General features: G+C 47.9%; 48 protein-coding genes, 2 tRNA genes and 2 pseudogenes (2 of these 52 running past the window's edge). 29 read left to right on the forward strand and 23 right to left on the reverse strand.

The window, feature by feature from the left end:
- From punR to ACUZ8J_RS10690, 6 genes are all read left to right on the forward strand, one after another.
- A protein-coding gene (punR, locus tag ACUZ8J_RS10665) for a DNA-binding transcriptional activator PunR (protein WP_039977075.1) crosses the window boundary here: on the forward strand, positions 1-634 show its 3' portion. The gene continues 269 nt to the left of window position 1, outside the view; only the last 634 of its 903 coding nucleotides appear in the window; the start codon falls outside the window, past its left edge; the stop codon is at positions 632-634.
- Positions 635-893: 259 nt separating this feature from the next.
- Positions 894-1,553 carry a Bax inhibitor-1/YccA family protein gene (locus ACUZ8J_RS10670; RefSeq protein ID WP_011717039.1) on the forward strand — a complete coding sequence of 220 codons (660 nt, stop codon included), beginning with the start codon at positions 894-896 and terminating at the stop codon, positions 1,551-1,553.
- A 59-nt stretch (positions 1,554-1,612) separates the two neighbouring features.
- The gene (gene tusD, locus ACUZ8J_RS10675; protein WP_037419061.1) at positions 1,613-2,002 is read left to right on the forward strand and encodes a sulfurtransferase complex subunit TusD; all 390 of its coding nucleotides are present in this window, start codon (positions 1,613-1,615) and stop codon (positions 2,000-2,002) included.
- Between the two features lie 14 nt (positions 2,003-2,016).
- Entirely contained in the window at positions 2,017-2,373 is a 357-nt protein-coding gene (gene tusC / locus ACUZ8J_RS10680) for a sulfurtransferase complex subunit TusC (RefSeq protein ID WP_011622737.1), read from the forward strand.
- Positions 2,373-2,654, forward strand: a complete 282-nt coding sequence (gene tusB, locus ACUZ8J_RS10685; protein ID WP_011622736.1) for a sulfurtransferase complex subunit TusB — start codon at positions 2,373-2,375, stop codon at positions 2,652-2,654. The genes tusC and tusB overlap by 1 nt, the downstream gene beginning before the upstream one ends.
- Complete coding sequence (locus ACUZ8J_RS10690; RefSeq protein ID WP_446693806.1) at positions 2,648-2,986, forward strand: TusE/DsrC/DsvC family sulfur relay protein; 339 nt, start codon at positions 2,648-2,650, stop codon at positions 2,984-2,986. The genes tusB and ACUZ8J_RS10690 overlap by 7 nt, the downstream gene beginning before the upstream one ends.
- 67 nt (positions 2,987-3,053) lie before the next feature.
- Here the strand turns inward: ACUZ8J_RS10690 and ACUZ8J_RS10695 are convergent, their stop codons facing one another.
- The 7 genes and pseudogenes from ACUZ8J_RS10695 to lrp all read right to left on the reverse strand — a co-directional run bounded on the left by ACUZ8J_RS10695 (position 3,054) and on the right by lrp (position 10,471).
- The gene (locus ACUZ8J_RS10695; protein ID WP_011622734.1) at positions 3,054-3,176 is read right to left on the reverse strand and encodes a hypothetical protein; all 123 of its coding nucleotides are present in this window, start codon (positions 3,174-3,176) and stop codon (positions 3,054-3,056) included.
- A gap of 18 nt (positions 3,177-3,194) precedes the next feature.
- Positions 3,195-4,481: a serine--tRNA ligase gene (gene serS / locus ACUZ8J_RS10700; RefSeq protein WP_446693807.1), complete on the reverse strand. Its 1,287-nt coding sequence runs from the start codon at positions 4,479-4,481 to the stop codon at positions 3,195-3,197.
- 18 nt (positions 4,482-4,499) lie between these two features.
- A complete protein-coding gene (crcB, locus tag ACUZ8J_RS10705; RefSeq protein WP_011622732.1) occupies positions 4,500-4,874 on the reverse strand; it encodes a fluoride efflux transporter CrcB in 375 nt (124 codons plus the stop codon).
- Positions 4,867-6,197, reverse strand: a pseudogene (locus ACUZ8J_RS10710) (replication-associated recombination protein A). Before ACUZ8J_RS10710 ends, crcB begins: the two are co-directional and overlap by 8 nt.
- Positions 6,198-6,205: 8 nt before the next feature.
- Positions 6,206-6,826 (reverse strand): outer membrane lipoprotein chaperone LolA, encoded by a 621-nt coding sequence (gene lolA, locus ACUZ8J_RS10715; protein ID WP_446693808.1) that lies wholly within the window; start codon positions 6,824-6,826, stop codon positions 6,206-6,208.
- A 69-nt stretch (positions 6,827-6,895) separates the two neighbouring features.
- Entirely contained in the window at positions 6,896-9,643 is a 2,748-nt protein-coding gene (locus ACUZ8J_RS10720; protein ID WP_446693809.1) for a DNA translocase FtsK 4TM domain-containing protein, read from the reverse strand.
- Between the two features lie 321 nt (positions 9,644-9,964).
- On the reverse strand, positions 9,965-10,471 hold the full coding sequence (lrp, locus tag ACUZ8J_RS10725; protein ID WP_007647640.1) for a leucine-responsive transcriptional regulator Lrp: 507 nt from the start codon (positions 10,469-10,471) through the stop codon (positions 9,965-9,967).
- Between the two features lie 180 nt (positions 10,472-10,651).
- On the opposite strand from lrp, the gene ald reads away from it, so the two are divergent.
- The gene (gene ald / locus ACUZ8J_RS10730) at positions 10,652-11,767 is read left to right on the forward strand and encodes an alanine dehydrogenase (RefSeq protein ID WP_011622728.1); all 1,116 of its coding nucleotides are present in this window, start codon (positions 10,652-10,654) and stop codon (positions 11,765-11,767) included.
- Between the two features lie 250 nt (positions 11,768-12,017).
- Entirely contained in the window at positions 12,018-12,971 is a 954-nt protein-coding gene (gene trxB / locus ACUZ8J_RS10735; RefSeq protein WP_011717030.1) for a thioredoxin-disulfide reductase, read from the forward strand.
- 195 nt (positions 12,972-13,166) lie between these two features.
- On the opposite strand, the gene rplT is transcribed toward trxB, so the two are convergent.
- The 4 genes from rplT to thrS all read right to left on the reverse strand — a co-directional run bounded on the left by rplT (position 13,167) and on the right by thrS (position 16,294).
- Positions 13,167-13,523: a 50S ribosomal protein L20 gene (gene rplT / locus ACUZ8J_RS10740; RefSeq protein WP_006081652.1), complete on the reverse strand. Its 357-nt coding sequence runs from the start codon at positions 13,521-13,523 to the stop codon at positions 13,167-13,169.
- Positions 13,524-13,539: 16 nt separating this feature from the next.
- Entirely contained in the window at positions 13,540-13,734 is a 195-nt protein-coding gene (gene rpmI, locus ACUZ8J_RS10745) for a 50S ribosomal protein L35 (protein ID WP_011072303.1), read from the reverse strand.
- An 85-nt stretch (positions 13,735-13,819) separates the two neighbouring features.
- On the reverse strand, positions 13,820-14,362 hold the full coding sequence (infC, locus tag ACUZ8J_RS10750) for a translation initiation factor IF-3 (protein WP_084294816.1): 543 nt from the start codon (positions 14,360-14,362) through the stop codon (positions 13,820-13,822).
- A gap of 3 nt (positions 14,363-14,365) precedes the next feature.
- Positions 14,366-16,294: a threonine--tRNA ligase gene (gene thrS, locus ACUZ8J_RS10755; protein WP_011622724.1), complete on the reverse strand. Its 1,929-nt coding sequence runs from the start codon at positions 16,292-16,294 to the stop codon at positions 14,366-14,368.
- A 375-nt stretch (positions 16,295-16,669) separates the two neighbouring features.
- On the opposite strand from thrS, the gene ACUZ8J_RS10760 reads away from it, so the two are divergent.
- Together ACUZ8J_RS10760 and ACUZ8J_RS10765 are read left to right on the forward strand one after the other, a co-directional pair.
- A complete protein-coding gene (locus tag ACUZ8J_RS10760) occupies positions 16,670-16,930 on the forward strand; it encodes a hypothetical protein (protein WP_446693810.1) in 261 nt (86 codons plus the stop codon).
- Between the two features lie 219 nt (positions 16,931-17,149).
- A complete protein-coding gene (locus ACUZ8J_RS10765) occupies positions 17,150-17,350 on the forward strand; it encodes a CPXCG motif-containing cysteine-rich protein (RefSeq protein ID WP_011622722.1) in 201 nt (66 codons plus the stop codon).
- 9 nt (positions 17,351-17,359) lie between these two features.
- On the opposite strand, the gene ACUZ8J_RS10770 is transcribed toward ACUZ8J_RS10765, so the two are convergent.
- Positions 17,360-17,980 (reverse strand): riboflavin synthase subunit alpha, encoded by a 621-nt coding sequence (locus ACUZ8J_RS10770; RefSeq protein WP_446693811.1) that lies wholly within the window; start codon positions 17,978-17,980, stop codon positions 17,360-17,362.
- 33 nt (positions 17,981-18,013) lie between these two features.
- Between ACUZ8J_RS10770 and ACUZ8J_RS10775 the strand changes: the two genes are divergently transcribed.
- The 3 genes from ACUZ8J_RS10775 (at position 18,014) to ACUZ8J_RS10785 (ending at position 19,836) form a co-directional block, all read left to right on the forward strand.
- The gene (locus tag ACUZ8J_RS10775) at positions 18,014-19,393 is read left to right on the forward strand and encodes an MATE family efflux transporter (RefSeq protein ID WP_089067799.1); all 1,380 of its coding nucleotides are present in this window, start codon (positions 18,014-18,016) and stop codon (positions 19,391-19,393) included.
- Between the two features lie 251 nt (positions 19,394-19,644).
- A tRNA-Val gene (locus ACUZ8J_RS10780) sits at positions 19,645-19,721 on the forward strand.
- A gap of 38 nt (positions 19,722-19,759) precedes the next feature.
- Positions 19,760-19,836 (forward strand) — tRNA-Val (locus ACUZ8J_RS10785).
- A gap of 401 nt (positions 19,837-20,237) precedes the next feature.
- Here the strand turns inward: ACUZ8J_RS10785 and ACUZ8J_RS10790 are convergent.
- Positions 20,238-20,581, reverse strand: a pseudogene (locus ACUZ8J_RS10790) (transposase); the annotation flags it as partial.
- Positions 20,582-20,835: 254 nt separating this feature from the next.
- On the opposite strand from ACUZ8J_RS10790, the gene ACUZ8J_RS10795 reads away from it, so the two are divergent.
- Entirely contained in the window at positions 20,836-22,467 is a 1,632-nt protein-coding gene (locus tag ACUZ8J_RS10795) for a methyl-accepting chemotaxis protein (protein ID WP_446693812.1), read from the forward strand.
- A gap of 234 nt (positions 22,468-22,701) precedes the next feature.
- On the opposite strand, the gene ACUZ8J_RS10800 is transcribed toward ACUZ8J_RS10795, so the two are convergent.
- Genes ACUZ8J_RS10800 through ACUZ8J_RS10810 form a run of 3 tightly spaced genes read right to left on the reverse strand, consistent with a single transcriptional unit; the run spans position 22,702 to position 28,482 of the window.
- Positions 22,702-24,210: a sigma-54-dependent transcriptional regulator gene (locus tag ACUZ8J_RS10800; protein ID WP_446693813.1), complete on the reverse strand. Its 1,509-nt coding sequence runs from the start codon at positions 24,208-24,210 to the stop codon at positions 22,702-22,704.
- Positions 24,211-24,218: 8 nt separating this feature from the next.
- Positions 24,219-27,578 carry a PAS domain S-box protein gene (locus ACUZ8J_RS10805; protein ID WP_446693814.1) on the reverse strand — a complete coding sequence of 1,120 codons (3,360 nt, stop codon included), beginning with the start codon at positions 27,576-27,578 and terminating at the stop codon, positions 24,219-24,221.
- A gap of 1 nt (position 27,579) precedes the next feature.
- A complete protein-coding gene (locus ACUZ8J_RS10810; RefSeq protein WP_446693815.1) occupies positions 27,580-28,482 on the reverse strand; it encodes a phosphate/phosphite/phosphonate ABC transporter substrate-binding protein in 903 nt (300 codons plus the stop codon).
- Between the two features lie 311 nt (positions 28,483-28,793).
- On the opposite strand from ACUZ8J_RS10810, the gene ACUZ8J_RS10815 reads away from it, so the two are divergent.
- The 12 genes from ACUZ8J_RS10815 (at position 28,794) to ACUZ8J_RS10870 (ending at position 43,395) form a co-directional block, all read left to right on the forward strand.
- Positions 28,794-30,029 carry a PP2C family protein-serine/threonine phosphatase gene (locus ACUZ8J_RS10815; RefSeq protein ID WP_446693816.1) on the forward strand — a complete coding sequence of 412 codons (1,236 nt, stop codon included), beginning with the start codon at positions 28,794-28,796 and terminating at the stop codon, positions 30,027-30,029.
- Positions 30,026-30,421 carry an ATP-binding protein gene (locus ACUZ8J_RS10820; RefSeq protein WP_374917140.1) on the forward strand — a complete coding sequence of 132 codons (396 nt, stop codon included), beginning with the start codon at positions 30,026-30,028 and terminating at the stop codon, positions 30,419-30,421. The genes ACUZ8J_RS10815 and ACUZ8J_RS10820 overlap by 4 nt, the downstream gene beginning before the upstream one ends.
- Before the next feature lie 222 nt (positions 30,422-30,643).
- Positions 30,644-30,985: an STAS domain-containing protein gene (locus ACUZ8J_RS10825; protein WP_446693817.1), complete on the forward strand. Its 342-nt coding sequence runs from the start codon at positions 30,644-30,646 to the stop codon at positions 30,983-30,985.
- A 35-nt stretch (positions 30,986-31,020) separates the two neighbouring features.
- The gene (locus ACUZ8J_RS10830) at positions 31,021-32,289 is read left to right on the forward strand and encodes a polysaccharide biosynthesis/export family protein (RefSeq protein WP_446693818.1); all 1,269 of its coding nucleotides are present in this window, start codon (positions 31,021-31,023) and stop codon (positions 32,287-32,289) included.
- 81 nt (positions 32,290-32,370) lie between these two features.
- Positions 32,371-33,783 carry an exopolysaccharide biosynthesis protein gene (locus tag ACUZ8J_RS10835; RefSeq protein WP_446693819.1) on the forward strand — a complete coding sequence of 471 codons (1,413 nt, stop codon included), beginning with the start codon at positions 32,371-32,373 and terminating at the stop codon, positions 33,781-33,783.
- The gene (locus tag ACUZ8J_RS10840; protein ID WP_446693820.1) at positions 33,738-35,072 is read left to right on the forward strand and encodes an O-antigen ligase family protein; all 1,335 of its coding nucleotides are present in this window, start codon (positions 33,738-33,740) and stop codon (positions 35,070-35,072) included. Before ACUZ8J_RS10835 ends, ACUZ8J_RS10840 begins: the two co-directional genes overlap by 46 nt.
- 216 nt (positions 35,073-35,288) lie before the next feature.
- Entirely contained in the window at positions 35,289-36,617 is a 1,329-nt protein-coding gene (locus ACUZ8J_RS10845; RefSeq protein WP_446693821.1) for an oligosaccharide flippase family protein, read from the forward strand.
- Positions 36,614-37,669 carry a glycosyltransferase gene (locus tag ACUZ8J_RS10850; protein ID WP_109286000.1) on the forward strand — a complete coding sequence of 352 codons (1,056 nt, stop codon included), beginning with the start codon at positions 36,614-36,616 and terminating at the stop codon, positions 37,667-37,669. The genes ACUZ8J_RS10845 and ACUZ8J_RS10850 overlap by 4 nt, the downstream gene beginning before the upstream one ends.
- 395 nt (positions 37,670-38,064) lie before the next feature.
- Positions 38,065-40,011 (forward strand): exopolysaccharide biosynthesis polyprenyl glycosylphosphotransferase, encoded by a 1,947-nt coding sequence (locus ACUZ8J_RS10855; protein WP_446693822.1) that lies wholly within the window; start codon positions 38,065-38,067, stop codon positions 40,009-40,011.
- Between the two features lie 10 nt (positions 40,012-40,021).
- Entirely contained in the window at positions 40,022-41,530 is a 1,509-nt protein-coding gene (locus tag ACUZ8J_RS10860) for a sugar phosphate nucleotidyltransferase (protein ID WP_446693823.1), read from the forward strand.
- Positions 41,527-41,955, forward strand: a complete 429-nt coding sequence (locus ACUZ8J_RS10865) for an adenylyltransferase/cytidyltransferase family protein (protein WP_446693824.1) — start codon at positions 41,527-41,529, stop codon at positions 41,953-41,955. The genes ACUZ8J_RS10860 and ACUZ8J_RS10865 overlap by 4 nt, the downstream gene beginning before the upstream one ends.
- Positions 41,956-42,156: 201 nt before the next feature.
- A complete protein-coding gene (locus ACUZ8J_RS10870; protein WP_446693825.1) occupies positions 42,157-43,395 on the forward strand; it encodes a CDP-glycerol glycerophosphotransferase family protein in 1,239 nt (412 codons plus the stop codon).
- A gap of 34 nt (positions 43,396-43,429) precedes the next feature.
- Here ACUZ8J_RS10870 and ACUZ8J_RS10875 read toward each other — a convergent pair whose 3' ends face one another.
- The gene (locus ACUZ8J_RS10875; protein ID WP_446693826.1) at positions 43,430-43,867 is read right to left on the reverse strand and encodes a hypothetical protein; all 438 of its coding nucleotides are present in this window, start codon (positions 43,865-43,867) and stop codon (positions 43,430-43,432) included.
- Positions 43,868-44,204: 337 nt separating this feature from the next.
- Between ACUZ8J_RS10875 and eco the strand changes: the two genes are divergently transcribed.
- On the forward strand, positions 44,205-44,756 hold the full coding sequence (gene eco, locus ACUZ8J_RS10880) for a serine protease inhibitor ecotin (protein WP_446693827.1): 552 nt from the start codon (positions 44,205-44,207) through the stop codon (positions 44,754-44,756).
- 88 nt (positions 44,757-44,844) lie between these two features.
- Here the strand turns inward: eco and ACUZ8J_RS10885 are convergent, their stop codons facing one another.
- From ACUZ8J_RS10885 to ACUZ8J_RS10895, 3 genes are all read right to left on the reverse strand, one after another.
- Positions 44,845-46,821, reverse strand: coding sequence for a RecQ family ATP-dependent DNA helicase (locus tag ACUZ8J_RS10885; RefSeq protein ID WP_446693828.1), 1,977 nt, complete (start codon positions 46,819-46,821; stop codon positions 44,845-44,847).
- Positions 46,822-46,909: 88 nt separating this feature from the next.
- Positions 46,910-47,236 (reverse strand): hypothetical protein, encoded by a 327-nt coding sequence (locus tag ACUZ8J_RS10890; protein WP_279768431.1) that lies wholly within the window; start codon positions 47,234-47,236, stop codon positions 46,910-46,912.
- A 157-nt stretch (positions 47,237-47,393) separates the two neighbouring features.
- A complete protein-coding gene (locus tag ACUZ8J_RS10895; RefSeq protein WP_446693829.1) occupies positions 47,394-47,894 on the reverse strand; it encodes a hypothetical protein in 501 nt (166 codons plus the stop codon).
- Positions 47,895-48,611: 717 nt separating this feature from the next.
- On the opposite strand from ACUZ8J_RS10895, the gene ACUZ8J_RS10900 reads away from it, so the two are divergent.
- Together ACUZ8J_RS10900 and ACUZ8J_RS10905 are read left to right on the forward strand one after the other, a co-directional pair.
- Positions 48,612-49,628, forward strand: coding sequence for a tyrosine-type recombinase/integrase (locus ACUZ8J_RS10900; RefSeq protein ID WP_446693830.1), 1,017 nt, complete (start codon positions 48,612-48,614; stop codon positions 49,626-49,628).
- A 196-nt stretch (positions 49,629-49,824) separates the two neighbouring features.
- Positions 49,825-51,882 carry a PhoX family protein gene (locus ACUZ8J_RS10905; protein WP_446693831.1) on the forward strand — a complete coding sequence of 686 codons (2,058 nt, stop codon included), beginning with the start codon at positions 49,825-49,827 and terminating at the stop codon, positions 51,880-51,882.
- Between the two features lie 50 nt (positions 51,883-51,932).
- On the opposite strand, the gene ACUZ8J_RS10910 is transcribed toward ACUZ8J_RS10905, so the two are convergent.
- The 3 genes from ACUZ8J_RS10910 to ACUZ8J_RS10920 all read right to left on the reverse strand — a co-directional run.
- The gene (locus ACUZ8J_RS10910; RefSeq protein WP_446693832.1) at positions 51,933-53,345 is read right to left on the reverse strand and encodes an efflux transporter outer membrane subunit; all 1,413 of its coding nucleotides are present in this window, start codon (positions 53,343-53,345) and stop codon (positions 51,933-51,935) included.
- Between the two features lie 73 nt (positions 53,346-53,418).
- Entirely contained in the window at positions 53,419-56,586 is a 3,168-nt protein-coding gene (locus ACUZ8J_RS10915; protein WP_446693833.1) for an efflux RND transporter permease subunit, read from the reverse strand.
- Positions 56,586-57,671: the 3' portion of an efflux RND transporter periplasmic adaptor subunit gene (locus ACUZ8J_RS10920; RefSeq protein ID WP_446693834.1), read on the reverse strand. The gene runs 171 nt beyond the window's last position; only the last 1,086 of its 1,257 coding nucleotides appear in the window; its start codon lies off the right edge, out of view; it ends in the stop codon at positions 56,586-56,588. The genes ACUZ8J_RS10915 and ACUZ8J_RS10920 overlap by 1 nt, the downstream gene beginning before the upstream one ends.

Raw genomic sequence — 57,671 nt, forward strand, 5'->3', positions numbered from 1 at the left:
GCAACCCACATTGTCTATCGCCTTAGATAACATAGTGCGCGCCGACAGAATTAGCGTATTAATTGCCGACTTTTACCGTCATTTCCATGATATTGAGCTTATCATCCGCATCGAGGTCTTTAACGGGGTGTGGGAGGCGCTTGCGACCGGTCGCAGTGATATCGCCATTGGTGCAACAACGGCGATCCCTGTTGGGGGCGTATACCAATATAAAGACATGGGCGACATTCAATGGGCATTTTTGGTGAGTAAAAACCATCCCTTAGCCAGTATTGACCGGCCCTTGACCGATGATGAATTGCGTCCCTTCCCCTCCATTTGTTTGGAAGATACCTCGCGGGAAATTCCTAAGCGCATGACCTGGTTATTGGAGAATCAACGCAGACTCGTAGTGCCGGATTGGATCCGCGCTATTAACTGCTTTAGAGAGGGATTAGGTATCGGCTATATGCCAGTACATTTGGCCAGCGTATTTATTAAAGCGGGCGCCTTGGTTGAAAAGCAGCTTGAAAATCCGAAATTAACCAGCCCCTGTTGCCTCGCTTGGAACGCCGATAAGATGTCGCCCGCCCTTGCTTGGGTACTCGACTACTTAGGGGATACTGATAAATTACACCGTGAATGGCTGGCGTAATATTTCCGTATTACCACAGGATTAAGCTTGTTTTAAAGTCTTTGTGTTGCACTGGTGTAACGAAATACGCCTTAAGCGTTAGGCCGCACAGAAAAATCAGTCATTACAACTTGTTATTTGTGGCGTGAATCCTTTAAGCACAGCGCTGTTTTCGGTAGTATTCACCCAGTTTTACTGGATTTGCGATATTGATGGGAACTCTCGTTCCCGTTAAAAATCAAAATGATCAGTTTGGATTTAAAAGCTAATGGAGAAAGATATGACTCAGCAAACCTTGTACTCAGCGAGTGCATCCACCCTAGAAGTGAATAAACTTCTTAAAAATACCTATTTATTGTTGGCCATGACCCTCGCCTTCTCTGCATTGTGTGCAGGCTTAGCGATGGCACTCAATATCAGCCCTCTGATGTCACTCGGTTTATCTATCGGTGGTTTAGTGCTGCTGTTCGTTACCCTACGCAAAGCTGACTCGGCTGCGGGCATCTTCTGGGTATTTGCCTTTACTGGTATGGAAGGCGCCTCATTAGGTTACATGCTTAACCACTACGCTGGCATGACCAATGGCTCTGAGCTTATCATGCAAGCTTTAGGATTAACCTCGGTTATCTTTATTGCGCTCTCGGCCTATGCAGTCACGACGAAGAAAGATTTCTCTTTCCTACGTGGTTTCCTGTTCGCCGGATTGATTGTGGTGATCGCCGCTGCGCTGATTAACATTTTCGTGGGTAACAGTGTGGCCTTTATGGCGATTAACGCGGGTCTTGCGCTGTTAATGACCGGCTTTATCCTGTTCGATACTAGCCGTATCGTGAATGGTGGCGAGACTAACTATATCCGCGCCACTATCTCCTTGTATCTGGACTTTTTAAACCTGTTCATTGCCATTTTGCATTTGCTTGGCATTGGTAACGATGATTAATCCCCTTTTCGGGAAACTTACGCTAAAATGGCCCTACTTTTAGGGCCATTTTTTTTATGATGAGCAAATTTATTATCCAAGTAAACGGGCCAGCCTATGGCACGTCGGCAAGTGTGAATGCCCTACGTTTCACCCAAGCCTCCCTGCAAAGCGGACATGAGATTGTCTGCGTGTTTTTCTATCAGGATGGCGTGTATAACTCGACGGACTTTAACTTACCCGCATCCGATGAATATGATGTGGTTAAAGGTTGGAAACAACTGGCAGCCGAGCATCAAGTCTCGTTAGTGAACTGTGTTTCAGCGGCGTTACGACGTGGCATAGTCTCGCAGCAAGAGGCGCAGGAGAACGGCTTAAGCCACTGGAATGTTGAACATTCTTTTATTATGGGTGGACTAGGTGAACTGGTCACGGGAATTGAATCAGCCGATCGTTTGATCTGCTTTTAAGCTTCGGAAATGTTATGAAAAAAATCTGTATATTGTTCCGAAGCGCGCCCCATGGCACCACTAAGGGCCGCGAAGCCTTAGACTTTGCCCTGTTAAGCGCCAGCTTTGAGCAAGAAGTGAGTTTAGTGTTTGTCGATGAAGGCGTGTTGCATCTGCTAAAAGACCAACAACCCGAGCTTATCGGCGGTAAAGATTACCTCGCCGCGCTAAAAGCGCTCCCGCTGTACGACATCGAATCAGTGTTCGCCTGCAAACAGTCCTTAGGTGACTACGGCTTAAGCCATGGCTTGCTGTCGATTCCGGTGACTATCTTAAACGATGAAGCCATCTCGGCTCACTTAAAAGCCGTCGATGAGGTCTTAGTATTCTAATGATTTTACATCATATCCAAACCTCGCCCAGCCGAGACAATGCCCTCAAACTTTGCCTGCGTTATGCTTGCAAAGAGGATGCGATTTTACTCTCGAGCGATGGCGTTAACGCATTATTACTGCGCCAATGGGCCATGGCGCTATCGCCCTTTAAAGTGATGGTGCTGAAAGACGATGTCATCGCCCGCGGCTTAACGGAACGTCTTAAAAACATTAGTCAGATTGATTACAACGAGTTTGTCGCTCAATCTTTGCAGCACGATAAGGTGATCACGTGGTAAATCCGCTTATATTCAATGGCGTCGAAATTGAACGCGACCATCAAGGTTATTTAAAGAATATCGCCGACTGGCAGCCGGATATGGCGCCGCTGTTAGCCCAAGAAGAACAGATTGAACTGACCAGTGCCCACTGGGAAGTGATCCACTTTGTTCGAGATTTTTATCTGGAATATAAAACCAGCCCTGCGATCAGGGTGTTAGTCAAAGCCATTGGTCAAACATTAGGGCCGGATAAAGGTAACTCTAAGTACCTCTATACCCTCTTTCCTGTTGGTCCTGCCAAACAGGCGACAAAGATTGCGGGCCTGCCTAAACCTGCCAAGTGTATTTAAGGTTTAATCACTTCTGCTAACAAAAAAGGTATATTCCACTGGAATATACCTTTTTATTTGAGTCGTGCTATTTCACGTTTTCTAACACAACCCAGACGGCTTTACCTAGGGTGGCCAACATCACGGCGCAAAACACGGCGATGACAGCGGTGTAGGAAAGCCAACGAAGATAACGTTGACCTTTATCCATGGTGTTGTGTTACGCCAATTAACCGATCTGAGTCAGTCCGCCCATGTATGGACGCAGAGCTTCAGGAATGGTCACGCTACCATCGGCATTTTGATAGTTCTCTAAAATCGCCACTAAAGTACGACCTACCGCTAGGCCTGAGCCGTTTAAGGTGTGCAGCAAGGCTGGCTTGTTATCGGCCTTAACGCGGTAACGGGCTTGCATACGACGCGCTTGGAAATCCTTCATATTTGAACATGAAGAAATCTCGCGGTAAGTGTTTTGGCCTGGTAACCACACTTCGATATCGTAGGTTTTGCTTGAACCAAAGCCCATGTCACCAGTACACAGGATCACTGTGCGGTATGGCAGACCGAGGCGTTGCAGCACGGTTTCAGCGTGGCCCGTTAGTGCTTCGAGCGCTGCCATTGAGTCTTCGGGCTTAACCAATTGCACTAATTCCACTTTATCGAATTGGTGCTGACGGATAAGACCACGGGTATCTTTACCGTATGAGCCGGCTTCACTGCGGAAACAGGCGGTATGCGCGGTTAACTTAATCGGTAATTCGTCTTCATCGACAATGCTGTCACGCACTAAGTTCGTTAATGGCACTTCTGCGGTTGGGATCAGGCTTAAACCTTGGCCTTCTTCGGTCGCAGGTTTAGTGTGGAACAAGTCTTCACCAAACTTAGGCAATTGGCCAGTACCCAGTAAGCTTGCTTCGTTAACCAGTAATGGCACGTAAGCTTCGGTATAACCGTGCTCAGTGGTGTGCAGATCTAACATGAACTGACCTAATGCGCGGTTTAAACGGGCGAGTTGGCCCTTCATAACGATAAAGCGCGAGCCAGTGATTTTCACTGCGCTCTTAAAATCTAAACCGTTTAGGCCTTCACCTAAGTCGATATGATCTTTAACAGGGAAATCGAAGCTGCGTGGTGTGCCCCAGCGACGGATTTCAACGTTTTCAGTCTCGTCAGCACCGATAGGCGCAGACTCATCCGGCAGGTTTGGCATCGACATGGCAATCGCGTTCACTTCTTCAAGTACCGCAGCCAGCTCGACTTTCTTCGCATCTAATTGCGCACCTAAATCGCCAACCTGCGCCATGATGGCATCCACATCTTCGCCGCGGGCTTTTGCTTGTCCGATGGACTTGGAAATAGCATTACGCGAAGCTTGTAACTCTTCAGTCGCCACTTGCAGTGACTTACGTTTTTCTTCTAATTGAGTGAGATGAGCGACATCTAAAATAAAACCACGGGTAGCTAATCGCTCAGCGGTAACTGCTAATTCGTTGCGCAAAAATTTAGGATCTAACATGTGATATATTCTTAATAGTTAAATGCGAGAAAAAACCAGTTGTTGGCCTAAGTAAACCATAAACAAACATAGACTTAGGTTCAACACCACATTCAAAGCCGCCTTCAACCAATCTCCTTCTTGCATCAGCAATAAAGTTTCGTTTGAGAAAGTTGAAAACGTTGTCAAAGCGCCTAACAGGCCAACGCCGATCAGGGCTTTGAGTTCTGGGCTGATATGACTCATTTGTCCCAGTGCGTAAATGACGCCCATTAAAAATGAACCGAGGACATTGACCAACAGTGTACCAAAAGGAAAACTGCTGCCAAATACTTGGATCATGAATATTGAAATAAGATAGCGAAAAACCGCACCAATGGAACCACCTAGGGCCACAAGTAGGAGATTATTCATACCTTTTTCTCCCACTGGCTTGATCTAATTGCGCTAATTGCGCCAATTTGTCCTTAATCCGCTTCTCAAATCCGCGTTCGGTCGGGAAATAAAATTGCGATGCTTGTAAGGATTCGGGGAAATAATTCTCGCCACTGGCATAGGCATTGGGTTCATCGTGGGCATAGCGATATTCGGCGCCAAAGCCCATTTCCGCCATGAGTTTGGTCGGCGCATTACGCAGATGATAAGGCACGGCCTCTTGGCCGGTTTCGCGGGCGAGCGCCCTCGCCGCTTTAAAGGCGGTGTAAACGGCATTACTCTTAGGCGCACTGGCTAAATACACAATCGCTTGGGCAATCGCCCGCTCACCTTCGGCAGGTCCGACACGGTGGAAACAATCCCAGGCATTGAGCGCGACTGTCATGGCATTAGGATCGGCATTGCCCACATCTTCCGAGGCTATGGCTAATAAGCGTCTGGCGACATATAACGGATCGCCGCCGCCTTCTAGAATGCGGCAGAACCAATACAATGCGGCATCGGGCGCCGAGCCGCGAATCGATTTGTGTACCGCCGAAATCAAATCGTAAAACTGATCACCATTTTTATCGAACCCCGCCACTTGATGGCCTGCGACTTGTACCAGCATTTCAGTGGTAAAACTGCCGCCATCGGCCACCATATCGCTCATCAACTCAAGCAGATTTAGCGCCTTGCGCGCATCACCGTCACAGAGCTGCGCCAGCTTATTGAGCACATCCGTTGGCATAATTAACTGACGCTGCCCTAAACCTCGCTCGGTATCCGTTAAGGCTTGGGTGATGATATGCACTATCTCGTCTTGGCTTAAGCGCTTGATAAGATAGACACGTGCCCGCGACAGTAAGGCGTTATTGATTTCAAATGAAGGGTTTTCAGTGGTCGCCCCTATAAAAATCACAGTGCCATCTTCAATAAACGGCAAAAAGGCGTCCTGTTGACTCTTATTAAAGCGATGCACTTCGTCGACAAACAGCAAGGTGCGTTGTCCACGGGATTGGGCAACGGCTTGGGCCTGCTCGATGGCGGCGCGAATGTCTTTTACACCCGAGGTAACCGCCGAAATGCGTTCAACATGGGCATTGGAATAATGGGCAATAAGTTCGGCAAGTGTCGTTTTACCTGTGCCCGGCGGTCCCCATAACATCATCGAATGGGCACGGCCCGCTTCTAATGCTTGGCGCAATGGTTGGCCTTCCCCAACAAATGGGCTTGACCGATATACTCGGCAATCGTCCTTGGCCGCATACGCGCGGCTAAGGGACGAAAATCAGGCGCAAAATTAAACGATAAACTGCTCACGCGCTAACCTACTGGGTTTTAAGACGTTGATCATCCACATCAACGTTCTCTGGCAACACAAACTTAAACAGCGATTTATCCGCAGCGCTAATGCTGTGTTGATTGCTCAAGTCAAATTGGCTTAGGTTGCCTTTATCATCGAGCACATTAAATTTATTCAGTGTGCCTTTGTTAAAACAGACATTGACCGAGGTGATCCCGGCATCTGTGGACTTAGGTTTGATTTCATAACAATCTTGCTTCTTGGTCACGCTATATTGCGACCAAGTGGCGTCATCGCGGTGAACCAATAAGGCGATGGGCGATGCATTAATGGCTTCGGCAAAATCCATAATCACTACTTCTTCGGCGAAGGGATTGTAGATCCATAAATCTTTACCGTCGGCGACAATTTGGGATTCATCGGGCGCGGTTAAATGCCAATAGAACTGGTTTGGGTGGGCCAGTGCGAATACACCCGCGCCCGTTTGGATAACCTTTTTATTGATATCGGTAACGGTTTGCTTGAAATCCGCCTTGAGTGACTCAGTGCCGTTTAAGGTTTCGCGTAATTGCTTTGCGTCATCGGCCAATACTGCATTGCTGTATAACAATGGTGATAACAACACAGCACACAACAGTTTTTTCATAGGTATCCTTTGGACTAAAAGTTGAACTCGCCGCATTATGGCGAGTTCAAACTGACATCTAGCTTAACATTAATAGTGTTTCGGGGCCGGCGGTGCCAGCACTTCGCGGTTACCATTATGGCCCTGAGCCGAGACCACGCCCTGCATTTCCATTTGTTCGATAATACGCGCTGCGCGGTTATAACCAATCTTAAATTTACGCTGAACGCTTGAAATTGAACCGCGGCGAGTTTCGGTCACGAAGGCGACGGCCTCATCATAAAGCGGATCGTATTCTTCATCGGATTCGGCGGTTTCACCCGGCAAGAGCACTTGTTCACCTTCACTCACGCCATTGAGGATCTCATCAATGTATTGTGGCTTACCCCGGGCGCACCAATCGGCCACCACACGGTGAACCTCATGGTCATCGATAAAGGCACCATGGACGCGGTTTGGCACCGCAGTGCCGGGCGGTAAATACAACATGTCACCCATGCCCAATAAGGTTTCAGCGCCCTGCTGATCCAAAATGGTACGGGAGTCGATACGAGAAGACACTTGGAAGGCCATCCGTGTCGGGATGTTGGCCTTGATTAAGCCCGTGATCACATCCACCGATGGACGTTGGGTCGCGAGGATTAAATGGATACCCGCAGCACGAGCCTTTTGGGCGATACGGGCGATCAGTTCTTCCACTTTTTTACCGACAATCATCATCATGTCAGCAAATTCGTCGACGACAACCACAATCGATGGCAGTTTATCTAAGGCTGGCGCCTCTGGCTCCATGCTGTCAGATGATTTCCACATAGGATCTAAAATCACTTCACCATTTGCTTTCGCTTCGGCAATCTTAGCGTTATAGCCCTTGATGTTACGAACGCCCATCATAGACATTAGCTTGTAGCGGCGCTCCATCTCACCCACACACCAGCGCAGCGCATTGGCCGCTTCTTTCATGTCGGTAACCACTTCACAGAGTAGATGCGGGATACCTTCATAAACCGATAATTCCAGCATTTTCGGGTCGATCATGATAAAGCGAACATCTTCAGGGCCAGACTTATACAATAAGCTGGTGATCATCACGTTCACCCCGACCGATTTACCCGAACCTGTGGTACCGGCAACCAGTAAGTGCGGCATTTTGCCTAAATCAACCACCACAGGCTCGCCGGAAATATCTTGGCCAAGCACCATGGTCAGGTTCGATTTGCTCTCGGTAAAAGCTTCGCAATCGAGCACATCGCGCATGTACACGGTTTCGCGGAACTTGTTTGGCAGTTCGAGACCCACATAGGATTTACCCGGAATCACCTCAACCACACGCACTCGCTCGGCCAGTAGCGAACGCGCTAAGTCGTTTGCGAGGTTTGAAATCTTCGAGGCTTTAATACCTGGCGCTAAATCTAGCTCAAAACGGGTGATCACTGGACCGGGATAAACCCCCACTACAGTGGCCACAATGTTAAAATCGGCAAGTTTGGCTTCGACTAAGCGGGCAACTTGCTCTAATTCCTCAGGGCTTATCGGATTCTTTTTACGATTAGGCACATCCAGCAAGCTGATGCTTGGCAGCGGATCCATAGGTTTTGCAGGTACAGGTTTATCCTCTTGTCCCGGTAAAACCACAATACCATCGACAATCTTCGCCTTTGGCGCTTCTTTTTGACGTTGCGCCTGAGTCACTGCGCCCGTTGAGGCTTTAGTATCAAAATCGATGACATCTTCATCGTTAAAACCTAACTCGTCTTCATCCTCGTCATCGAGCATGGTTTCACGATGGAATACGGGTTCATCGTCGTCATCTTCATCTTCGAAAACGTGCGCCTTGAACTCAGTTTCATCATCTAAATCTAACTCGGCTTCTTTTGGCTTGGCGACCCAAGGCGGCGCCTCAAAATGCCCATGCTCAGCCACGGCACTGGCTTGATCTAATTGGGGCTCAACTCTTTGCAGGCCTTTAGGTTCAGCCTTGGCTTTATTGCTGTTTAAACTTAAGATTTTTGCGAGCGCCGACAGCTTACCTTTACCGGAGCTTGTTTCGGTGATGATTTCGTCGCTGGCCTCTTCTTCCTTCGCGGAGCGAGTCGTAAAGATACGACTCGGTGCAACCTCAGGCTCACGCACCCGGGCTTTTTCAAGTTGATGCTGTGAGTCACGGCGCTGTTTAAACTTATCAACGACCGTCATAAAACCGCGGGTATCTTCGGTTTCACGCTCGCGTTTTAACGCCTGCGGCAGACGCTTGAGCTTTCTAAAACACCAAATGGAGACAAAGCCGACCTTCTCGACCACTGTCAACCAGCTGATCCCAGTTAACAGCGTAAAGCCCGAGCCTAAGAAGCACAGCAGCAACAAGGTCGTACCGAGCTTATTAAAATACGGCAACATGGCTTGGCCAATAACATCCCCTGCCACGCCACCTGCGGAAAACTCATAGATATTATTGGCATTCATGCTGGCTAATGCTGAAAAACCAAGAATAAGCAGTAGAAAACCTATGATGCGCAGTGCAACTGAAAAGTAGTCAATTTCCAATAAATCATGGGCGCGTTTGAAAAGCAGCCAACCTGTGGAGGCCACAATGATCGGCATGATGTAAGCAGTGACGCCAAAAAAGTACAGCAGAATGTCGGCAATCCACGCCCCGACTGCACCTGTCCAGTTTTTGATATCGCCTTGAAAATGAGACTGGCTCCAGCCCGGATCGGACGGACTAAAACTGGTTAAGGCAAGCAAAATATAGGTGGCTAAAACACAGCAAATGATGAGTCCGCCTTCGAGCAGACGCTGCAGCCCTGAGAGCGTGCGTACACTATTTCCTTGAGACAAACGACTTAATCCATAAAAATGAAAACAGGTGGGCTAACGATACCAGAATCCCACTAAATGTGGAGCATCTTAGGGCGTTTTTATCCTAAGAATTACTGGTACAAGACAAAAAATCGGCGCTAATGAGCTAAAGCACAGGTTTTCAGCACTAACTGGCTATTACGCAACCAATTTACGCGCTATTGAGAAGATAAAAACCAGATAAAAATTCGCCCTTAAGCTGGCAAACCTAAGGGCTAAGCAAGGTCATTTTTGAGTTCGAAACGGCTAACGTAGGAATAAATAAGGGGCCTAGGCCCCTTATTGTAAACGTTCAGGGTATTAAATATCGGAGAGCAGATGGTTTATCGCGACACGGCTAGTGTGTTTCACTTCTTCCATCACCACGTAAGTACGGGTATCGGATACAGAAGGTAATTTCAGCAGCGTCTCACCGAGTAAACGGCGGTAAGCTGACATATCAGAAACACGCGTCTTCAATAAGTAGTCAAAGTCACCAGAAACCAGATGACACTCTTGAATATCATCTAACAGTTGCACAGCGCGATTAAACTTATCAAATACTTCGGGAGTATCACGGCTTAAAGTGATTTCCACGAATACCAGTAGGGATGCACCCAAGAAATGAGGATTGACCAAGGCGGTATAGCCATTGATATATCCTTGCTTTTCGAGTCGTTTCACTCTTTCTAAACACGGAGTTGGACTTAATCCTACTCTTTTAGATAGTTCCACATTTGAAATGCGTCCATCAATTTGTAATTCATTAAGAATGTTGCGATCGATGCGATCCAAGTCTTTTACAGGACTCTTTTTATTATATGCCATTTATTTAACCTTGCTTTATCACTAAAACAACATTTTATTCTACGTATGTCAAAAGTTCAGCAGCATAAACTGCGTCGCCGATACTATACTAGATATCCCTGAATTAATCACGTTCAGGTCACGATAAAATAACAATTATGCCCATTAAAAGTGGGTTTTTCAGGCAATTGAGGCTCAAAAATGATTATTGGTGTACCAAAGGAAATTAAAAACCACGAGTATCGTGTCGGTATGGTTCCTTCAAGCGTTCGCGAATTGACCATCAAAGGTCATGAAGTGTTTGTTGAAACTAATGCCGGCACGGGAATTGGTTTTTCAGATCAGGATTATGTTGATGCAGGTGCTAAAATATTAGCAACTGCTGCTGAAGTCTTTGCTAAAGCAGAGATGATCGTAAAGGTAAAAGAGCCTCAAGCAGTCGAACGCGCTATGCTGCGTCATGACCAGATTTTATTCACTTATCTGCATTTAGCGCCAGATTTACCACAAACTGAAGATTTAATTAAAAGTGGTGCCGTGTGTATCGCTTACGAAACCGTGACTGATGACCGTGGAGGCTTACCTCTGCTAGCCCCAATGTCAGAAGTGGCTGGTCGTATGTCTATCCAAGCGGGTGCGATGGCATTAGAGAAATCCTCTGGTGGTCGCGGCATGTTATTAGGCGGTGTTCCAGGTGTTGAGCCTGCAAAAGTAGTGATCATCGGTGGTGGCATGGTCGGTACCAATGCTGCACAAATGGCGGTAGGCATGGGCGCTGATGTTGTTGTTCTTGACCGTAGCATCGATGCACTGCGTCGCTTAAACGTACAATTTGGTTCTGCAGTTAAGGCTGTTTACTCAACTGCCGATGCGATTGAGCGCCATGTATTAGAAGCTGATCTTGTGATTGGTGGCGTATTAATTCCAGGTGCTGCAGCGCCTAAGCTTGTAACACGTAGCATGATCGCACGCATGAAGCCTGGCAGTGCTATCGTTGACGTAGCAATCGACCAAGGTGGTTGTGTGGAAACTTCACATGCAACGACTCACCAAGATCCTACCTACATCGTTGATGACGTAGTGCACTACTGTGTGGCAAACATGCCAGGTGCAGTTGCCCGCACTTCTACCTTCGCTCTGAATAACGCGACTCTGCCTTATATCCTTAAGTTAGCTAACTTAGGTTATAAAGCCGCCTTGTTACAAGACAAACACTTACTGAACGGTTTGAACGTGATGCACGGCAAACTGGTTTGTAAAGAAGTGGCGCAAGCATTAAATCTTGAGTACACAGCGCCAGCAAGTTTATTAGCCTAATCATATGAGAGCCTAGGTCTTTCTGACCTACTCTGCTTTGTTCGGCCTCACTCTGTTGAGGCCGATTTTTTATGCTGATCACAAATATCTTCACCCGTGCGGGGTTTAAGCCAAAGCCTTAGTAAACTCAGGCTGACAATTTGCCTTAGGATTCGATTAGCATAATCTAAAAGAATCACCAAACAGCGCTTTACCCCTACAGGTAAATTCCCTACAATCCATGCAATTTGCTAAAGGCACGGAGATAAAAATGAGCCAAGTCAGACACAGTAACCTATTGATTTTAGGTTCAGGTCCCGCAGGATACACGGCCGCAGTTTATGCTGCGCGCGCAAACTTAAAGCCTGTGATGATCACAGGTATGCAGCAAGGTGGTCAGTTAACGACCACGACTGAAGTTGAAAACTGGCCAGGTGATGCAGAAGACTTAACGGGTCCCGCATTAATGGAACGTATGCAAAAGCATGCGGAAAAGTTTGATACTGAAATCCTTTTCGACCATATCAATGAAGTGACGCTGACTGAGCGCCCTTTCCGTTTAAAAGGCGACAATGGCGAATACACTTGTGATGCGCTGATCATTGCGACAGGTGCTTCTGCCCGTTACTTAGGTCTGGAGTCTGAAGAAGCGTTTAAAGGACGCGGCGTATCGGCCTGTGCGACCTGTGATGGTTTCTTCTATCGCAATCAGAAAGTTGCCGTCATTGGTGGCGGTAACACTGCCGTTGAAGAAGCACTTTATTTGAGTAACATCGCCGCCGAAGTGCACTTAATTCACCGCCGTGACACCTTCCGCTCAGAGAAAATCCTTATCGATCGTTTAATGGATAAAGTGGCTAACGGCAACATTATCCTGCACCTTGACCAAACCATGGAAGAAGTCGTTGGTGATGCTATGGGTGTAACAGGCCTGAAAATGAAGAGCACTAAAGATGGCGCTATCACAGATCTGGCCGTTGCCGGTGTGTTCGTGGCTATTGGTCACAGCCCCAATACTGGGATTTTCGAAGGCCAATTAGAGATGAACAACGGTTATCTGAAGGTGCAAAGCGGCCTTCAAGGTAACGCGACCCAAACCAGCATCGAAGGTGTGTTTGCCGCAGGTGACGTTATGGATCAACATTACCGTCAAGCGATTACCTCTGCGGGAACTGGTTGTATGGCAGCATTAGATGCTGAGCGTTACTTAGACGCTAAAAAGTAATTACGCGCCGAAACAATCGAGTGTGACTTTTACGGGTGCTCGCCCACTCAAATGAAATAGCAGGCATTAGCCTGCTATTTTTTATCTGTATTTTGTGACTCGCTCGAAGCAAGCCTCAACGCTATTTAAGACGGTCACAGCAGCAACAAAAAAAGGGACCAAATGGTCCCCTCTTAAGTGCGACAAACTAATTGCTTAGTTTAACGCTTCTTTTGCTTTTTCAACTAAAGTTGCGAATACAACTTTGTCGAATACAGCGATGTCAGCCAAAATCTTACGATCGATTTCGATAGACGCCTTTTTCAGACCGTTGATGAAACGGCTGTAAGACAGACCATTTTGACGAGCTGCAGCATTAATACGTGCAATCCACAGTTGACGGAATTGACGTTTTTTCTGACGACGGTCACGGTAAGCATATTGACCAGCTTTAGTTACTGCTTGAACAGCAACACGGTAAGTACGGCTACGAGCGCCATAATAACCTTTAGCTAATTTTAAAACTTTCTTGTGACGAGCACGTGCGGTTACACCACGCTTAACTCTTGGCATTTTCTAATCTCCTAAATTAAGCGTATGGTAATTGACGCGCGATTGCTGGAACGTCAACTTTAGCAACTAAACACTTGTTACGTAAGTGACGCTTACGCTTAGTGCTCTTTTTGGTCAGAATGTGACGTAAATGGGCTTGCTTGCGCTTGAAACCATTAGCGGTTTTCTTAAAACGCTTCGCTACACCTCTGTCGGTTTTCATTTTAGGCATTACTAAAACTCCGCATTGGGATGTTAAATAAAAAGCAAGGCGAGCGAAGGCATATAGCCTTCGCTACTTTTATAGGTTGCCCTACTTATTTCTTTTTAGGCGCTAGCACCATAATGGCTTGTCGGCCTTCCATTTTCGGGAAGGATTCAACAATTGCATACTCATCCAAATCTGTTTTGATACGGTTCAACAGATCCATACCCAGGTTTTGGTGAGCCATTTCGCGGCCTCGGAAACGAAGCGTAATTTTCGCTTTGTCCCCGTCTTCCAGAAAACGTATCAGGTTGCGTAGTTTTACCTGATAGTCGTTTTCGTCAGTTCCAGGACGGAATTTAATTTCCTTAACCTGAACCTGTTTTTGCTTCTTCTTTTGTTCCTTTTGAGCTTTCGCTTTATCAAATAGGAACTTACCGTAGTCCATAATGCGACATACTGGAGGTTCAGCGTTTGGACTAATTTCGACTAGGTCTACACCCGCTTCATCTGCCAAATTCTGAGCATCTCTGATGCTTACCACACCAATAGCTTCACCATCAATGCCAGTTAAGCGTACTTCTGGTACACCTGTGATTTCTTCATTGATTCTATTAGGGGCCAGCTGACGCCCTGCTGTTTTCTTGATCTTTATGACCTATTCCTCCAACAATTTGAGACTACGGAGCGAAATTTGTTGATGGATCTTAGCGGCGAAATCTTCGATTCGCATCTTACCTAAGTCAACGCCATCACGTGTACGCACCGCAACTTCCTTATTTTCCATTTCCTGATCGCCAACGACCAATAAATAAGGAACACGCCTTAAGGTGTGCTCGCGTATTTTAAAGCCTATTTTCTCATTCCTCAAGTCAAATGAGGCGCGAATACCTTGTTCTTTGAAGAATTTGACCACTTCTTCAACATAATCAGCCTGTTTGTCGGTGATATTCATCACGACAACTTGCATTGGAGCCAACCAAGTTGGGAAACGACCTGCGTATTCTTCGATCAAAATACCTAAGAAACGCTCCAACGAGCCTAAAATCGCACGATGGATCATCACTGGCGTTTGACGGCTGTTATCTTCGGCGACATAAGTTGCACCTAAACGGCTTGGTAATGCGTAGTCTAATTGCACAGTACCGCATTGCCATGCACGGTCTAAACAGTCGTGCAGCGTGAACTCAATCTTAGGACCGTAGAAGGCGCCTTCACCCGGTAAAATGGTGAACTCGATGTTGTTAGCACGTAAAGCTTGCTTAAGTGCTTCTTCGGCTCTGTCCCACATGGCATCGTCACCGATACGTTTTTCTGGGCGAGTCGACAGTTTTACAACGATGTTTTCAAAGCCGAATGTCGAGTAAGTGTCGTATACCATTTGGATACAAGAGCTCACTTCTGCTTGAACTTGATCTTCAGTACAGAAGATATGGGCATCGTCTTGAGTAAAACCACGTACGCGCATCAAACCGTGCAGCGAACCTGATGGCTCATTACGGTGACAGCAACCAAACTCCGCCATACGCAGTGGCAGATCACGGTAAGATTTCAAGCCTTGGTTGAAGATCTGTACGTGGCCTGGGCAGTTCATTGGCTTAACCGCGTATTCACGGTTTTCACTGCTGGTTGTGAACATGGCTTCTGAGTATTTATCCCAGTGACCAGAACGTTCCCATAATACGCGGTCCATCATCAACGGACCTTTCACTTCTTGGTAAGTGTATTGATTTAACTTACGGCGAATGAAACGTTCTAATTCGAGGAAGATGCTCCAACCGTCGTTATGCCAGAACACCATGCCAGGAGCTTCTTCTTGCATATGGTAGAGGTCAAGCTGCTTACCAATCTTACGGTGGTCACGTTTAGCCGCTTCTTCAAGACGGGCTAAATGGGTGCTCAGGGCTTTTTTATCCGCCCATGCAGTACCGTAAATACGTTGCAGCATCTTGTTTTCAGAGTTACCGCGCCAATAAGCGCCGGCAATGCTCATCAACTTGAAATGATGGCAGAAACGCATGTTTGGCACGTGTGGACCACGGCACATGTCAGTGTATTCTTCGTGATGATAGAGCGCTGGAGTCGCATCTTTGCTGATGTTCTCATCCAGAATCGCGATCTTGTATTCTTCACCGCGGGCGGCGAAGGTATCACGGGCTTCTTGCCAGCTCACAACGCGTTTGACTACGTCGTAATTTGTTTTCGCCAGTTCAAGCATACGTTTTTCTAGGGCTTCGATATCTTCTTGAGTCAGCTTGTGCTCAAGATCGATGTCGTAATAGAAGCCGTTATCGATCACAGGACCGATCGCCATCTTGGTTTGTGGCCATAATTGCTTGATTGCATGGCCTAATAAATGCGCGCAAGAATGGCGAAGGATTTCAATACCTTCTTCGTCTTTAGCGGTAATAATAGAAAGTTCAGCATCGGTTTCGATAAGATCGCAAGCGTCTTTGAGTTCGCCATTCACGCGACCAGCGATACAGGCTTTAGCAAGACCAGGGCCGATATCAGCGGCAACATCGAGAGTCGATACGGGATGTGCAAACTCGCGTTTGCTACCATCAGGAAGTGTAATTACAGGCATGAAATATCCTTGTCCAGTGGTGACCCACACGTAGGGCCACATGGTGATTAAGTAAAAAGAGAATGCTCGCGAGGTTAAGACAGTACAGGAGTCTTAGCCGCCTTGCGTAGCAGGACAGTTATTCTACGGGATAGTCTTTAAGGCACGCAAGTTAAATGGGCCAATTGCGAGGCTTAGCCCCCAAATCAGCTCCTTTATTAACATCAATCCGCAAAGTTTGCCGTGAATTCATCATATTGCAGTCAATCGTTCATGTGGCAGTCATTTAACGCCCCTACGCTATGCGCGTTAAATGATTGCGGGTAGGTTGGAGGTTTACCACCACGCATATCGCGCAGTCGCATCGCTGTAAATAATGAAGCCAAAGGAGTTGGTATGTTCACGAGTATCCTATTGACGGTTGCACTTAGCCAAGTCGCCCAGAACCCAATCCCAGTTAGCCCCACGCCACTCATTCAACCTGAACCCCGAGCGGTTCAACGCCAAGCGGTGCAATTCGACGCCATTGGTTTACAAGCCGATATCCACGCCGAGCTTTTGCTGCAGATAGAACAGCTATCGCAGGCCATTAGTGACAATATAGAGGAGGGTATATTACCGACTGTGCCTGTCGAATTGATGACAGTAAAGGATTGAGTTAACTTAACTGGTGCGCATGCTTGACGGTTCTTACGCTAGATAAATTTCAGTGAAAAAGTACCCAGCGCTGAGCGGAACGGAAAAATCTAGTTAATGAGATTTTGATACCGACTTTATCTAAGTTGCCACGGCACATTCTTGTATACTCAACTAAAGCCAGTGTGAAGGCTTAGCGACAAGTGTCATCCCTAGCATTCGTTAGAGAGGAGTTGCGCCATGAGGATCATGAATAAAGTGATTGCCTGCCCCCACTGCGGACACCATCAACATATTAGTATTGATGCCAGCAGTGGCGATCAGGATTATTACGATGACTGCCGAATTTGTTGTAATCCCATCCACTTGCGTTTACATGTGGATGATGCCCGCCGCACCATAGAGTTATATATTGACTCGGACGACGAGCAAATTTACTAGGCATGTTAATTAAGATTGGCCGCTAAAACGTTTGGCCAGCACGCGCTCGACGGTGTCGACGATCGCTTGGGTTTGGCTGTCAATTTCGATATTTAACTCATCTCCAACCTGACACTGGCCTAAATTGGTTAATTTGAGGGTTTCTGGGATCAAGTGCAGCATAAAACTGCTTTCGGTCACCTCGCCTACCGTTAAGCTGCAACCGTTTACCCCGACAAAACCTTTATAAAGGATATAGTTCATCCATTTGGGCTCGACACTTAAGGTCAGATCATAATGCTGCTCGGTATGACTAATGTGACTCACTTTCGCCTTAGTGTGAATGTGTCCCGAGAGGATATGGCCGCCGATTTCGCTGCCGAACGTCAAAGAACGCTCAATGTTCACCCGCTGGCCAACGGTCAAATTGGCAAGGTTTGTCAACCTTAAGGTCTCTTCCACTACATCGAAAAATACCCTATCATCAACGACCTGAGTCACCGTCAGACATACCCCGTTATTTGCCACACTTGCACCAATCGCAAGTCCCTCATGCAAATCAGGTTTAAACGCTACCTCAAGGGTATTTAGGCCATCTTTCTTATGTATTGCAACCACCTTACAGGTGGCTTGAACTATACCAGTAAACATTTTTTGCTCGCTTATTCGTTAAAGGCTGTATTTATGAATCATTCAGGCTTTCAGGCCAAACGCTTAATTCAACTCGCACTCCCAGTGTTGATCGCCCAAGTAACACAAACCATGATGGGGTTTATCGATACTGTCATGGCGGGCCGCGTCAGTGCTGTCGATATGGCCGCCGTGGCCGTAGGAACCAGTCTTTGGTTACCTGCCATCTTATTTGTCCAAGGGCTGCTGATGGCGTTTACGCCGTTATTTGCCCATCACAATGGCGCAAATAATCAGAAAGCTATTCAACCGCTAGCGTTTCAAGGCGCTTATCTGGCCTTAATTGGTGGCCTTGGCGTGATGGCGTTTCTCGCATCCGCGCCACTCGTGCTCAGCCATATGAATTTAGAGCCCCAATTGTACAACTTAACCATAGGATATATCGACGGTATTTTATGGGGCGCGCCCGCATTTGTGCTCTATCAGGTATTACGCGGTTGCAGTGAAGGGATTTCTTACACATTACCGACCATGATCATCGGATTCGTGGGGTTAGCGGTGAATATTCCGGCGAACTATATCTTTATTTATGGTCATTTCGGCGTGCCTGCCATGGGCGGTGCCGGTTGTGGTGTCGCGACAGCACTGGTGTTTTGGGCCATGTTGATTGCCATGACGATTTATATGCAGTTCCATAAAAAGTTTGCCGCATTGGCGCCCTTTAGCCAGTTCCATCGCCCCGATTTTGCCACCATGAAAAAGATGACGAAGCTTGGGATGCCGATTGCGATGGCACTCTTCTTTGAGGTGAGCCTGTTTGCGATTATCGCCCTGCTGCTGGCTCCATTGGGCGCGACTGTGGTGGCCAGCCATCAGATTGCGTTGAACTTCTCCGCCATAGTATTTATGTTGCCACTCTCGATTGGTATTGCTGTCTCGATTCGCATTGGCTACTACCTTGGTCGCGATCGTGCGGATATTTCTGCCGTGGTGGCAAAGGTCGGATTGTGGTTGGCGCTGTCATTGGCCTTGTCGACGGCAATCTTAACTGTGTTATTCCGCTTCCAAATCGCTGAGTTGTATAACAGCGATCCCGAAGTGGTGGTACTTGCGGGCAGTTTGATGCTGATGGCTGCGCTGTATCAATTATCTGACTCAGTACAGGTGGTCGCCGCCGGCGCCTTGCGTGGATATAAAGATACCCGCAGTGCGTTTTACATTACCCTGTTCTCCTATTGGGGCATCGGCATGACCTTAGGTTACACCTTGGCGTATACCGACTTTATCGTACCCGCCATGGGCGCCCATGGTTTTTGGACCGGATTAATTGCAGGCCTCACCTCGGCGGCGCTGCTGTTTTTCATCCGCCTCCGTTATATTCAAAAGCATGGTGTGCATTTAAGTTTGATTGAAGGCGGCAGCGTGCATCACTAAGTAGATGGAAAGATAAAACGGCGAGCTAAATGCTCGCCGTTTTATTTCGCGCAGAGTGATTTTGGCCTGCATCTCAGTCTAACTTGCCGTTTTATCAACAACTTTGCTGAAACACTGGACAAGTTGCACAGCAATTCACCATTTGGCAATAAAATTCATTTTTTTGCTTGCCAGCCTTTCGCTATCCCCCTAATATAGCGCTCGTTCCGAAGCACAACGCAAAGTAGTGTTGCCGTAACGATTAAAACAATGCACCCGTAGCTCAGTTGGTTAGAGCACTACCTTGACATGGTAGGGGTCGGTGGTTCGAGTCCACTCGGGTGTACCACTCTCTTCAAAGAGTCTAAATTTTGAAATTCAAACAGTGCACCCGTAGCTCAGTTGGTTAGAGCACTACCTTGACATGGTAGGGGTCGGTGGTTCGAGTCCACTCGGGTGTACCATTTCTCGCTTTAACTCCCTATAAAAACATCCATCAAGATTCTTATAAACATGCCCCACCCTTCGGCTCTGCCAGATTTTGCCTCTATTGCTTAATCCAGATTTACCGAAATTTCCCTCTAATTCACCGTTTTTCTGAATTTGTGCCCATTTCGTGCCAAACCTGTTGGCACAAGATGCTTTTGACGATTTTTTTGTTGACCCCCACCCTAGTTGGCACACAACAGCAGCTTAAAATTCAAATTAGCTTGAATCTAGCAAAGAAATTATCCAAAAAATGAATAACGATGCTTATTTCTTAGTAAGTAGAAATAGATTGTTATGGGCTAACCTGTGCGCCAAAACAGTGAGACTAAAAATGATCTGATCCAGTAATAGTGGACACTTGGCTAAACACTTGCTAGAGAGAAAAGCGGTGCTGATGCTCAAGGAATAACTCAAATCTGGCTACTTTTGTTCTTCGCGAAGTAGGTCGCCGCCTCGGTGTACCCCTTGGGTATTTTTGAATGGCTAAATCTTCGGCTTGTTCAGCAAGTTGGCGTTTAAGTCTTGCGACCTCGGCAGCTAGTTCTGCTTCCCTAGACCTAGTGTTGGATTTCGTCTCGGCACTGGCGCGCCAATTGTAGAGCTGTGACTTGTAGGATTAACCTCACGCGTTGCGGCGGCTACACTAATCTTCTAAGCAAGCTTTAGCTCTTCGGCTTTAAATTCTTGTGTATGGATCTTGCGGGGTTTCTTTGTTGACATACTTCACCTCAATAAGCGAGTTTACTCACTTAGCGAGATGTCCAAAAGTATCGGGTCAGATCTAAATCAGTTAAACCGATTTTGGAAACAAAGCCCCTTTAGGAGCCTGTAAATAACTACTGTTAATTCAGCGATTAATTATTCGTTGGCATAGCGAAAGTTGAATGTCTGGCTTATATATTTATGGAGGGAATAAGCCTGTATCAGGCGTCGGATAAACACATTTGGGCATAATCATCATTGCTGGGGTTTACATGCGTAATCTAAAGATAAGTCACCTATTACTTGGCGCGTTTGCGATTCCTATTATTGCGATTCTAGGGTTAACCATGATGGCAATTAGCAAAATGCAAGTCATCAATGATCAGTCCACCGTCATATCCAACGACTGGTTGCCCTCAGTGCGGGTCATTGAGCGACTCAACGGTCAAACCGCAGATCTTAGGGTATTAGAATCCCGACATATTCTTTCGTTGGATAGTGATCAGATGCAAGAAACCGAAAGAGAGCTGGATAAAACCAAAGCGCAAATCGATGAATCTATCCGCACCTACGAGCAACTGATCAGCGGCAATGAAGAACGAAATATCTTCAATGATTTTCAGCGCTTATATAAGGAATATCTTGTCGTTCATCAGAAGCTACTGGTACTGTCACGGGCAAATAAAAACGAAGATGCTAAGCAATTGCTGCTGACTGAATCACTCACTGCGTATAACGAATATTCGGATTTATTGCTGAAGTTATCGGATCTGAATTACAAAGGCGCGCAGGATGCAAGCAGCTATGGCGATGTGATTTACGATGAGTCGATAACGATAATGGTATCCATCTTAGTCATAGTGTCGCTATTAGTGTTAGCCACCTCCATCTTCATCTCAAAATTTATTATTACCTCCATTAAAACTGTGCAGAGCTTTATTGCCAAACTGGCTAATGGCGATCTTACCGACCGAATTCAGGATACAGGTAGCAATGAATTAGGCCTCTTGGCTCAGGGGTGTAATGAGACAGCCGATAAAATTTCTGAGATGACAGAGCAATTGATTACCGTCGCCGACAATACCGCCACTTCGGCCGAAATCCTCGCCTCCACCATGAATCAGGTAGAACATAATTCCCAGCACATGTTGGTTCAGGTCGAGCAAATTGCGACGGCGCTCAATGAAATGTCCAGTACCGCGCTAGAAGTGAGTAAAAATGCGACCGAGGCCGAAACCAGTGCCGGCGAAGCGATGGCGAATGTCTCTGAGGGCAATAAATCGCTCGGCGAGTCTGATAATATTTCAGTAAAAATTGGGGCGGCGATCCGAGATTCTGGCTCGATTGTGAATCAGTTGAAAGACTATTCCATCGAAATTGGCTCGGTTATCGATGTGATTACCAGTATTTCCGAACAAACCAACCTACTGGCACTCAATGCGGCAATTGAAGCGGCAAGGGCTGGTGAAGCGGGTCGCGGTTTTGCCGTTGTCGCCGATGAGGTTCGCTCTCTTGCGGCTAAAACCCAGCAATCCACCATTGATATCCAAGAAATTATTTCAAAATTACAGTCTCAGGCGGAAAAGGCAGACCATTATATGAAGGACAATACCAGTTTGTTGGATGAGTCTCAAATGGTATCGGAAAAAGTGCGTAGAGCATTTCAGGGGATTTCGGCCTCAGTCAATGCGATTTCTAACGTCAATACAGTGGTCGCTACGGCCTCGAGCGAACAATCGAGTGTGACAGAGGATATTTCCAGAAATATCTCTTCTACGGTAGAAATGGTCGATCAAAACGTGGTGGGAGTCGGTAACGCCAGTAAGGCTTGCCACGATGTGTTATCAGAAGCGGGTAAGCAAAAACAATTACTCGCCTTCTTCAAGACCAAGCGTCGCCATTGATTAGGGAAGAGGTTTAAGAATGTGGGTCGATTACGAGTTAACCGAACCACTCAGTGTTAGCACGCTTGAGATGTAGCGCAGCCTAGATTAGTGGAGTCTAGATCAGTGGAGCCTAGGCTGCGCAACAAAAGTAGATAAATATCTAATCGCAGATACTTTGACGTTCAATATGGAAGCTCGCTGTTGAAGCTGTGTGTTAACGCAAAGTGTCTGCGCCTCAAATGCAGCGATTGATTAAGTTGAACGTTCCTCTTGTTCTTCCCATGTCATCCGTTTGCGATAAATGGTCGATGGGCTGATATCCAGTAGTGCTGCCGCTTTTGGAACATTACCATCACACAGGGCAATCGCCCCTTCTATCGTTTGCTTTTCGGTTAACCACAGTGGTTGGATCCGCATCTCTTGGATGTGTGGATGCGCCTCTGGCGTGGACTCTGGCACTAATTCGCTGCTTATCAGTGGAATAGCGTTATCTATGTTCTGTGGATTGTGAAGCTGCGTATGGGTTTCAGTCTTAGCACTGTTTTGTGAAAGCATATTGGTATGAACTTGCTGATTGCTCCTCAGTTGCGAGGGCTGCTTCAGCGGTGCGGGGAACATGCTGGGCTCGACATGACTTGCGTCATTGAGCACAACAATTTGGCGAATAACGTTCTGAAGTTGCCTCACATTACCCGGCCAATCATAGGCTTGCAGCATACTCGCGGCTTGAGGGTTAAAGTCGACAAACTGTTTTCCTTCTTCCTTGCTGTAGGTTTTTAATAATTGCTTGGCCAGTAAGAGCACATCGCTGCCCCGCGCGCGCAAAGGGGGCAGTTCAATGGGGATAACATGCAGGCGGTAGAACAAATCCTCACGAAAATGCCCAAGTTTGACTTCTTCCCAGGGCTCGCGATTGGTCGCGCTGATAAAACGAATATCCACATGCTCTTCCTTGGAGCCGCCCACCCGCTGGAAAGTCCCCGTTTGGATAAACCGCAGTAGTTTACTCTGGAGTTCTAAATCCATTTCGCAGATTTCGTCAAGGAACAAGGTGCCACCGTCGGCACGCGTCGCTGCGCCATCTCGGTTGCTGTGGGCGCCGGTAAATGCGCCCTTACAGTGGCCAAAAATTTCGCTTTCAATCAGATCCTTAGGAATAGAGGCGCAGTTTAAGGCGATAAAAGGCTTGTCGGCGCGGTTACCCACTTGGTGAATGGCCTGAGCGCACACCTCTTTACCCGTTCCGCTCTCCCCCATAATAAATACCGACGCCTTACTGTTAGCGACACAATCTATGGTTTTGTACACGCTCTGCATTGCCAGCGAATCACCGATAAACCCTTGGTAATGGCCTTTCGGTAAGCTGTTTTCATATTGAGTGACGAGCTCTAAGAGTTGCTTTTGCTTGAGTGCATTGCGAACGGTAATAGAAAGCCTTTTACTATCAAAGGGTTTGACTAAAAAATCGAATGCCCCTGAACGCATGGCATCGATGGCTATATCGATACTGCCGTGGGCGGTGATCATAATCGTGCTGATATGGGGATAGCGCTGCTGCACTTGCTTAAGGATATCCAGCCCCGACATATCCGGCAGCTTGATATCGAGGATCAGCAGATCGGGCTGCCAGTTGGACAACTCGCTTAAGGCGTCTGCGCCGCAATGGGCATGGGTCACTTTTATGTCCTCGGCACGCAGATACTCAGTGTAGAGCGCGCTGAGTGACAGGCTATCTTCGACCAATAATGCAGAATAATTCATAGCTATCCCTATTGAATAAAACGTTCCGTTAATACGCTGTGTGTCTGCTTACCAAGGACATCAATTTGTGCCATCAGCTCTGGGATGGCGCCAAGTTGCTGCTCTCGGGCGCAGGCTTCTAATTTTCGGGCGAGTACAAATAATGCCGCCGCCCCAAAGCTGCCCGAGCTGCTTTTTAGAGTGTGGGCTTGATCTTCTATCTCGTCCACTTGACTGGCCGCGAGAGTGCTTAAGTTCTCGAGCCGCTGCGCTAACTCATCGCAAAAGATACTCATCATATTCGATAGACTCGCCTTACCCAGGGTTTGCTCAAGCTCTGCAAGTAGCGGCTCATCGAGCAAACTCGCAGTATTTTCAGCGGGTTTTACCGGGCTTTGTAAACTGACAACGGCATTGGGCAACCACTTTTGAATCACCTGCAACAAGGTCTTTTGTTTGACCGGTTTGGCGATAAAGTCCTTCATTCCAACTTGATAACAATGCTCTATCTCTTCTTTCATCACATTGGCGGACATGGCGAGGATCACTTGCTCTGGGTGCTGCTGCAAAATAATTTGTGTGGCCTCAAGCCCATCCATTTCGGGCATACGTACGTCCATCAAGACGAGATCGAAGGGCTTGTTATCGACTAAGTTAACCGCCTCGACACCATTACAGGCGTAAGTGACATCAAAGCCGGCCTTGGTGAGCATAGTCCCAGCAATAATTTGATTGGCAGGACTATCCTCTGCCAGCAAAATATGGCCTTGGAATTTCTCCTGAGCCACGTATTCCTCTTCAAATTCGTTTGCCAGCGCATCTTTACTCAAGAGTGCCAACTGCATCGCACGGCTTAATGGCTTATTGATCACTTGATCTAGACCTAAGGTCGCCAAGGTTTGGCCTATCTCAGTGCTCATCCCCGAGACTAAGGCCACCATGGAGCCATCGTGCGCTAAATGTTCTTTTCGTAATTGGTGGACATCTTTTTCATCCACCTCGAAGAAAAAGGTTTCATCGAGCAGGATAAGATTGAACGGCCCCTTAAATTGCTTGGCGAGTTTAATCGATGGCCAATCCTGCACCTCGACCGTTTCCACGCCATATTGCGAGTATTGTTTCGATACTAGCCTGAGCCAGGTCTCATCTTGATGGGCTAGCAGTACCCGCGAGTGCGCGGGGAAGTAATAGCTATGGCAGAAGTTGCTATCGAGCAGCTGCAAAGACACATAAAAGGTAAAGCAACTGCCCTTACCGAGTTCGCTGTGTAATTCGATACTGCCGCCCATCATAGTGATAAGCTCGCTACAGATGGCTAAACCTAGGCCCGTGCCCTTGTAGTTGGTATTGTGGGTATCATGGACTTGGCTGAATTCTTTAAATAATTTGCTTTGAGCCTCCGCCGCAATCCCAATACCGGGATCGGTAACGCGGCAATAGAGTTGCACCTCTGTTTGATGATTGTCCGGCAGCCACATTTCGACGGTAATGGTGCCAGACGAAGTGAACTTAATCGCATTATCCACTAAGTTATGCAGCACTTGGCGTAAGCGCTGCTGATCGCCAACCACAGTGCGGGGCACATTACGGTTCACAAAGCTCACCAGCTGTAATCCCTTCTCAAAGGCCTTAGGCTCCAGAATTTGCAGCACCTGGGCGACCAGTTTGTCCGGTTCAAATTCGTGGGACTCGAGCACCATTTGTCCGGCTTCAATCTTAGAGAAGTCCAAAATATCGTTAATGGTATGCAGCAACGCACTGCCCGCTTCCCGTGCGATATTGGCGTGAATGCGCTGATCCTTACTCAGGGATGAATCGAGTAATAATTCCACCCCGCCTAAAATTGCATTCAGTGGCGAGCGGATCTCATGGCTCATGGTCGCTAAGAAGCGCGATTTCACTCGGCTGCCCTGCTCGGCTTGTTCCTTAGCAAATTGCAACTTGAGTTCGTTGGCTTTGCGCTCGGAAATATCCCGTAAAAAGGCCGTAAACAGCACTTCATCACCAAGCTGAATAGGCACCACCTCAAGCTCAATGGGAATTTGATGACCCGCCTTGCAACGGGCCTGCAATTCAACCCGTTTATTGAGGATCTGCCCTTCACCCGTTTGTTTATAATGGACCATCCCTTGTCGGTGCCCATGGTGGTGCTCATCAGGAATGATTAAGTCTTCTAACAAGGCCCCAACCGCCTCTTCGCGGCTGTAACCAAAGAGTCGTGTGGCCGCGAGGTTAAACTCAATCACTTTCCCCGACATATCGATAGTGATCAAACAATCTTGGCTCGCCGCTAAGGTGGCAAGGAGCACGGACTCGGTTTTCGCCGCGGCAATTTCTTTGCGTTTTGCTTCGGATAAGTCTTTGACCAAACCGATAAACATTGCCCGATTGTCGATGCTCATCTGCGACACGGATAAAGCAATGGGAAATAACTGCCCATCCTTACGTTGCGCGGTTAACTCGCGGCTGGTGCCGATGATTTTGGCAACATGGGTCGTGAAGTACTGCTGAATGTAACCATCGTGCAGCGGTCTTTGGTCGAACGGCATGAAAATCGACACATTCTGACCAATCAATTCATTATGGGCATAACCAAAGAGTCGACTGACGGCGGGGTTGATGTCGGTGATGATGCCAAATTCATTGATGATCACAAAGCCATCGACCGCCGATTCTAGAATGGTGTTAAGACGGATATTCGCCGCTTCCAACGCCTTAGTACGCGCATCGACCTTATCCACCATGTTGTTGAAAGCGCGAGTCATCTGGGCGATTTCATCCTTGCCCTTCACGGGGACGCGCACCCCCAATTCCCCCGCTAAAATGCGTTTCGAGGCGCTGGTCAGCTGGGTTAAATTACGGGTGAGATAATGCCCCAGCAACAGTGAAAACAAGGCCACCAGCAACATTTCTACCCCTGCTATCGAGAGGATCTGCTGTGTCACTGTATGAACGAGCTTCTCAAGGCTTTGTGTCTCAAAGCCCATACTGACTGAGCCAAAATGATAGCCGTTGACTTCAATGGATTGCACCAGATCGAAGATCCCATCGTCCACTTGATCTAAGTGTTTATCCGCCTGATGGGAGACTTGAATGTATTTATCGGCGCCGCCATAGGCCAAAATACGGTTCTGATCAGACACAGTGACGTACAGCACTTCCTTGTGGCTCAGCAGCTCTTGGATCAATGACTGCAGCGTGGCGAGATCGTTGCTGATCACCGCATCCTGCGCGGCGACCGAAAACAAGGTTAAGGTGGTCTCAGCCCGTTTTTCAATTTGCGACTGATTAGACAATTTAAGGTAGTTAATGCTGGTATACACCAACAAAAACAAGAGTAAGCCTTCGATTAAGGCGATCCCTAAAATGGTTTTCAGTCTAAAGGACACACTATTTCTCCTCGAGCGGCTTGGTTAATGTTCCCAGTTTTAATTCACGAACATCATCCCAATCCTTGTCTTCTGCCGCCACAAAGGAAGAAAAGTCGACGGATTGTAGTAAGGCTTGCCCCTGTGGCGTCGTGGATAGCGCCATTAATTGTTCGAGTAACTGCTGACGCTGCGCCTTTGTCACTCTCGGATGGGTTGCAATGGCGTGGGGCGTGTAGGTTGGCGACTGCCAAAGCACATTTAGCTGCTGTTTTTGTGCATCGGTCAAATTGTTAAAGGTGCGCTGCACCCCGCCACCAGCATCAACGAGTCCTTGAAGTACAGCTAAGTAAACCGAGTCATGGGAGCCAACATATTTCACCTGCACATCGATATTACCCTGCTTTAAATGCGCTCTCGGTAATACGCTGGCCGCGAATGCGGCAGGTGCGGGAAAAGCTAAGGTTTTGCCCGCTAACTCGGTTAAGGACTTTATCGGCGAATCCTTACGGACAACGAGTAATCCTTTCAGTTTTTTGTCCTTTTCCCGCGCAAGCGCCTGATAGCCAGGCGCTTCATGGAACACCACATAATGATAGGGATTCATATAGGCAATATCGTATTGTCCGTCTTTCAGGCGTTGCTCAAAGGTGGGAATGTCGGGCGCCGTTGCAAATTGCAATTGATAATTTGCATTTTCGGACAAGGCCGCCAAGATTGGCGGCCATAGCTTAGCCAGTTGAATAGCCGATTGCTGGGGAACTACGCCAAAGGTCAATATGGGTTTTGTATTTTTTACGACGAGAGGAGCTTGAGCATTAACCGGTGAAATTAAACTTATCATAAGAATTATCAAACAGATAAATTGCCAATGACTCGCCTTGTTCGGGGTCGACAGGGTGCCTAATGTCGAAAACTTATCCATGCTAAATGTCCTTTTGTTAATGATATGCAGGCTACACAGGGGGCCTCAACCTAGCGCGCCCTGAGGTGATATCAGCAACCCCTATGCCACAAAAAATACCACCAATAAAAACAATCACCTTGGAGAACATTGCACAAAAGATAAACTCACTATGGATGACGGATTTGCATTTTGCAACAAACTACAAAAAATCAGTCTTTAGCTTGGTCTTTCCAGCGCATGTAGACAGTATCAACCTCAATTAGCAGGCTTTTTTTAAATGGGCATAGCTCTTGCTATCGAAGAATATTCGCCATTATCGGAGCCAGACTATGCCGCTCTCTTCGTTGTCATCGATGCAAGCCGTTACATTGTCTGTGCTGGTTGTGGAAGATACGGACAGTGAACGCCTTTATATCACTCAGCTATTGAGGCAGTTTGGTTGGTTAGTCCAGAGCCTAAGCAATGGTCAGGAGGCGGTGGATTATCTCGCGCACAACGAGGTACATATCATTGTCAGCGATTGGCGCATGCCCAAGATGAATGGTATTGAGCTGTGCCAAATCGTAAAAAATCATCAGTTACCGCCCTTTGTGATCCTGTTAACTTCTAATAATCAGACCGCAGACATAGTGCTGGGTATTGAAGCCGGCGCCGATGATTTTATCTGTAAACCGTTTCACCCGGAGCTACTCAAGGTCAGAATGTTAGCCGCGATGCGTATCGTGCAGCTGCAGCACCATCTGAGCCGCAACAATCAACTGTTACAGCAAGGGCTAGCTAAGGAATCCGCCTTGCTCAGTACCCTAAAACAAGATTTAGTTTCTGCCGCGAAAGTGCAGCGGGAATTGTTGCCCCGCAGTAAAACCTTGCCAAGGGGCTGGCAGTTACACCATGAGTTTCAACCCGCCCATTACCTTGCCGGGGATTTATATCAGTGTTTTGATTTGGGTGATGGTGAACTTGGTTTTTTCCTGATCGATGCCGCAGGCCATGGCGTTGCCGCCGCGCTGCAGAGTGTCAGCCTTGCCCAGCGTTTGTCGCTAGAGCGAACCGATTGGCGTGGCTTGTCGCCGCAGGAGATAGTCAATCAGCTGAATCGTGAGTTGAGCGATCCTGATAATACTGGCCGTTTTGTGACCCTACTACTTGGAAAGATCCATACCCAAACTGGCGAGCTGCGCCTGTGCAGCGCCGGCCATCCTTCGCCGTTACTACTGAGTGAAACTGACTGCGCGCCTTTGTCTCTTGATACCGAATTACCCCTTGGGATCCACTCCGCCGTGCAGTATCAAGATCAAATCATAAGGCTTGCACCTGGGGTTCGACTCTTGCTGTTTTCCGATGGTGCCTACGAGTGCCAACACCCTAAATTTGGTTTTTTTGGCTTAGAACGGTTACAAGCCCTGTGCCGTAATGCCTACAGCCTAAACGATCAAGACTTGCTGCGCCATTTAAGCCACGCCTTAAAGCTGTGGCAAAGCGGCACAACCCAAGATGATATTTCCATGATGTTAATTACTTACCCATCTGCCAACTATGCCAATATAGCTCTGGAGGCCCTATGAACAGCTTGCAGTTTAATCTCACCCATGAACAGTGGCGTCAACATCCCTTCTGTGACGAGTTAGAGCAGTTTATGCTGATGCAAAATGTGCATGAGCGCCAACGCTTTAAAGTGATTACCTGCGTACTCGAAGCGGTAAGTAATGTGATTAGCCATACTCAGGATACCCATGAGCCTATTGTGTTGATCGTGCATTGTAACCATGACCGTATCGTCGTCGATTTACTCGATCATTCCCCCACAGTGCCAAAGGTTTCCTTCGAGGAGTGTCCAAACCAACTGAGCGAGCATGGCCGTGGCCTGTGGATCATGTACAACTGGATGGATGCGGTGCGTTTTCAAACCACAGTGCTTGGCTCACACTTAAGATTAACCTTACTGCGTCATCATTAAACCCGCTCGATACCAAACCTAGCGGTAGGCTTACCAACCGCTAGGTTTGGTTTTCGCGTTACACAATCCCCATTGCAAATTGCAATGCAATTTCAAATCTGACTATAGCGCCCAGTTAACAAGCAAATTAACCACCTGATTTTAATCAATAAAAATCTTGGCCTGATAAATGCTATCTGAAGATGCGGTTTCAATACTAACTGGCAGGCAGAGGTGATTATCATGAAATTCTTCCCACTTGAAAAATACAACGCGAGCCTAGTGATATTTCCAACCAAGATGATGATGGCCAACACAGCTACCCATAGAGCCGCACTATTGCGCCATATGGAGCAGAATACCAACCGCTTAATCATCAATCTTGAACAAGTGAAATATATCGACTCTAGCGGATTGTCGGTGCTGATCTCCGCCCTTAAGCGGGCGCAGCAACAAGATGGTGAAATTCTGCTGTTATCACCCTCGGCCCATGTGCGTGCTCTGATTGAACTGACGCGCTTACATCAGATATTCAGCATTTATGAAGATCAAGATGCGGCAATCGCGCATTTTAGTTGCCACTAATCCAGCGTGAGCATCAGCTAAGAGGGAGTGACATCATGGAAACCTTATCACACCGCCATGTAGGCAAGATTGAATGCAAACGCCGTTTTTCCTTGAGCCTAGCAACCCTAGGTGCCTCTATTTGCATGTTAACGGCCTGCGTCACTCCCCAGCGCACCGCTCAGGATCAACTCTGTCAGCAACAGGCCGGAGAATATTGTCACTACTTTGGGCCTCAAACCTCCTATCTGCGTCAGGCGGATCAACAGTTATTAACGGCGCAAACGGAGAACATCAGTCTTAATCCAACAGAAGTTCAAAACGTTAGTGCCACATTCAGCGATACAGCCGCCCTCGATGTGCAGCTCTCAGTGGGTGACAAATTGCGGGTAGGTGTTCTACATGGCGAGGATTTCAGTGCCGATGTCGAGATTGATGCCAACGGTCAAATCTATCTGCCCTACTTACCGCCCATCAATGCCCAAGGTTTAACAATCGCCGCCCTCAAGCAGCGTATAGGCCAAACCTTAGTGAGCGAGCAATTGATGCAGGCGAGCAGTGTACGCGTCAATATCAGCCCCATCGCCTGGGCTCCGATTGAAGTGACAGTATTAGGTTCAGTGTTTGAACCTGGGCAGCACTTTATCAATCAAAAATCCGATACCGAAATTAAGGATGACGATAAAAGTCATAGCGGCGATCAGGCCAGTGACAGAACCATAGCCGCCGCCCTTCGCGCATCCGGTGGGGTTAGACCCGACGCCCAGATCCGTCAGGTACGCGTGATCCGCGGCCAGCAGCATTTTTTACTGGATTTATCCGGGGTGATTAGCGGCACCCAAGTGCCACGCTTCCTCTTAAGTGCTGGCGATCAAATCTTTGTCCCAAGTACACGCCGTTTTGAAGATAAACTGGTGCGCCCTTCGCAGATCACCGCGCCTGGGATCCGCGTGTTTATTTCAAACTTAACTCAACCGGCGAGCAGTAACTCGCAATCTGCCGTCGATACCGAAGCGACACGTTTCCCCTACGGCACGCGTCTGCTCACAGGTGCAATTGCGGCCAACTGTGTTGGCGGTGCCCAAAGCACTAATGCCAGTCGCCATGTGTTACTGGTGACCCGTAATCCGCTCTCGGATCAAACCGATATCGTCGAGCGTTCATTGGACAGCTTGATCCGTGAGTCTTGGCAGCCACAAATGAACCCCGTGTTGCTCCCCGGCGATGGCATTGCCTGTTATGACTCTGGCGTGACCAATGTGCGTGAGATTGCGCGCAGCTTAACCGACTTACTGGTGCCCGCAAGTTTACTCGGTTTGCTGTAGTACGGAATTTGTAGTTCGGAACCAGCGCTTGGGTGACAGGTTACGTCACCCCTAGGATGATTCGACGAGGGGACATTGATCATGAAAGCATCTCAGGAAGGCTACCCTCTACTGTGGTTAAAGCGTGCGCTGGTCAATGGCAGCAGCCTGCCCGCCCCCGCCCGCCGTAAGTTATATCTAAAGACAGTGTTATCGGCATTAGCGGTGATTTGGCTGATCACAGGTCTTGTCATCGTTATCACTCCAACCCGTTACACCTGCAAATGGGTGTTGATTTTACCCGGTGCGGGCGCAGGCGCCGTCGTGAGTTTGGATAGCCTAGGTCAAGCCAGCAGTTCGAGCAGTTCTCCATATCTGAGTTCTGCCATCGATCCGCGGGAAAACTACAAGGCCATCGCCCTAAGCGACAAGCTATTAAGCGATGCCGCAGCGCAATTAGACCTTAAGGCCTCAGCGCTGGGCACGCCTAAGTTAAAGCTCCCCAGCCAAACAGGGCTGATGGAATTCAGCATCAGCGCCAACAGCGCCGAACTTGCCGAGCAAAAGGCATGGGCACACTATCGCACTCTGCAGGGCACACTCTCACACCTGAGAATCGATGAAATCCATATCCGTGAAAACGGCGTCAGAATGGGACTGGAGAGCTTTGCCGATAAAGTGCATCAGAGTCAGGCTAATATTGTCGCCTTCCAATCTAAGACTGGGCTGGTCTCGTTGGATCAATTTAAGGAAGTGGCGGTCACCATTGAGCATTTACGCCAAAGCCAAGTCAATCTTACCGCTAAACTCAATGGCGGCCTTGCCAGCCAGCAACTGCTGGAGGCCGATTTATCCCTGACGGCAACCCAATCCACTGACTTGCTCAAGCTGAAAAACGATCAGCTGTTCCAACAACTCTTACTCAAATATACCGAATCGACCGCGCTACTGGTGGGACTCAATGGTCATTATGGCGAGCAACATCCACAAGTGCTGAGCGCCAAGACAGAGCAAAAAACCATGTTGGATGCATTGCATAGCCGCTGCCAAAAATTGTTGGCGCGCTGCGATCCTAAGTTGATGTTGATCCTCTCCGTCGATGATATCGATGGCCGCGCCGCACTGATGCAAAAACTGATTAATATCACCACAGAAAACGAAGGCTTAGCCCATGAACTGGCGTCCTTGAGCACCCAGATTGATGAATGGGAAAACCGGCTTAAACACAGTAATGACGATGCCGCTAAGCTTGAGGATTTACACCGTGACCATCAACTTGCCACCGCAGTGTTTACTTCTGCGATAGCTAAAATTGATGTGGGTAAGGCCGACATTTTCTCCGCTTACCCGTTATTACAGCTGTTTGCAGCACCGACTCGCCCCGAAAAGCCTGACAAGCTGGGCTTGATTCTAACCTTAGTGGGTGGCATTGCCGCCTCAATGATGGTCATTGTCGGATTGAGCATACTATGGATACGCAAACCTATACTCCAGAAAATTCTGACGAACGACTAGTCTGGTTCGCCATTACGGGCACCTACTTCTTTTGGTTCTTAGGTGCCATGTATTTGATTGCCCCAGTGATTGGTTGGATCTTGGTGCTGCGAATGCTCGGCAGATTGCTGTTTTACGCCGAAGGATGCCGGATATCGTTACCGATAATAAGTTGGATATTTGCCATGTTGTTGATGCTACTGGCATTAGTCATTGGCCATCTGGTGGAGCATTTAGGCATAGCCCAACTGATTAAATCCTCCATTGGTTGGGCTAAGGGCTGGGCGCTGCTGGCAGTATTTCCGCTGATTGGTGGTTTGCACATTCGGCCACAGCTGATTTACCGCGCCTGCTGCGTGGTCGGCAAACATACCTTGATATTGTTTCCGCTTTTTGTGATTGCTTGGCTGCTCCACCTGCCGACGACCTTGTATGTCTCCCCCTTAAGCATTGTCGGAGGACCTGGACCTGAGTTTTTCGCCGTCAGCCTGTATGAAATCGACCCAGGCAGCGGTATGCCAAGGTGGCGCTTATTTACCCCTTGGGCGCCCGCGCTTGGCATGGTGGGCAACTTTTATTTTCTGTTTGCCCTGCAGGAAACCAACAAGCGTTATCGCTTCTATGGCTTGGCTGGCAGTATCTTGATGGTGCTTATCTCCCAATCTAGACTCGCCATCCTCTGCTGCCTTGCCCTCGTCTGTTATTTCAACTTTATCCGCTATGCCAAATCCCCTTGGTTGTATTTATTAGTCAGTCCGTGTTTTTTATTGGCGGGCATTTTTGGTGAGTCGGTACTCTCTAGCATTGAAGCCAGTATTCACAGCGTTAAAGCCGCCAGAGCCGACTCGACTCGGGTTCGTGAGGCCCTCGGCCAAATTGCCCTTGAGCGCTGGGCAAACGAGGCAATTGTCTGGGGCCATGGCATTGTTGAGCGCGGCCCGCATATGGTGGAGTACATGCCGATTGGCTCGCACCACACTTGGTACGGCCTTTTGTTTGTGAAGGGGATCGTTGGCGCCTTCGCACTGGCGTTGGCCTTGTTTGTCAGCGTGCTCTGCCTGCTACCCTGTTTGATGCAATCGAGACTCTCGGCGGTAGGAATGGCTGTGCTGATGATTTTACTGCTTTACACCTTTGGCGAGAATCTGGAGATCCTCGCCTATCTCTTCTGGCCAGGACTCATAGTGCTCGGTATTGCCCACAATCAGGCAAGACAAGCCGTAAGTCTTCGCCATAAGAGCTCATTTCTGGAACCATCACAACAATCATCGCAACAATCATCAGAAGCCACTCAACCAAGTACTCAGTGAAATCCCTTCGCGAGTTTTTCGTTGTCCTTTCAATACTCGCGGCCGTTGCATCTTGATTTGCATTTTGCAATGGGCCGCAAATCCTAAGGCTCTGCTAAATTGCAAACTAGTTAAAATCGCTATAACCACCTGTTTTTAAATTAGAAAATAAACATTAAAAAGCTGGCATAGAAACTGAATAGTCAGAACAGGCACTCTTAACTGATAGGTGTTGCGATGAGCAGATGGGCATTGATACAAACCCTCAGGGACAACCAAAGTATTCGCCAATTGGCCAGCAGTATACTTTGGTTAGGCTCAGCCCAAGTTGGCGGGCGTATCGTGCGCCTTGGCAGCAGTATCATCTTAGCCCGTTTACTCACCCCCGAGGTCTTCGGTCAAGTTGCGATCATTTTGACCAGTTTTGAGATCCTCAGCATTTTCATCCGCAGGATCACTTCGGCGTCGCTGATCAAGATGGACGACAACGCCTTTGCCGCTCATCTCGCCAGCGCAAATCTGATCAACATTTTTGTGTGTGTACTGTCTTTTGTTGCCTTGAGCTTACTCAGTGGATTGCTCGCCCTTTACTATCAAGACGCACAGATAGTGAAACCTATGATACTCATGGCAACAAGCTATTTGCTCCTCCCCTTCGGCATGCTGCATGCCGCCGCCAACCTACGCCAAAATAAGATGCGTATCGTTGCAAAAGCCAACCTGTGGCAGACGGTAGCCGATGGTTTGCTCACCGCCCTTCTGGCGCTGTGCGGAATGGGGATCTGGGGGATTATTCTGCCCAAGGTGCTGGTGGTCTTGATTTGGATAGCCGTGCACAAGCAACATTCGGGCATTAATAATATTCACACCACCCCATTCGCGCATTGTTTCTCCAAGATAGATTTTTGCCAATGTCGCGCGCTATTTCGCTTTGGTACTCAGGTGGCGCTTGGGGATCTTTGCCTCGCCCTGAGACAAAATATTGATTATTTATTAGTGGGTTACTTTTTAGGTGTCGAAGCGCTTGGGATCTATTTCTTCGCGGTCAATACCAGCCTTGGCATGAGTCTTGGTCTTATTCAAAGCTTTGGCACCGCTTTTTACTCCCATCTTTGTCAGAGTGATGGTGAAGATGCGCTGCTAAAGTACCGCCACGCCCTGCTGAGTATCATGTTGGTAACCTTGCCTATCATAGGGTTACAGAGTGCGCTCGCCCCTTGGTACTTACCCTTTGTCTATGGCCAACACTGGCTCGACGCTGGCGCATTGCCAGTCTTTATTCTGCTCTGTTTAAGTGGTTTAACTCGCCCCTTAGGCGAGGCCGCGAGCCAACTGCTGATTTCCTGCGAGCTTAGCAAACTCAACTTAGTCGCTAATGCTAGTTTTATTGGCCTACTGGCCATGAGTATCAGCCTAGGCACCCTGTGGGGGTTAAAAGGTGTCGCCATGGGCATCTTCCTCTGTTACCTGATTTGTATGCCTTTGTTCGCCTATTTTGTGATGAAACCCACCGCACAAAAACTGCGTTTACCCACCTTATCCCCTTCATTAGGAGGTTCATTATGATCCCTACCGTCTCTGTGGTGATGCCGGTCTATAATGTGGAAGCTTTTGTATCAAAAGCCATTTCCTCTGTATTAGCTCAAAGTTTTACGGATTTTGAGCTAATCATAGTCAATGACTGTGCCACCGATAATAGCCTTGCCCGCTGTAAACAATTTTGCGACAGCCGCATTCGACTGGTGCAGCACGCCGTGAATAAGGGGTTAGCCGCCGCGCGTAATACTGGCATTCGCCATGCGATTGGTCGCTATGTCGCCTTTATCGATTCGGACGACCTCTGGCATCCGGATAAGTTAAAGCTGCATGTGGATCACCTACAAAAATCGCCCAAGGTCGGGATCAGCTTCTCGCGCTCAAGCTTTATCGATTATCGGGGCAACCCGATCAATTTTTACCAGATGCCGCAGCTCACAGACATAGATGCGGGCCATTTGCTGTGCCGCAATCCAGTGGGCAATGGTTCTGCGCCGGTGATCCGCCGCGAGACCTTAAATGACATTCGCTTCCAAGCGCTGAACCACAGCGAACATTACACTTGCTATTTCGATGAACAATTTCGCCAATCGGAAGATATCGAGTGCTGGTTTCGCATCGTGGCGACAACCCAGTGGCAAATGGAGGGGATCCCCGAGCCATTAACTTACTACCGCTTAAACCACGGCGGCTTATCGGCGAATTTAGTGAAACAACTGGCATCCTGGGAGCAAATGGTCACTAAGGCGCGCCGCTATGCCCCTAAGATATTGTTAAAGCATGAAAATGCCGCGAGAGCCTATCAGCTTCGCTATTTAGCCAGACAAGCCATTCGCTTAGGCGATGGCCGTATGGCGAAAAATTTAGTCAATCAAGCGCTGCTGACTTCGCCGCAGATCTTAATCAAGGAAACCAATCGCACCCTGACCACACTGGTCGCGGCTTATTTGCAATGGTTAATGCCCCGCGGTTTATATCAAATGTGCGAAACCCTTGGGCAAAAGTACCTCGGCTATCGCCAACGTATGCAAATCAAACGTGATGGGGTGACGGCAAGCTTACTCACGACCCAATTAAAATGAGATAAATGGCAGTATTAACCGTGACACATATATCGTTTGCAGATTTAAGGCGGCTCACACAGCCGCCTTGCTTTTGTCGTAAGTGGCACTCTATGGCTTTGATATCGATTTCGAGCGTTTGTTTTCGAGCATTGGTGATGAAGACAATAACAACGCCTGAGATAGTCACACCTTAGCCGATATTTCCATCTCAAAAGGATTTGCAGCTTGCAAAGCAAACTGCAAAAAACCACTTAGCCTATCAAACGAAAACAGCTTAACTATTGTTTTTAAATGAGTTATCAACCTGGCCTGCATTATGCTTTGTGACTCTTGCCAAGCGCACACTTAAGCCGTTATCGAGCGTCCCTACTTGGCACTAGGCGTAATGCTAAGCGAAATGCATGGAGGTCATGATGAATACTCAGAACTCGACTCAAGTACGCTGGTCTATTCGACTCTTCGATAGCGCTGTGGCCGCGTTGGTCCTATTGATCTGCTTGCCCTTTTTCCTTGGCGTTTGTGTGTTTCGTAAGCTTCAGGGACAAAGCGTATTCGAACGCGTGTATGTGCATGGCGCTCAAGGCCAAGTGGGGCTGTGGCAATTTGCCTATCAAGGTGCGGGTTATCGCCTGCCGGAACTGCTGAATCTACTCAAAGGAGACATAGGCCTATTGGGCGCTGAAGCGCAATTTGCTATCGAACCTTCAATCCATGTTTCGCAAGAAATCCGCATCTACCGGATCGGGATTTTCTCGATTAGTGCCATGCAGCGCCGTATGGGGATTGGGTTTGAGTCCAGCGAGCAAAGTTTAGTTAACGCCTATAGCAGCCTCAGCCGTTACCTCCTTACACTAGCGAGCGCCATACTGAATCGTCTTATGACCTCAGAGTCACGCTCACACGCAAATCAAGTCACCATTTTTGACGTGACCATGCGCAATCTCAGCATGAATCAAATGCTGGATATGCTCGTACAACAAGCGCAGCGGCCAAAGCATCACTTAACCCCGTTTGCCTTTGTGAATGCGGACTGTTTAAACAAAGCCTATTGCGATCCTCAATATCATCAAAAACTCAATGAGTGCGAGGCCGTGTTTGCCGATGGGATTGGCGTACGTATGGCTTGCCGTTGGCAAGGTGTCGATCTTAAAGGCAATTTGAATGGCACAGATATGTTGCCACTCCTATGTGAGCGCCTGATTGAGGCCAATCTATCGCTCTATCTTCTGGGCGGAGCGCCAGAAGTTGCCCACCAAGCTGCTGAGCAGTTACAACGCCGTTTTCCCCAATTGCAAATTGCAGGCACACATCATGGTTATTTCCATGAGGCTGATACCAAGCAAGTCATTAAAAAGATTAATCAATCTGGCGCTGCCGTGCTCTTGGTGGCCATGGGCGCACCTAAACAAGAGCTTTGGCTTAATCAATATCAAGCCAAACTCACTCCAGCCGTTGGGATCGGTGTGGGCGGGCTGTTCGATTTTTACTCCAACCGCATTAGCCGTGCCCCGCTCTGGTTAAGACAAATTGGCATGGAGTGGATTTGGCGGTTAATGCAAGAGCCCAAGAGAATGTGGCGCCGCTATATTCTCGGTAACCCCCTGTTTTTATATCGGGTATACAAAGCGCAGCGCGCTAACGCTAGCCTCAAGGCGACAACTCAAGCAGAGGCACAGCCGCAAGAAACGCTGCAGTATCCTAACTTGAGTGACTCAGGCTCACTCAAACGTTGCAAACGCATCCGCTTGCATCTGCTATTAAACCGCATAGTCAAACGTTGCCTCGATATAGGGGTCGCGGCCATCGCCATATTGTTGCTATCGCCTCTGCTCCTCATCGTGGCGTTACTTATCCGTTTAGAATCCCCCGGCGCTGTGCTGTTTTGCCAGCAGCGTGTCGGCAAATGGAATCAACCTTTTACCATGTGGAAGTTCCGCTCCATGTACCAAGACGCCGAGGCGCGGCTCGCTAGCCTACAACAGGCGAACGAAATGCAAGGCGGTGTCCTGTTTAAGATGAAACAAGACCCACGCATCACCCGTGTCGGTCAATTTATCCGTAAAACCTCCATCGATGAGCTGCCACAGTTATGGAATGTGCTCAAGGGCGAGATGTCACTGGTTGGCCCACGCCCAGCGCTGCCAAGAGAAGTCGCGCAATACAGCCCAAGCGATCGCCGCCGTTTAGAAGTGAAACCCGGCATTACCTGTATCTGGCAAGTGTCTGGTCGCTCTGACATTCCCTTCGACCGTCAGGTCGAGTTGGATGTGGATTATATCTACCAACAATCTTTAATGGCGGATCTGTACTTGCTACTCAAGACCATACCCGCCGTGATTTTCAGCCGTGGAGCCTACTAAGGGGGTTACTATGCAAGCCATTATTTTTGCCAATCGCCATGGACACGAACTGGCGCCGCTGGATAAACAATACTGTCCAGCATTACTCCCCATGGGAAACCGTGCCCTGATTGAATACACCCTAGAAGATGTCGCCAGTGCGGGGATTGTTGAGGTAAAACTGATTATCTCAAGCCATGCCAAAGCCTTAGAGCAACATCTTGGCGACGGTAGCCGCTGGGGCGTTAAGATTGATTACTTCCTCAGTAGAGAACAAGAACCTGTTAACTGCGTGATGTCGCGCTTAAAACTGGATTTCGACCAAAGCTACCTTGTGGTAAGGGGCGATATATTGCGCTCCCCCTGCATCAAACGTTTTGTCGATTACAGTGTTAACAGACCCAAGCACTTAGTCCTGCCAGTGCTGGCCGATTGCAATCCTGGCATGTTGCTATTGCCAAGTGCTTGTAATCACCTGTATCTGCTCGATTGGCCGTTAGAGCGAGATCCAAATATTACCAATGCCATGATGGAGCCGCTCCATGGACAATGCGCCATGTTGGACAGCTTCGAGTCCTATTTAAATGCCAACTTGGCGATCGGCGATGGTTGCTTCGATGGACTCGTGCCCTCAGGCCGTCCTATTCCAAGTGGTCGAAGCGCCAAGTTTTTTCACCTTGGGGCTAAGGCGCAAACGGGCAAATTAGATCAACAGGCAGCCTGGGGCGCTATAGGTGAACAAACCTGGATAGCTCCCGATGTGGATATGCACGATCAACTGATGATTGGCGATCAATGCGTTATCGAGAAAAACTGCCGTTTGAGTAACAGCGTGATCTTAACCAACAGTTTTGTCGGTGAAGGGCTGAATGTCGATAACTGCATTATCAGTAAAAACCTGCTGATTAATGTCGGTTTTAATACCGCCATTGAGGTTGAAGACCCTAGGCTTATCGCCTCGACCCAAGCACTGTTGCAGGCCCATGTGCCATGGTCAAGTCGACTGATGGCGTTGATATTACTTGGCCTAAGTGTCCCACTCTTGGCAATACTCTGGCTGTGGAGTCTGTGCAATTCATCAACTGCGACAGCATCAAGGCAGGCACTGAGTATTGCGCATCAGCCCATTACACTCTGGCGCGTCAATCTGTCGCAATCCTGCATGGGATTAGCACTGCTGCCACAACTCTATCAAGTGTGTCTGGGGCGCTTGTTCCTGCTAGGCGCGCAATCCCCCGAGATACATTCAGCCGCCTCGATTAGCGACGCCGCGCCGCAATATGGCGTTTACGGCCCGTTGCAGCTGCTTGGCACAGAACTGCCAGAGGAAGAACAAACGCTGATTGAGCAGGAGTTTCTGGCCAAGCCTAAGGCTGCGCAATGGTCTCACATACTCAAACTGTGTTTCGTTTCGCTTTCAACATCAGTAGCTTCAACAGGCGCTGCCACGCCAACACAATCTAATGCAAATCAGCTTAGTGCAAGCCAACTTACTCCAAACCAGCAAGATATCGCCAATGAATGGGGGAACGGACAATGAAAACCATCATCACTTATGGCACCTACGACTTGTTCCACTATGGTCATGTGAGACTGTTTCAGCGCTTAAAGGCCATGGGCGATAAGTTGATCGTTGGCGTCTCGACCGATGAGTTTAATGCGCTCAAGGGCAAAGCGGCCTTTTTCAACTATCAACAGCGCACCGAAATGGTGGCCGCCTGTAAGTATGTCGATGTCGTAATCCCCGAGACGCACTGGCAGCAAAAACCTCAGGATATTGTGGCGTTAGATGTCGACATCTTCGGCATGGGTGACGACTGGCAAGGCAAGTTTGATTATCTCGGCACCCTTTGTCAGGTGATTTACTTAGGCCGCACCGAAGCCATTTCGACGACGGAAATCAAAACTAACCTAGCGATACCGCAAACCCGGGGCAATTTGGCAACGCCACTATTGGTCAAGTAAGCAGAACCCTGTTACAGGATCTCAATGGGTAAGCGAGGGATATCATGGGCACAAATCTAGCGTTAGCCTTAGTGAAGAAATGCATTTTCGCCCTCTCTTGGCTTGTGCCAAGAAACGCCAACAAGGCGGTATTGGGCTTATAAGAACCGTTTTTCCGACAATAGCAAATACCTGTTTTTGCATTGGCAGCAGACGCACTTTATGCAAACCATTTGGATAAGCGGCGATAAAGCCCTTATCCATGCCCTCAGGCAACAAGGCTATACCGCCCATTCACGCTGGAGCCTGCTAGGCATTTACCATGCGCTCACGGCCAAATACTATGTGTACAATAGTTATATTGGCGATATTAATCAGTGGCTTGCAGCGGGCACGATTCGCATCAATCTCTGGCATGGCTCGCCACTTAAAAAAATCGAGTTTGATATCACCACAGGGCCATTAGCCCCCAAGTATCAAACCCAGTCTCTTTGGCAAGCTGGGCTGCAGGCGCTGCGTTATCATCAGGAATATGTCCGTCCGAGTTTGATGCTAAGCCCAAGCCCACTGGTTGGTGAGAGTTTCCGACGCGCCTTTCGGTTAAAAGAAGATTCCCTGCTATCAAGCACTAATCCGCGCACCGATTACTATCTGCGTTACCCAGAGCAACGCCAAACTCTGCCCTTAAAGGCGGATGCGACGGCTTATCGCCGAGTGATTCTCTACGCCCCTTCTTGGCGGGATGCCCTATGGCAAAATAGTCAGAATGTAACTTCACATTCGACCCCACATTTAACGGGAGGTCATAGCGATTCGCCCTACCAAGCCGCCTTTGACTGGCAAAGCCTGTCCCACCATTTAGTCGACACCGATACCTTGTTACTGTTACGCCTGCATCCCAATGAACGCCACTACGCATCGCAGTTTTGTGCCTATCCCAATGTGTTAGATATCAGCGATTGGGACGATGTTTATGGGATTTTGCATCGTGTCGACCTGCTGATCACCGATTATTCATCGTTATTTATCGATGTACTGCCACTTGAGATCCCTGTCCTCTTCTACCGTTTTGACCATGAGCAGTATCTCAATCAGAGCCGCGATTGCTACGATATAGGCCAAGATCCGCTCAGTATTGGCCAGGTTGCCTATCAATTCGATGAATTATTGGCATTGCTGCAGAAGATGAGTCAACTTAACGCCAAACACCAGCCCTGCGAGGCTTACAAACAATTACAGCGTTTGTATTGGTCGCAGCACGCTACGGGTGTATCAGCGGATAGCTTAGCGACAGATGGTTTTTCTATTGATGGTGTATCTATGGTTTGTGTATCTATGGTTGGTATATCTATGAATGAAAGACATGATGATAGTTTTGCACGCTTAGAACGGCACCTGCGCCAAGGGCAAACTCAGTCGTATAAGTTGGCCTTTGGCACTGATATCAAGCCTCAAATATGAAAGTTCAGATATAAAGGCTCTGGTTTAAAGCCATTTATAAGAAGGTGTCTTTAAACCAATCCCAGATCCCGAGTGAGGTTTCGGGTAATAAATCGATACCGAGCGCCGATTTAAGCAGATATAACAGCAACAGGCCGAACAAGGTACACAGCAAGATAAAGGCAATAAAGAACAGGCTAAACATAACTAAGGAGAAGCGTTTTTCTCGGCGTGTATAAGCGCGTCTGTTTTTGCCTAAAAGAAAGACATAATAAAAGCGCCATTTAATAAAAGGCAGCGCAAACGTACCTCGGTTATCTATAAAGTGTTTACCCCAAGTTCTATCCCCCAAGGCCACACGTATCCCCATTAATTGTTCTTTTGTATAGCTGTCGGCAATGTGTGGCGGTAATTTGGCCAATAACTTGAGAATGGTCGGATCCTGTTTGTTCTGTTCTACCGTTTCTTGATCCCATGGCTCAAATTCATTCATGCCCTATTTCAACCCGATATTGATTGTTTCTGAACAGATTATAGTCAACAAATTAAGCCGTTTAGAGATATCTCCATCAATCATTCGGTGGATATTCCCGCGCTATTCAGCTCAGGTTAACCGCGACGAAGCTATAATAACGCTAGAAATTTACGCATAGATTAAGTTTTAAAAGCGGTTGTTTTCATAAGGTTATAGAAAATACCGATCTTTTTTGAAATTTTTTTCAAAATGATTAACCCTTTTTTGCTGCAACTACGTTTACAAAGATAGGAATACAGCAAATGATGGTACAACCATCTGTGCTAGGCCTTATCAACATCACTAGGAGACTATTATGAAATTGACTCACGTATTTAACACTGCGGCACTTCCCCTTGCCTTTGCATTACTGTCTTTTAATGCCGCAGCAGTGAGCCCACCACATCCAACGGGATTAAATGCACCTATGATCAGTGTCGCAAGTTTTAACAATAAAAATTATGCCGAGCAAGAAGCCACGAAAATGTTTCCAGCGCCTGAAGAGGGTATGGTGCAACATATTTTGACCTTACCTAAACTCGAGAATGAAGATGACTACATGGTCGAAGTCCAAATTGGCCAGACCCAATTAGTCGACTGTAATAAGCATGGTTTGAACGGCGGGTTAAAAGAACTCTCGGTTAAGGGCTGGGGTTATAGCTATTATCAAGTGTCTGAAGTATCAGAAGGCCCAAGCACTATGATGGCCTGTTTAGATATGGCGAAAAAAGAAGCCTTTGTCCGCATTCCTGGTGAACTTAAAATGCGTTACGACAGCCGTTTGCCTAAGGTATTTTATCTACCAGAAGGCACAGAGCTGCGCTTTAGAACTTGGAAAGTCGATTCAACTTATCACTACGCTAAATAAACGAGCGAGAATAAAAGTTCACTAATATAAGTGCACATATAAGTACATTTATATAAAGGGCATATCTCACAAGATATGCCCTTTTTTTTCAGCAAGCTGCGTCAGCTAACTGCGCTAATTTAGCTTTAATTTCTGCATATCTGAGGTGTTCGCAGCGACCAAAACCTGATAATTTCCGTACTTGTAAGCGAGTAAACAGCGGTAATGTCATGCCGGCCAAAAAGCGGCATTGAGTATCTAAGGATAATGAAGCTAAACCTTTCGACTCCGCCGCGCGCTCCAGCTCATGCAAATCGGCCTTAAGCTGCGTATCATCAGGCCACTTTGGCACGTCGGAATACGTCAATTTAGCCAATTGGCCACGGCATACACTGCAATGACCACAGGATAGAGGCGCGGCATTATCATCAAAATAGCGGGCCAAATTGTAATTTAAGCAAGTTGTTAGCTCAAAAAATCGCACTAACTGGGCAATACGGGCGACTTCTTTCGTCTCTTTGTCGGTAAAGTATTGATGGAGCTCGTCGGTTAAATGCCCCAGTGCTAACACCTCAGCATTCACTTGATAGACATCCGTTACTCGCTTAGCTTCCAATTCGATAAGCTGTTGACTGGCAAGATATTCTAATGCCGCTAATACGCGAGTACGTTCCGCACCTGTGGCTTGGTAGAGCGCGGAAAAATCTAAACTGCCCCATACTCGCTTCATCTGAGTATGGGTAAAGATGTCATTTAAAAATGCCTGACGCTCGGGGGAAAACTGGTTCAAGATCTGCGCCTGTGGCTCAATAAAACGGTAACTGATATCGGCGTAATAAGCATAAAGCGGCTTAATCACGCCCATCATTTCAAGCTGAACTAGCAAGGTTTTAAGGGGAAGCTGCCTGATATTACTCACATTTGATAGCTGATGAAGTTGCAGCTCCCAACGTCCGTTATGGGTTTCTTCGCGAATGTTATCAATCACGGCAGTAATACTGGCCAGTTCCGGCGTATCGCCGTAAACAAAATTTTCGACCGTGTTTATGCCATCTAAATTCGCCAAGGTCACGCAATGTGAGAGCTGGCCATCCCTTCCTGCACGGCCAATTTCTTGGCAATAATTCTCTATGGATTTAGGCAGATCGTAGTGAACCACAAAGCGAATATTGCTTTTGTCTATGCCCATACCAAAGGCGATAGTCGCAACCACGATGCGGATCTTACCTTGCATAAAATCCTGCTGAATTTGCTGACGTTTTTCATCCTCAAACCCCGCATGATAGGCACTCGCATCAAAGCCCATTTGGCAAAGTTTCGCGGCAACATCCTCCGCAGTATGCTGCAAAGTCACATACACAATCCCCGCACCAGTAAAGTGATTAAGCTGCTGTTGCAATGCCGTCAGTTTGTGTTGGCTCGTTACAGGTAAGACGGTCAAGTCGAGGTTTGAACGATAAAAGCCTGTTTGAACAATATGTTGTGGCTTGATATCGAAACGCGCCGCCATATCCAGTTTCACTTTACGTGTCGCGGTCGCCGTGAGTAACAACACCAATGGAATTGCTAATTCACGGCGATAATCGGGAAGCTTTAAATAGTCGGGGCGAAAATTATGTCCCCATTCCGAGATGCAGTGCGCTTCATCGACAACCAGCATAGAGATAGGAATTGATTGAATAAATTGCCTAAAGCGCTCATTTTTAAAACGTTCAACCGATACCATCAGGAGTTTTAACTCGCCGGAGCGAGCATCACGCATGACCTGTTGGGTTAATTCAGGCGTTAAGGTTGAGTCGATACTTGCCGCTTTAATGCCCTTCTCATGCAGGAAACTCAGTTGATCTTTGATCAACGCCAGTAAGGGTGACACCACTAAAGTTAAATGGGGAAGTTGCAGAGCGGTAAATTGATAACAGAGTGATTTTCCTGAGCCGGTGGGGAAAATAGCAAGGCTCGAATGGCCCGACAACAACTGCGAGACAACCTCATGCTGCCCTTGCCTGAACCCATCAAAACCAAACTGTTGCTGTAATAAAGAAGCATAATCCGTAGCGTTCGCTGACGGCGTTATTGAATAAGTCATAAACAAATCCTTATGCCACCACAAGTGTGGAGGCGGTGGCGACCACGCAAACAGATGAATGTACTAGTGAATGCGAGTAAGCGTGTCGCTATGATTTTCTGGCTAAATATAAGTTGATAAAGGCGGTGAGTTTGTCATTGAAGGCTTCTTCAAAGGCATCAACATCTTGACCTAAGGTATTGAAATACTGTGTCACTTGCGCGCGAGATAAACTTTTGTTGGCGATACTGTATTCCATTTCTGGCAGCGTTTTATCGTAACGGGGCACTAGCGTCCAAGTCACCACATCGGCGGCAAAGTGCTTCATCGCTTGCTGCGCTAAGGCACAAAAAGCTTCAATATGCTCACGCCCATCGGGTCCCAAACACCCTGGCTCCACGCGGCAAAGGACGGCAACAGTTCTATGCTGTGACATGCTATTCCCTGTATAAAACTCATCAAAAATAGAAAGTTACAAAAGAGGTGACGACAAGCGAATAAGCTATATTCACGCTTAAACTCCCTCTCTTTGAGTGTATGTGACACCCGTAAGAAGTCACGTACACTAAGGTTAAAAATCACGCACGAATATTTTAAACCTCACTATCATCTTCAGCCATGGCAGCTACGGCCGCGGCATGTTCCGATAATAACGTATCGAGCGCTTGATCAAAACTGTCCAAACGTTCGAGTTCCATATAACGCTTCAAACGTAAAATAATATCTTTGCTGACTTCAATATGGGATTTTTTCTGGCGCTTTTTAATTTGTGAAAGTTCTTTTCGCACCATGCGCCAGCCCAAATCACTGAAATATTGATTCAGCATTCGATTTACAGATTGCAGTTGTTGGTCAACGGGCTGATTTTTTTTGCGCAGTTGAACCAGTAAATTTAAATTAGCAATTAATTCGGTATAACTGGATTGGGACTGATTTAACTGAAACCACTCTGCCCGCTCAGTGACACTTTCGGGATGAACCATGCGATAAATTAACGGCAAGGCAAACACTAATTCAGATTTATCTAACAGTAATAATTTTCGGCCCGCAGTAGGTGCGGCATGATGATATTCCCATAGCGTGTTTGTCGTCATTGGTACCGTTTTATAGTTCTAATAATGGTTTATGAATAGACTCATGATACCGACAAACAGTATAGATTAAAAGAATGGTTACACCATTTTATAGGTTCATTTTCACAGCACAAGGTTAAACGCGCCACTCCACAAACAAACGAGATGGAGCTCGTAGTTCTCTTGTCCTCTAATCCCCTGTTTTAGCATGGCTAAATCGATATCAGTTTTACATCAGCAAATCATAAGTTAAATTTATCTTCTACTTTTCAACTCTATAAAATGGTTAAACCATCTTTTAAAAATGCAGCTACTTCCCTACAAAGTTAACCGACTAGCAAAATAAATGCAGGTTGTTTTCTCGCCAAATTTAACTCGCACAGCTGTAATTGACGAAATAACAACCAATAAACCAAGTTCATCTTTATCGCTTATTAACCTCTTATCTGAGCCCACCTTATACATTTAATTCGTATTGGGCCCGCCTTGCCTACCCCTCTATCTTAAATAATGCTTTCTTTTTGACCGATACGATTAATTAAAATACAAACAACCGCTCTACCAGTGATAATGACGATTATCACTGGTAGATAAAGGCTGCTTTTACGTATAATTGCGTCAGTTTTATCGGCCGTAAAATACTCCTATGTCTAAATCGATTATCCATTATTCCACAGGTGGAAGTGCTCCTAGCCGTTCCTCTGGCATGGCATCGAATACACAGCAAGCGATAAAAAAATGGATTCGCCATTTTTTGAGGAAAGCTCACTGCCCCAATCGGTCCACAGTGATTTTTTTAACGCGGCGGCCGAAACTGAATACGAAATATCCATCAATACCCGTCGGGTTTATCGGACCAGCTTTGGCCTATTTGAGCAATATTGCGCGACGCATCAGCTACAATCCTTACCTGCCGATCCGCGCAGTATTATTTCTTTTATCGGTCATCAAAAAGAATTGCTCCAAGCAAGCAGTGGGACTCAGCTTTCAAAGCAAACCTTAACGACTCGGCTAGCCGCGATCCGTTACTATCATATTCAAGCAGGATTTCCATCCCCCACTGAACACCCACTGGTGATCCGTGTGATGCGCGGCCTTAGTCGTAATCACCATAGGCAAGTCCAAGATTATGATCAGCAACCAATCATGTACGATGAGGTCGAGCTATTGATCCAAACGATAGAGCAACAACCCCATCCATTGTTGCGCTCAAGGGATATGGCCATTATCCAACTTGGACTACAAGGTGGATTTCGCCGCTCAGAATTGGCCAATTTAAAAGTACAATATTTAAGTTTTATGCGGGATAAATTAAAAGTACGGCTGCCTTTTTCTAAAAGCAATCAGCAGGGATTAAGGGAATGGAAGAATTTACCCGACTCGGAACCCTTTGCCGCCTATAATGCTGTCAAAGACTGGTTAAATGAAAGTAAAATTACCGAAGGTCATTTATTTCGCTCAATTTCACGAGATGGAAAAACCTTAAGACCTTATCAAGTTAGCGATAATGTTACATCTAAATCATCACTCATCCGAAATAGTGGATTCTTAAACGGTGACGATATTTATCGGATCATTAAGCAATATTGTTTAAAGGCAGGTTTACCAGCGCAATATTATGGCGCCCACAGTTTACGTAGTGGATGCGTTACACAACTTCATGAAAATAATAAAGATACCTTGTATATCATGGCAAGAACAGGACATACGGATCCACGCTCATTACGCCATTACCTCAAGCCAAAAGAAGATTAACCACAGCATTAGCACTTAATTAATAACACTGTTTTCAGTATTTGTTTTGAGAATATTTTTATTTTTAAGTCATTTTTAATAAACAAGAAAAATTATTATATTGCAGTATTACTGTCATATAAACTCAGCTTTAGTGTCATATTGCTACTTTAGGCTTAGTTCGAAATTTAATTCATCGAACTAGCTGGAGTAAAATATGAGCAAGGCCACCTTTGACCCGACACTTTATAATAAAAGTAATAATGAACTTTTTAATCAAGTGTTGGATAAACATTTATCCCGCCGTAATTTTGTTAAAAGCGGATTAGGCCTAGGTGCGATGACCGCCTTCGCAGGCATGGGATTAGTGGGTTGTGGTTCGGACAATTCCCCTGCCCCAACACCTATCGATCCCGTCCCGCCAGTGCCACCGACTCAAAGTAGCGCTAAATTAAACTTCACATCCGTCGCTGGCGCTCGCCTAGATGCGGTTGTGGTCCCCGAAGGTTACAGCGCGCAAGTACTCGCCCCTTGGGGAACACCATTAAATTCTAAGGCCGCGCCTTGGAAAGCCGATGGCAGCAACACCGCCGATGACCAAGCAAACTCCGTTGGTATGCACCATGATGGTATGCATTTCTTCCCATTGAATGATGCAGGCGATGACGGTTTACTCTGTATCAACCATGAATATATCGATGAGATAGCTCTGCATCCGAATGGCCCAACCGTGGATCAAACCACTGGATTACGGACCATTATCGATGAGATCCGTAAGGAAATTAATGCCCACGGTGTGTCGGTGGTTAGAATTAAACTCGTTAATAATCAATGGGAGGTTGTTTACAACGACAGCCATAATCGCCGTTTTACCGGCGCAACTGTAATGGATATCGCCGGCCCCCTCGCCTATTCACCGTTACTCGAAACCCGCTACTCGCCCGATGGCAGTCAGGCTCGTGGCACCTTAAATAACTGTGGTAATGGTTACACGCCTTGGGGCACCTATTTGACCTGCGAAGAAAACTGGCCGGGTTACTTTGCCAACCGTGGCACTTTAGCCGCCGATCAAGCCCGCATCGGGATCAGCAAGAGCAGCACTCGCTATGGCTGGGATGATTTGGCGGGTCACGCCGAGGAACGTCTAGATGAATTCGCGCGTTTTGATGTCACGCCTAAGGGCAATAGTGCACAAGATGATTATCGCAACGAGGCCAATGGCCACGGCTATATCGTTGAAATTGACCCCTACAATCCAAGTTCACGCGCCATCAAACGGACAGCCCTTGGCCGCTTCCGCCACGAGGGTTGTACCTTCGGAAAATTAGCCGAAGGTAAACCTGTGGTGTTCTACTCTGGCCACGATTCTCAATTCGAATACTTATATAAATTTGTGTCAAATGCGGTGTGGGATCCACAGGATGCCAACAGCTCAAATCGCCTGCAAATGGGTGATAAGTATATGAATGAAGGAACATTATATGCCGCAAAGTTTAACGAAAATGGCGGTGGTGTCTGGCTACCTTTAACCTTAGATAGCCAAACGACAGACGGCAAAACCCTAGGTGATAGCTTTGCCAGTCTGGCCGAGATCATCTTAAATACCGCGGGGGCTGCGGATTTAGTTGGCGCGACGCCTATGGATCGCCCTGAATGGTGTGCGGTAGACCCCTTCACAGGTTCAGCCTACTTAACACTGACTAACAACTCTAAACGTACCGAAGCTAACCCAGCCAACCCCAGACTTAAAAACACCTTTGGACATATTATTCGTTGGGATGAAGGTGATAAAGACACTGAATTCACCTGGGATATTTTTGTCTTTGGCTCACCGAGTGATGGCAATGCCGAGACCAACCTGTCGGGCTTAACGGATCTAAACCAATTTGCCAGCCCAGATGGATTGGCCTTCGACGCCCGCGGTATTTTATGGGTGCAAACCGATAATGGTGCCAAAGAAGTCGCCGAAGAAACCAACGATCAAATGCTGGCGATTGTGCCATCAACCTTAGTCAACAGTGCTAACAAGCAAGCGAGTGTGACGGCTGAAAACCAAATGGAATTGAAGCGTTTCTTTGTCGGACCAAACGATTGTGAAGTCACAGGTTTTGCTATCAGCCCCGATTACACTTCGGTTTTTGCCAACATTCAGCATCCGGGCAACTGGCCCTATTCGAATAATGCCGCCGAAATAACGCCAGCTGGTACCGTACTGCGCCCACGTGCGGCAACGGTAGTGATCCGCAAACTCGATGGTAAAGAAGTGGCGGTCTAATCGTCACCTTACCGAAACCCGATAAAAATCCCCGCCATGCGGGGATTTTTTTATTCACTGACTGCACCACCACCCAGGGCTCGGTACAGGGCAATTTTGGCCAATTGCTTATCCCTTAAGATCTCGCTGTAGGCTAATTGAGCGCTAAATAATTGCCGCTGCGCATCCATTAAATCCAGCGAAGTAGCGACACCATTTTGGTAACGCAGTCGTGCAAGACGCGCATAAGCCGATGAAGATTGGACTAATTCCCTTTGCGCTTTGATGGCCTCTTGGGCACGTTTAAGATTATTCAACGCATCGTTCACATCAAAATAAGCGGTCAACACCACATTGCGATAACTTAGCATCGCCTGTTTCGCCTCTTCGGTGGCGATATCGTATTCGGCGGCAATTTTTCCTCGGTTAAAAATCGGTGCACTAATGCCGCCAAGGAGCGACCAAGTCACGCCATTGCTATCGAAAATATCCTTAAGGTGATTGTTTTCCCTGCCATATTGGCCCGAAATGGTGAATTTAGGAAAAAACGCCGCCTTGGCAATCCCTACCTGCGCATTGGTGGCTACCATAGCTTGCTCCGACATTTTGACATCGGGCCTTAACGTCAGTAATTCGGAGGGCACGCCTGCGCTGAGCTCATAGGGTAACCCCATATTTTCGGGTAAGCCCTGGGGGGATGGTAAAGCGTAATTGTATTCACCGAGCAATATATGCAGCTGATTTATTTTATATTTTCTTTCATAGTCTAATGTCGGCAAGGTCACTTTTGTACTCTGCAGCTCAACTTCAGCCTGACGCACATCGAGGCCAGAAATCACGCCGTTGGCATGGCGAAGCTTGGCAATATCCAGCTCCTTCTGCCGTAAGCCCACGGTGTCGATAGACACACTATAACGCTGCTCAATATCGAGCCATTCGTAATAACGGCTGGCAATGTCACTGATAAGACTGACATAGGTGAGCCTGAGCTTTTCAACCTCCGAAAGATAATCGGCTATGGCGGCCTCACTCGCCCTGCGATTTGCCCCCCAGAGATCGAGCTCCCACGAAACAGTGCCCGCCAGATCCACAGCGGTAGTCGGGCTGGGATCCTTACTGGTTGCACCGCTATCGAGACTGCGCTCATAGCCTAGGTTCGCCGAGACTTCTGGCCAAAGCGCACTGTCGACTACTGTCATTTTTGAACGGGCGGCGAGCAGGCGCGACTGCGCCATTTGCAGATCCAGATTGTTCGCCAGCGCATGTTCAATCAAGGAAATCAGTACAGGATCTTGGTAAAAATGCCGCCAAGAGAGGGCCGAGACGTCCTTTACATTCCCCTGCTCGGCAGTGGTTTGCGACAATATTTGCGCTTGGTACTGACTCGGTAACGCCAGCTCGGGTCGCTGGTAATCTGGCCCCATGGCGCAACCTGCAACACTTAATGCCGTCACTAGCCCTAGATAAAGCGGCTTTACGCGCAAACGAAAACCCAACGAAATGGACTGTATCCAAGGCTGAGTCGCCCTTGATTGAGAGTCGGATAGAGTTAGGCGATTAACCACGGCTCACCTCCTCAACGGTTTCTTGATCTAGGAGTAATTCCTCTTTTGTTTTAATAGGTTGTTTAATGGTTTTCTTTTTTACCCAGCCTGCGGTCGTCACAAAGAATAGCGGCACAAACACTATACCTATGGTGGTTGCCAACACCATTCCACCCAAGATGGGTAACGAAATTGATTGCCGACTCACAGCCCCTGGCCCTTCGGATAACACCAGCGGTAACACCCCAAGAATAAACGCCATTGAGGTCATTAAAATCGGCCTAAAGCGCATGGTCGCCGCTTCGAGCGCCGCCGAAATTCGCGTACGCCCCTGCTGGTGCAACTGATTGGCAAACTCGACAATTAAAATCGCATTCTTCGCCGCCATGCCGATTAAGGCGATAAAGGCCACTTGGAAGAATAAGTTACTCTGCATGCCACTGATTAAGGTCGTGACCGCCGCACCTAAGAGTGCGATGGGCGCGATCAGCAATACCGCGACAGGGATACTCCAACTCTCATAGAGCGCAGCTAAAAACAGGAATACAAATAACAGGGCTAACCCAATGGCAATACCGGTTTGGTTTGCCGACTGCACCTCTTGGTAGGTAATGCCTGTCCATTCGTATTTAAACTCATCGGGCAGGATTGGCGTTGCGACCCGCTCGATGGCTTGAATAACATCGCCTGTCGCGTAGCCCGTTGCGGGCGTCACATTGATGGAAGCGCTGGAGAATAAATTGTAGTGGGTCACGGAAGACGGCCCCACCGTATAATCATACTTTGCCAACACACCAATCGGCACCATAGCGCCGCTCGATGAGCGCACATAATAATCTTTAATTTGGTGCGGGAATTGACGGTAACTCTCTTCCGCTTGGATCTTCACCCGATACACACGGCCAAAGAGGTTAAAGTCATTCACGGTTGATGAGTCGGTTAAGGTTTTGATTGTGCTGTAGATATCACCCACATTCACCCCAATCGCCATCGCCTTTGCCTCATCGACCGTCAAATGCAATTGCGGGATTGCGCTCTGCAGCGACACGCTGGCACTGGCAACCTCAGGCTGCAGCTTTAGCTGCTCGACTAATTCGTTGGCGGTTTCAATCAAGCCATCAAAATGGGTGCCTGAGGTATCTTGGAGCTGCATTTCCACCCCAGAGCCATTGCCTAAACCGGGGACGGCCGATGGCAAATACAGGTTAAACTCAGCTTCTAAGACGTTTTTCAGATCCTTATCTATCGCCTTCATCACCGATTGTACCGTGGCATGACTGGCTTCGCGCTCAGCCCAAGGCTTAAGCACCACTTCAAATTGGCCGTTGGCCTGATTTGCCCCCGAGCGGCGGTTTTCCCCCGCCAGTGTAAATGAATAGGCCACGGCGGGATGGGCGCGCACATATTGCTCGGCTTTCTTTAAAATCGCCTCAGTACGATTCACCGTAGAACCATCGGGCAATGTCATATCGATAAAGAATCGACCTTGGTCCTCGTCGGGCATAAAGCTGCTCGGCAAATGGGACATGATGAAATAGGTACCACCAAAAATAATCGCAAAAGCTAAGTAACTGCGTTTGGCGTATTTATTGGTTAAGGCGACTAAGCCGACATATTGATTGGTGCCCAAGTCGAGTTTGCGATTCAACCAATGGAAGAATCCCCGCTGAGGTGCCTTGCTGGGTTTTAATAATAAAGCGCAGAGTGCGGGGCTTAAGGTCAACGCCACTAGGGTAGAAATCAACACAGCGACTGTAATCGCCACCGCAAACTCGCGGTACATGATGCCGGTGATCCCCGCTAAGAATGATACGGGCACGAATACCGCGCAGAGCACTAAACTGGTGGCAACCAATGCGCCCGACAATTCTTTCATCGCAATCCGAGTCGCATCGATTGCACTCATGCCCTTCTCATGGATTAACCGTTCCACGTTTTCGACCACCACAATGGCATCATCGACCACGATCCCGATGGCAAGAACCAGCGCGAGTAAACTCACGGTATTAATGGTAAAACCAAAGGCCAGCATGGCCGCTAAGGTTCCAATCAAGGAAACCGGTACCGCTATGGCGGGGATCAAGGTGGCGCGCACATTTTGCAGGAACAAGTAAACCACCAACACCACCAGTACTAAGGCCTCGATGAGGGTGTGGATCACCTCATCGATGGATTCTTGGATAAAGATGGACGCATCATAAAAAACTTCCCATTTTATCCCTTGGGGAAACTTTTGCGACAATTCGGCCATCGCCTGTTTCACCTTATGGGTGACCTCCAGGGCATTGGCGCCGGGGAGTAAGTACACCTGTAAGATGGTGGCATTTTCACCGTTTAACTGGGATTGCAACGTATAGGCGGAGGAGCCGAGTTCTACGCCAGCAATATCCCGCAGCCGGATAATCGAGCCGTCGGGATTGGCGCGCACTATGATCTCGTTAAATGCTTGCACCGAGCTTAATCTGCCCGCCACACTGATGGGCAAGGTTAAACTGATATCGTCATTATTGGGTTGAGTACCAATGGTGCCTGCGGGGGATTCTTTGTTTTGCGCCTTGATGGCGTTGATCACATCTGTGGTGGTTAAGCTGTACCCCGCCATGGCATCGGGCTTTAACCAAATCCGCATCGCATAACTGCGTGAACCCGTGTTACGGGTGCGGCCCACGCCGGGGATCCGCCTGAGGGCTGATTCGATATTGATGGTGGCGTAATTGCTCAGGTAAATCTCATCGAATCTTTCATCATTCGAGGTTAACGCGAGTTTAAGTAATTCCACCGACGCATCTTTAGAGACAGTCACCCCTTCGGTTTGCACATCGATTGGCAGTCCTCCCGAAGCTTGCTGAGCGGAGTTTTGCACATCCACCGCCGCCAAGTCCGCATTGGTGCCCACATCGAAGGTGATGGTCACACTGGTACTGCCCGAGTTGGTGCTCTTGGAACTCATGTAAATCATATTGGGCACACCATTCACTTCCTGTTCGAGCGGTGTGGCGACGGATTCGGCGGCTGTGGTAGAGCTCGCACCGGGGTATGAGGCAGAAATGGTCACCTGTGGCGGGGTGATATAAGGATACTGATCGACGGGCAGCTTAAACATCGCAATCACCCCGAGCAGCACGATAACGATGGAGATGACGCTGGCAAAAATCGGCCGATTAATAAAAAACTGCGCCATTATTTTTGCTCCTGCTTTTGCTGCTCCAAGGCTTGGCGCTTAAGTGCCTCGGCTTTTGACATCTCATCTTCCTTCTCGGCGTATTCCTTCGCGCTTAACGGCTCGGCAATTTGCCCGTGGCGTACGCGGTGCATGCCTTCGGTGATCACCATTTCCCCTGCCTTGAGGCCACTTTTGACCACCACACCTTCAATCCCTTGATGATCGATCACGATAAAGCGCCGCTCGACCGTGTTATTGGGCAATACCACCATCACGTATACCCCGCCCTGATCCACCTGAGTAGCCTTTTGCGGGATGACTATCGCATTGGGGATTTCGGACAGTTTAATCCGCACATTAGTATATTGGCCGGGCAACAGCTCCTTCTCAGGATTGGGCAGAATGGCACGCACCTCAAAGGTGCCAGTGTTGGGGTTTACCTGGGGATCGGTAAAACTCACATCCCCGAGGTAGCGATATTCACTGCTATCGGGGAGCGTTATCCGCACAAATCCCGCGAGCGCCTTACCTTCAACCTCGGCTTCCTTTTTCGCCGAGTAACTGGTCAGGCGACGCTGGGCATTCAAATAATCCAGCGCCGACATATTAAAGCTGACATAAATAGGGTCGACTTGTTTGACCCGCGTTAGGAGCGATTGGCCCTTACTGCCCACGAGTGCGCCAATATCGACCTCGGAGCGGCTCACGAGTCCGGCTATCGGCGCCTTAATTTCGGTATAACTCAGCTCTAATTCGGCTTCTTCCACCTCAGCGCGACTCGCGGTGAGGTTAGAACGCGCCTGCGCCAAAGTGGAGAGCGCATTATCGTAATCGAGTTGACTGGCGGCATCCTGCTCATACAGCGGCTTTAGGCGTTTCACATCTCGCTCGGCCTTATCGAGAATCGCCTGCTGTGAGGACAGTTTGGCTTTTAAACGATTCACCACAGCTACATAGGGTTTATTATCAATCTGATACAGCAGTTCACCCGCCTTGACCGCACTGCCTTCGACAAAACGTTTTTCCTCCACAAAGCCATCGACCCGGGCCCGAACTTCTACGTCTAAGGAAGCTTGGGTCACCCCAATATAATTGCCATAGAG

Source organism: Shewanella sp. Koi 1 (genome assembly GCF_052907445.1).

Coding starts and splice junctions, on each gene's coding strand:
- ACUZ8J_RS10765 (WP_011622722.1), top strand. CDS start 17,150: ATGAGGATCATGAATAAAGTGATTGCCTGCCCCCACTGCGGACACCAT.
- ACUZ8J_RS10835 (WP_446693819.1), top strand. CDS start 32,371: ATGAAAGCATCTCAGGAAGGCTACCCTCTACTGTGGTTAAAGCGTGCG.
- eco (WP_446693827.1), top strand. CDS start 44,205: ATGAAATTGACTCACGTATTTAACACTGCGGCACTTCCCCTTGCCTTT.
- crcB (WP_011622732.1), bottom strand. CDS start 4,874: ATGAATAATCTCCTACTTGTGGCCCTAGGTGGTTCCATTGGTGCGGTT.
- ACUZ8J_RS10900 (WP_446693830.1), top strand. CDS start 48,612: ATGGATTCGCCATTTTTTGAGGAAAGCTCACTGCCCCAATCGGTCCAC.
- tusC (WP_011622737.1), top strand. CDS start 2,017: ATGAAAAAAATCTGTATATTGTTCCGAAGCGCGCCCCATGGCACCACT.
- ACUZ8J_RS10855 (WP_446693822.1), top strand. CDS start 38,065: ATGAATACTCAGAACTCGACTCAAGTACGCTGGTCTATTCGACTCTTC.
- ACUZ8J_RS10845 (WP_446693821.1), top strand. CDS start 35,289: ATGAGCAGATGGGCATTGATACAAACCCTCAGGGACAACCAAAGTATT.
- ACUZ8J_RS10860 (WP_446693823.1), top strand. CDS start 40,022: ATGCAAGCCATTATTTTTGCCAATCGCCATGGACACGAACTGGCGCCG.
- ACUZ8J_RS10800 (WP_446693813.1), bottom strand. CDS start 24,210: ATGAATTATTCTGCATTATTGGTCGAAGATAGCCTGTCACTCAGCGCG.
- ACUZ8J_RS10670 (WP_011717039.1), top strand. CDS start 894: ATGACTCAGCAAACCTTGTACTCAGCGAGTGCATCCACCCTAGAAGTG.
- ald (WP_011622728.1), top strand. CDS start 10,652: ATGATTATTGGTGTACCAAAGGAAATTAAAAACCACGAGTATCGTGTC.
- ACUZ8J_RS10760 (WP_446693810.1), top strand. CDS start 16,670: ATGTTCACGAGTATCCTATTGACGGTTGCACTTAGCCAAGTCGCCCAG.
- ACUZ8J_RS10865 (WP_446693824.1), top strand. CDS start 41,527: ATGAAAACCATCATCACTTATGGCACCTACGACTTGTTCCACTATGGT.
- trxB (WP_011717030.1), top strand. CDS start 12,018: ATGAGCCAAGTCAGACACAGTAACCTATTGATTTTAGGTTCAGGTCCC.
- ACUZ8J_RS10820 (WP_374917140.1), top strand. CDS start 30,026: ATGAACAGCTTGCAGTTTAATCTCACCCATGAACAGTGGCGTCAACAT.
- ACUZ8J_RS10770 (WP_446693811.1), bottom strand. CDS start 17,980: ATGTTTACTGGTATAGTTCAAGCCACCTGTAAGGTGGTTGCAATACAT.
- lrp (WP_007647640.1), bottom strand. CDS start 10,471: ATGGCATATAATAAAAAGAGTCCTGTAAAAGACTTGGATCGCATCGAT.
- thrS (WP_011622724.1), bottom strand. CDS start 16,294: ATGCCTGTAATTACACTTCCTGATGGTAGCAAACGCGAGTTTGCACAT.
- ACUZ8J_RS10695 (WP_011622734.1), bottom strand. CDS start 3,176: ATGGATAAAGGTCAACGTTATCTTCGTTGGCTTTCCTACACCGCTGTC.
- ACUZ8J_RS10815 (WP_446693816.1), top strand. CDS start 28,794: ATGCCGCTCTCTTCGTTGTCATCGATGCAAGCCGTTACATTGTCTGTG.
- ACUZ8J_RS10890 (WP_279768431.1), bottom strand. CDS start 47,236: ATGTCACAGCATAGAACTGTTGCCGTCCTTTGCCGCGTGGAGCCAGGG.
- ACUZ8J_RS10840 (WP_446693820.1), top strand. CDS start 33,738: ATGGATACGCAAACCTATACTCCAGAAAATTCTGACGAACGACTAGTC.
- tusD (WP_037419061.1), top strand. CDS start 1,613: ATGAGCAAATTTATTATCCAAGTAAACGGGCCAGCCTATGGCACGTCG.
- ACUZ8J_RS10895 (WP_446693829.1), bottom strand. CDS start 47,894: ATGACGACAAACACGCTATGGGAATATCATCATGCCGCACCTACTGCG.
- ACUZ8J_RS10830 (WP_446693818.1), top strand. CDS start 31,021: ATGGAAACCTTATCACACCGCCATGTAGGCAAGATTGAATGCAAACGC.
- rpmI (WP_011072303.1), bottom strand. CDS start 13,734: ATGCCTAAAATGAAAACCGACAGAGGTGTAGCGAAGCGTTTTAAGAAA.
- rplT (WP_006081652.1), bottom strand. CDS start 13,523: ATGCCAAGAGTTAAGCGTGGTGTAACCGCACGTGCTCGTCACAAGAAA.
- ACUZ8J_RS10875 (WP_446693826.1), bottom strand. CDS start 43,867: ATGAATGAATTTGAGCCATGGGATCAAGAAACGGTAGAACAGAACAAA.
- ACUZ8J_RS10775 (WP_089067799.1), top strand. CDS start 18,014: ATGAATCATTCAGGCTTTCAGGCCAAACGCTTAATTCAACTCGCACTC.
- ACUZ8J_RS10915 (WP_446693833.1), bottom strand. CDS start 56,586: ATGGCGCAGTTTTTTATTAATCGGCCGATTTTTGCCAGCGTCATCTCC.
- tusB (WP_011622736.1), top strand. CDS start 2,373: ATGATTTTACATCATATCCAAACCTCGCCCAGCCGAGACAATGCCCTC.
- ACUZ8J_RS10885 (WP_446693828.1), bottom strand. CDS start 46,821: ATGACTTATTCAATAACGCCGTCAGCGAACGCTACGGATTATGCTTCT.
- ACUZ8J_RS10870 (WP_446693825.1), top strand. CDS start 42,157: ATGCAAACCATTTGGATAAGCGGCGATAAAGCCCTTATCCATGCCCTC.
- ACUZ8J_RS10810 (WP_446693815.1), bottom strand. CDS start 28,482: ATGGATAAGTTTTCGACATTAGGCACCCTGTCGACCCCGAACAAGGCG.
- ACUZ8J_RS10850 (WP_109286000.1), top strand. CDS start 36,614: ATGATCCCTACCGTCTCTGTGGTGATGCCGGTCTATAATGTGGAAGCT.
- lolA (WP_446693808.1), bottom strand. CDS start 6,826: ATGAAAAAACTGTTGTGTGCTGTGTTGTTATCACCATTGTTATACAGC.
- ACUZ8J_RS10795 (WP_446693812.1), top strand. CDS start 20,836: ATGCGTAATCTAAAGATAAGTCACCTATTACTTGGCGCGTTTGCGATT.
- ACUZ8J_RS10905 (WP_446693831.1), top strand. CDS start 49,825: ATGAGCAAGGCCACCTTTGACCCGACACTTTATAATAAAAGTAATAAT.
- ACUZ8J_RS10825 (WP_446693817.1), top strand. CDS start 30,644: ATGAAATTCTTCCCACTTGAAAAATACAACGCGAGCCTAGTGATATTT.
- serS (WP_446693807.1), bottom strand. CDS start 4,481: ATGTTAGATCCTAAATTTTTGCGCAACGAATTAGCAGTTACCGCTGAG.